General features: G+C 44.4%; 56 protein-coding genes (2 of these 56 only partly in view). 45 read left to right on the top strand and 11 right to left on the bottom strand.

Features of this window, described 5'->3' with window-relative positions; translation table 11 throughout:
• The 9 genes from V7R39_RS01270 to V7R39_RS01230 form a co-directional block, all read left to right on the top strand.
• On the top strand, nt 1-438 hold the end of the coding sequence (locus V7R39_RS01270) for a motility associated factor glycosyltransferase family protein (RefSeq protein WP_334027395.1). Its footprint begins 2937 nt before the window's first position; the window shows 438 of its 3375 coding nt (coding positions 2938-3375); the start codon falls outside the window, past its left edge; it ends in the stop codon at nt 436-438.
• A gap of 47 nt (nt 439-485) precedes the next feature.
• Nucleotides 486-1439 (top strand): stealth family protein, encoded by a 954-nt coding sequence (locus V7R39_RS01265; RefSeq protein WP_334027393.1) that lies wholly within the window; start codon nt 486-488, stop codon nt 1437-1439.
• Between the two features lie 160 nt (nt 1440-1599).
• Entirely contained in the window at nt 1600-2682 is a 1083-nt protein-coding gene (locus tag V7R39_RS01260; protein WP_334027391.1) for a hypothetical protein, read from the top strand.
• Between the two features lie 11 nt (nt 2683-2693).
• Nucleotides 2694-3821, top strand: a complete 1128-nt coding sequence (gene gmd / locus V7R39_RS01255; RefSeq protein ID WP_334027389.1) for a GDP-mannose 4,6-dehydratase — start codon at nt 2694-2696, stop codon at nt 3819-3821.
• Nucleotides 3814-4935 (top strand): DegT/DnrJ/EryC1/StrS family aminotransferase, encoded by a 1122-nt coding sequence (locus V7R39_RS01250; RefSeq protein WP_334027387.1) that lies wholly within the window; start codon nt 3814-3816, stop codon nt 4933-4935. The genes gmd and V7R39_RS01250 overlap by 8 nt, the downstream gene beginning before the upstream one ends.
• An 8-nt stretch (nt 4936-4943) precedes the next feature.
• Nucleotides 4944-5993, top strand: coding sequence for an N-acetylneuraminate synthase family protein (locus V7R39_RS01245; RefSeq protein WP_334027385.1), 1050 nt, complete (start codon nt 4944-4946; stop codon nt 5991-5993).
• Nucleotides 5983-6603 carry a NeuD/PglB/VioB family sugar acetyltransferase gene (locus V7R39_RS01240; RefSeq protein WP_334027383.1) on the top strand — a complete coding sequence of 207 codons (621 nt, stop codon included), beginning with the start codon at nt 5983-5985 and terminating at the stop codon, nt 6601-6603. The genes V7R39_RS01245 and V7R39_RS01240 overlap by 11 nt, the downstream gene beginning before the upstream one ends.
• On the top strand, nt 6600-7454 hold the full coding sequence (locus tag V7R39_RS01235; RefSeq protein ID WP_334027381.1) for a sugar phosphate isomerase/epimerase family protein: 855 nt from the start codon (nt 6600-6602) through the stop codon (nt 7452-7454). Before V7R39_RS01240 ends, V7R39_RS01235 begins: the two co-directional genes overlap by 4 nt.
• A gap of 24 nt (nt 7455-7478) precedes the next feature.
• Entirely contained in the window at nt 7479-8177 is a 699-nt protein-coding gene (locus tag V7R39_RS01230) for an acylneuraminate cytidylyltransferase family protein (RefSeq protein WP_334027379.1), read from the top strand.
• On the opposite strand, the gene V7R39_RS01225 is transcribed toward V7R39_RS01230, so the two are convergent.
• Complete coding sequence (locus V7R39_RS01225) at nt 8174-9046, bottom strand: class I SAM-dependent methyltransferase (protein ID WP_334027377.1); 873 nt, start codon at nt 9044-9046, stop codon at nt 8174-8176. The two genes, V7R39_RS01230 and V7R39_RS01225, sit on opposite strands and share 4 nt — an antisense overlap.
• A 418-nt stretch (nt 9047-9464) precedes the next feature.
• On the opposite strand from V7R39_RS01225, the gene V7R39_RS01220 reads away from it, so the two are divergent.
• Nucleotides 9465-10274, top strand: coding sequence for an FkbM family methyltransferase (locus V7R39_RS01220; RefSeq protein ID WP_334027375.1), 810 nt, complete (start codon nt 9465-9467; stop codon nt 10272-10274).
• Nucleotides 10274-11014, top strand: coding sequence for a hypothetical protein (locus V7R39_RS01215; protein WP_334027373.1), 741 nt, complete (start codon nt 10274-10276; stop codon nt 11012-11014). Before V7R39_RS01220 ends, V7R39_RS01215 begins: the two co-directional genes overlap by 1 nt.
• Nucleotides 11015-11229: 215 nt before the next feature.
• On the opposite strand, the gene V7R39_RS01210 is transcribed toward V7R39_RS01215, so the two are convergent.
• The 10 genes from V7R39_RS01210 to pseB all read right to left on the bottom strand — a co-directional run bounded on the left by V7R39_RS01210 (nt 11230) and on the right by pseB (nt 20798).
• Entirely contained in the window at nt 11230-12756 is a 1527-nt protein-coding gene (locus tag V7R39_RS01210) for a CDP-glycerol glycerophosphotransferase family protein (RefSeq protein WP_334027371.1), read from the bottom strand.
• 42 nt (nt 12757-12798) lie between these two features.
• Complete coding sequence (locus V7R39_RS01205; RefSeq protein ID WP_334027369.1) at nt 12799-13545, bottom strand: SDR family NAD(P)-dependent oxidoreductase; 747 nt, start codon at nt 13543-13545, stop codon at nt 12799-12801.
• 24 nt (nt 13546-13569) lie between these two features.
• Complete coding sequence (locus V7R39_RS01200) at nt 13570-14874, bottom strand: AMP-binding protein (protein ID WP_334027367.1); 1305 nt, start codon at nt 14872-14874, stop codon at nt 13570-13572.
• 14 nt (nt 14875-14888) lie between these two features.
• On the bottom strand, nt 14889-15140 hold the full coding sequence (locus V7R39_RS01195) for an acyl carrier protein (RefSeq protein ID WP_163105264.1): 252 nt from the start codon (nt 15138-15140) through the stop codon (nt 14889-14891).
• Nucleotides 15141-15178: 38 nt separating this feature from the next.
• Nucleotides 15179-15766 carry a UDP-4-amino-4,6-dideoxy-N-acetyl-beta-L-altrosamine N-acetyltransferase gene (gene pseH / locus V7R39_RS01190; RefSeq protein WP_334027363.1) on the bottom strand — a complete coding sequence of 196 codons (588 nt, stop codon included), beginning with the start codon at nt 15764-15766 and terminating at the stop codon, nt 15179-15181.
• A gap of 2 nt (nt 15767-15768) precedes the next feature.
• The gene (gene pseI, locus V7R39_RS01185; protein ID WP_334027361.1) at nt 15769-16818 is read right to left on the bottom strand and encodes a pseudaminic acid synthase; all 1050 of its coding nucleotides are present in this window, start codon (nt 16816-16818) and stop codon (nt 15769-15771) included.
• The gene (gene pseG, locus V7R39_RS01180) at nt 16805-17866 is read right to left on the bottom strand and encodes a UDP-2,4-diacetamido-2,4,6-trideoxy-beta-L-altropyranose hydrolase (RefSeq protein ID WP_334027359.1); all 1062 of its coding nucleotides are present in this window, start codon (nt 17864-17866) and stop codon (nt 16805-16807) included. The genes pseI and pseG overlap by 14 nt, the downstream gene beginning before the upstream one ends.
• A 1-nt stretch (nt 17867) precedes the next feature.
• The gene (pseF, locus tag V7R39_RS01175; RefSeq protein ID WP_334027357.1) at nt 17868-18569 is read right to left on the bottom strand and encodes a pseudaminic acid cytidylyltransferase; all 702 of its coding nucleotides are present in this window, start codon (nt 18567-18569) and stop codon (nt 17868-17870) included.
• A 61-nt stretch (nt 18570-18630) separates the two neighbouring features.
• Complete coding sequence (gene pseC / locus V7R39_RS01170; protein WP_334027355.1) at nt 18631-19800, bottom strand: UDP-4-amino-4,6-dideoxy-N-acetyl-beta-L-altrosamine transaminase; 1170 nt, start codon at nt 19798-19800, stop codon at nt 18631-18633.
• Complete coding sequence (gene pseB / locus V7R39_RS01165; protein WP_334027353.1) at nt 19797-20798, bottom strand: UDP-N-acetylglucosamine 4,6-dehydratase (inverting); 1002 nt, start codon at nt 20796-20798, stop codon at nt 19797-19799. The genes pseC and pseB overlap by 4 nt, the downstream gene beginning before the upstream one ends.
• A gap of 331 nt (nt 20799-21129) precedes the next feature.
• Here pseB and V7R39_RS01160 point away from each other — a divergent pair, with 331 nt between their 5' ends.
• The 34 genes from V7R39_RS01160 to metH form a co-directional block, all read left to right on the top strand.
• Nucleotides 21130-21927, top strand: a complete 798-nt coding sequence (locus V7R39_RS01160) for a flagellin (RefSeq protein WP_334027351.1) — start codon at nt 21130-21132, stop codon at nt 21925-21927.
• A gap of 183 nt (nt 21928-22110) precedes the next feature.
• A complete protein-coding gene (locus V7R39_RS01155) occupies nt 22111-23586 on the top strand; it encodes a sigma-54 dependent transcriptional regulator (RefSeq protein ID WP_334027348.1) in 1476 nt (491 codons plus the stop codon).
• 134 nt (nt 23587-23720) lie between these two features.
• Nucleotides 23721-24860 (top strand): sensor histidine kinase, encoded by a 1140-nt coding sequence (locus V7R39_RS01150; RefSeq protein WP_334027346.1) that lies wholly within the window; start codon nt 23721-23723, stop codon nt 24858-24860.
• Between the two features lie 18 nt (nt 24861-24878).
• Nucleotides 24879-26222, top strand: a complete 1344-nt coding sequence (locus tag V7R39_RS01145; RefSeq protein WP_334027344.1) for a sigma-54-dependent transcriptional regulator — start codon at nt 24879-24881, stop codon at nt 26220-26222.
• 289 nt (nt 26223-26511) lie between these two features.
• Nucleotides 26512-26859, top strand: coding sequence for a flagellar hook-basal body complex protein FliE (fliE, locus tag V7R39_RS01140; RefSeq protein WP_334027342.1), 348 nt, complete (start codon nt 26512-26514; stop codon nt 26857-26859).
• 12 nt (nt 26860-26871) lie between these two features.
• Nucleotides 26872-28566: a flagellar basal-body MS-ring/collar protein FliF gene (gene fliF, locus V7R39_RS01135; protein WP_334027340.1), complete on the top strand. Its 1695-nt coding sequence runs from the start codon at nt 26872-26874 to the stop codon at nt 28564-28566.
• Nucleotides 28567-28578: 12 nt separating this feature from the next.
• Nucleotides 28579-29619, top strand: coding sequence for a flagellar motor switch protein FliG (gene fliG, locus V7R39_RS01130; protein WP_032094402.1), 1041 nt, complete (start codon nt 28579-28581; stop codon nt 29617-29619).
• Nucleotides 29620-29680: 61 nt separating this feature from the next.
• Nucleotides 29681-30463 (top strand): flagellar assembly protein FliH, encoded by a 783-nt coding sequence (fliH, locus tag V7R39_RS01125; protein ID WP_334027338.1) that lies wholly within the window; start codon nt 29681-29683, stop codon nt 30461-30463.
• The gene (fliI, locus tag V7R39_RS01120; protein ID WP_334027336.1) at nt 30456-31784 is read left to right on the top strand and encodes a flagellar protein export ATPase FliI; all 1329 of its coding nucleotides are present in this window, start codon (nt 30456-30458) and stop codon (nt 31782-31784) included. Before fliH ends, fliI begins: the two co-directional genes overlap by 8 nt.
• Nucleotides 31784-32230 carry a flagellar export protein FliJ gene (gene fliJ, locus V7R39_RS01115; protein ID WP_032094405.1) on the top strand — a complete coding sequence of 149 codons (447 nt, stop codon included), beginning with the start codon at nt 31784-31786 and terminating at the stop codon, nt 32228-32230. Before fliI ends, fliJ begins: the two co-directional genes overlap by 1 nt.
• Nucleotides 32231-32600: 370 nt before the next feature.
• Nucleotides 32601-34769: a flagellar hook-length control protein FliK gene (locus tag V7R39_RS01110; protein ID WP_334027334.1), complete on the top strand. Its 2169-nt coding sequence runs from the start codon at nt 32601-32603 to the stop codon at nt 34767-34769.
• 186 nt (nt 34770-34955) lie between these two features.
• The gene (fliL, locus tag V7R39_RS01105) at nt 34956-35492 is read left to right on the top strand and encodes a flagellar basal body-associated protein FliL (RefSeq protein ID WP_334027332.1); all 537 of its coding nucleotides are present in this window, start codon (nt 34956-34958) and stop codon (nt 35490-35492) included.
• A gap of 39 nt (nt 35493-35531) precedes the next feature.
• Complete coding sequence (gene fliM, locus V7R39_RS01100; RefSeq protein WP_032094408.1) at nt 35532-36593, top strand: flagellar motor switch protein FliM; 1062 nt, start codon at nt 35532-35534, stop codon at nt 36591-36593.
• Nucleotides 36594-36609: 16 nt separating this feature from the next.
• Nucleotides 36610-37017 (top strand): flagellar motor switch protein FliN, encoded by a 408-nt coding sequence (fliN, locus tag V7R39_RS01095; protein WP_163105282.1) that lies wholly within the window; start codon nt 36610-36612, stop codon nt 37015-37017.
• Nucleotides 37018-37045: 28 nt separating this feature from the next.
• Complete coding sequence (fliO, locus tag V7R39_RS01090; RefSeq protein ID WP_334027329.1) at nt 37046-37480, top strand: flagellar biosynthetic protein FliO; 435 nt, start codon at nt 37046-37048, stop codon at nt 37478-37480.
• Between the two features lie 4 nt (nt 37481-37484).
• On the top strand, nt 37485-38243 hold the full coding sequence (gene fliP / locus V7R39_RS01085; protein ID WP_163105284.1) for a flagellar type III secretion system pore protein FliP: 759 nt from the start codon (nt 37485-37487) through the stop codon (nt 38241-38243).
• An 8-nt stretch (nt 38244-38251) separates the two neighbouring features.
• Nucleotides 38252-38521, top strand: coding sequence for a flagellar biosynthesis protein FliQ (gene fliQ / locus V7R39_RS01080; RefSeq protein WP_032094412.1), 270 nt, complete (start codon nt 38252-38254; stop codon nt 38519-38521).
• Nucleotides 38522-38617: 96 nt separating this feature from the next.
• The gene (gene fliR / locus V7R39_RS01075) at nt 38618-39397 is read left to right on the top strand and encodes a flagellar biosynthetic protein FliR (RefSeq protein ID WP_287010161.1); all 780 of its coding nucleotides are present in this window, start codon (nt 38618-38620) and stop codon (nt 39395-39397) included.
• A 50-nt stretch (nt 39398-39447) separates the two neighbouring features.
• On the top strand, nt 39448-40572 hold the full coding sequence (flhB, locus tag V7R39_RS01070; RefSeq protein ID WP_334027325.1) for a flagellar biosynthesis protein FlhB: 1125 nt from the start codon (nt 39448-39450) through the stop codon (nt 40570-40572).
• A gap of 103 nt (nt 40573-40675) precedes the next feature.
• Nucleotides 40676-42775 carry a flagellar biosynthesis protein FlhA gene (gene flhA / locus V7R39_RS01065; RefSeq protein WP_334027323.1) on the top strand — a complete coding sequence of 700 codons (2100 nt, stop codon included), beginning with the start codon at nt 40676-40678 and terminating at the stop codon, nt 42773-42775.
• Nucleotides 42776-42804: 29 nt separating this feature from the next.
• Entirely contained in the window at nt 42805-44232 is a 1428-nt protein-coding gene (gene flhF, locus V7R39_RS01060) for a flagellar biosynthesis protein FlhF (protein ID WP_334027321.1), read from the top strand.
• A gap of 5 nt (nt 44233-44237) precedes the next feature.
• Nucleotides 44238-45104, top strand: coding sequence for a MinD/ParA family protein (locus V7R39_RS01055; RefSeq protein WP_163105290.1), 867 nt, complete (start codon nt 44238-44240; stop codon nt 45102-45104).
• A complete protein-coding gene (locus V7R39_RS01050) occupies nt 45101-45832 on the top strand; it encodes an RNA polymerase sigma factor FliA (protein ID WP_334027318.1) in 732 nt (243 codons plus the stop codon). The genes V7R39_RS01055 and V7R39_RS01050 overlap by 4 nt, the downstream gene beginning before the upstream one ends.
• A gap of 35 nt (nt 45833-45867) precedes the next feature.
• Entirely contained in the window at nt 45868-46251 is a 384-nt protein-coding gene (gene cheY / locus V7R39_RS01045; RefSeq protein ID WP_013785088.1) for a chemotaxis response regulator CheY, read from the top strand.
• A gap of 34 nt (nt 46252-46285) precedes the next feature.
• Entirely contained in the window at nt 46286-47041 is a 756-nt protein-coding gene (locus V7R39_RS01040) for a protein phosphatase CheZ (RefSeq protein ID WP_334027309.1), read from the top strand.
• A 12-nt stretch (nt 47042-47053) separates the two neighbouring features.
• Nucleotides 47054-49318 (top strand): chemotaxis protein CheA, encoded by a 2265-nt coding sequence (locus tag V7R39_RS01035; RefSeq protein ID WP_334027307.1) that lies wholly within the window; start codon nt 47054-47056, stop codon nt 49316-49318.
• Nucleotides 49319-49352: 34 nt separating this feature from the next.
• On the top strand, nt 49353-50483 hold the full coding sequence (locus V7R39_RS01030) for a protein-glutamate methylesterase/protein-glutamine glutaminase (RefSeq protein ID WP_334027305.1): 1131 nt from the start codon (nt 49353-49355) through the stop codon (nt 50481-50483).
• A gap of 29 nt (nt 50484-50512) precedes the next feature.
• On the top strand, nt 50513-51277 hold the full coding sequence (locus tag V7R39_RS01025) for a ParA family protein (protein WP_032094422.1): 765 nt from the start codon (nt 50513-50515) through the stop codon (nt 51275-51277).
• Between the two features lie 6 nt (nt 51278-51283).
• Complete coding sequence (locus V7R39_RS01020) at nt 51284-52183, top strand: chemotaxis protein CheW (protein WP_334027302.1); 900 nt, start codon at nt 51284-51286, stop codon at nt 52181-52183.
• A 16-nt stretch (nt 52184-52199) separates the two neighbouring features.
• On the top strand, nt 52200-52691 hold the full coding sequence (locus V7R39_RS01015) for a chemotaxis protein CheW (protein WP_032094424.1): 492 nt from the start codon (nt 52200-52202) through the stop codon (nt 52689-52691).
• Between the two features lie 100 nt (nt 52692-52791).
• A complete protein-coding gene (locus V7R39_RS01010; RefSeq protein WP_334027300.1) occupies nt 52792-53226 on the top strand; it encodes a DUF2802 domain-containing protein in 435 nt (144 codons plus the stop codon).
• 249 nt (nt 53227-53475) lie between these two features.
• On the top strand, nt 53476-54414 hold the full coding sequence (metA, locus tag V7R39_RS01005; RefSeq protein ID WP_334027298.1) for a homoserine O-acetyltransferase MetA: 939 nt from the start codon (nt 53476-53478) through the stop codon (nt 54412-54414).
• 3 nt (nt 54415-54417) lie between these two features.
• Nucleotides 54418-55485 carry a homocysteine S-methyltransferase family protein gene (locus V7R39_RS01000; RefSeq protein ID WP_334027296.1) on the top strand — a complete coding sequence of 356 codons (1068 nt, stop codon included), beginning with the start codon at nt 54418-54420 and terminating at the stop codon, nt 55483-55485.
• A 9-nt stretch (nt 55486-55494) separates the two neighbouring features.
• Nucleotides 55495-57671: the 5' portion of a methionine synthase gene (gene metH / locus V7R39_RS00995; protein ID WP_334027294.1), read on the top strand. 448 nt of this gene lie beyond the right edge of the window; only the first 2177 of its 2625 coding nucleotides appear in the window; its start codon is at nt 55495-55497; its stop codon lies off the right edge, out of view.

Here is a 57671-nt window from a genome sequence, read left to right as displayed (position 1 = left end):
ATTCAACGTCACTGCGTAAGTTCTGTTTCTTCGCTATTCTCTAGCACTGGAAATACGGTCTATCTTCCAGGCAGCCTTGATGATGACAGGTGCTCGATATCTTGTAACGATGAGACCCGCCTTAATTTCACAGTCTTAAGTATACTAAGCGGCATACGCTCGGTGATTATCGTGCCAAAACAAGTTTATTTTGAGAACTTTGTGCCTATCGGCATAGATTCGCTTCTCGATAGTTTAAAAGATTTTTTCTGTTACGGTGCCGTCGATTTCATCGTCATAAGTAGACGAAAGCTGAAGCAGCACGAACTAGTGCTTGGGTGCGGCGATCGCTTAGTATTCATTCCAATGCTAAAGAGACTAGACTTACTTGGGCGCAAGCTCACTAAGGCTGCTTATGACGAATCAAAGAATAAGTTAGCACTTCGAGGAACGAAATAGTGGTAGTAAAAAGTGCTTTTTTTACACTAAAGTGAACCTTTGAACGCATGAGTGAAGAAGAGATCGATTTCGTTATTCTGTGGGTGGACGGAAATGACGAAGAGCATAAGCAAAAAAGAAATTGTTATTTGCCCGATGATGTTTCCCTTTCAGCAAGTGATGCTGAACAGTCTATTGGTGCCAATAGATTTATACAGCACAATGAGCTCCGTTTTTGCTTAAGGTCAATAAAATGTCACGCACCATGGTATAGAAAAATTTGGTTGGTAACAGACCGACAGATGCCACCTTTTCTTGATTCCGCATTATTGCATCAAGATAGAATTACCATAGTAGATCACAAAGAGATTTTCAAAGGAAAAGAGGTTTACCTACCCACTTTCAATACGCGAGCCATCGCGAGCCAGCTCCATGAAATACCAGATTTAAGCAATAAATTTATCTATGGCAATGATGACTTCATGTTGGCTAGCAAAACGACACCATCGTTTTTTTTTGATGACGATATTCCCAAAATTTGGGGAGATTGGTTCCCCATTAGTACTGATAGTACTAATACGCTTTTCCAGCAAGGAATGATAAACGCTAAGCGTTTATTTGATAACCATGATGAACGCTATATTCATATAAGTCACGGTTTTCAGCCATTAACTACAACCATTATCAACACTTTAAAGTCTCTACATCCTGACGAGTTTGAAAACAACCTAAGTTACCGATTTAGGCATAGGTCGCAGTTTTTGTTAGAGTCATTGGTCAATCACTATTGTTATTACAAGTTTAATGCGCCTGTGCTTGGTACAGAGCCAATGATACATTTTAGTTTTGAGCTTTGCAGAGTTGGCCATGAGAACAAAATAAATTTTCTTTTTGAATTACTAGCAAGCGGTAAAAGGAAAATGTTCTGTATCAATGAATATCATTCACTAGTGTCGCGCTTACCTATCGTTGAATATCGCTTACAGAACCTCTGTGGTCCAAAGTTACTCAGCGAAAAATAGATAAATCTTAATGTATTTTTTCCTCTTTGAGTCAATGTATGATCAGTTCATCAGAGATTTGTCGACGATGAAACAGGTGTTTATGCTTTTCTAAATGCTGCCGATAAATATTGAGCTAAGCACACAAACGTGACCATTTAAAAAGTACTTCATATTGCATATGGCAAACTCACAAAAACAAAAGAAAATATTGCTACTTGTTTCTTCACCTTTTCAGTATTGGTGCGCGCAAGAATACTTGCATCAGTTTGGTCTTGAACGAGGCATGGTTTCCGTAGTAAATGCTGCAACATTCTGTGATAACTCAATGAATCAAATTGAAAAGCTGCATAAACGCCTACCTAACTTATCAATTCATACGCTTGCAATACCGAAACAAGGTGACTTGGAAGAGCGAATAAAGCCCTATGCATATTTGACAGAAGAACTTTCAAGCGAAGTGTTTGATTTTGTTTTGTTAGGTGATTTAAGGCAAATATGGATGCAAGATGTTGCATGTAGTATCAACGCAGACAATATTGTGTTGGTTGACGATGGTGCCGCAACAAACGTATTTGTAGAAAAATTGATTGCTCCTGCTCAATTTACTCTGCCCATAGCATTACATGAACAGAGCCCAACACGAAAGCAAGAAGCCCTCAACATTAAAGAGATGCTCGGGCTGCAGCTGAATCAGAAGCGGTTTACCTTGTACTCAGTGTTTCCCTTCGACTCGGACCACAGCGTAGTGCAAAATAGACTATCAACGTTAAAGTCAATGTTCGATAAAGATGTGGAAAAGCCCGCAGAAGAAATTCACTTTATTGGATCTCCAGTGGCGGAGAAAGGAATTGTCACGGCGCAGGATTATGAAGAGATATTGCGTGATGTATTGAGGGTAGCTAGTCCGAATTCAACCTTATTTTATTTTGCCCATAGAGCAGAAAACTTGGTTGCCAAAGGCCAGCTACTTAAAAATTTGGGTTTTAAAATAGAAATACATGATGAACCTTACGAGTTAATATGTGCAAAGCAAAATAGAGTTCCCCAACAAATTGTGGGTATGCACTCAACGAGCCTCTTTAATATGAGAATATTGTTTGGCGATCGCATCGATGCAACCTGTTATAAAATTAACAAAGCGAAGCTAAAAGAACTTGGCGAAATAATGTGGGGAAGTGATAAGTTCACGTTAAAAGATCATATTGAGTCTATTTATCGTCGGTTAGACGAATTCAATATTACTGCGCGCTACCCTAGTTAAGTGAGGATGACATGACAAAAAAGATAGCATTAATAACCGGGGTAACGGGTCAAGATGGTGCTTATTTATCTCGCCTGCTTTTGGATAAGGGCTATGAAGTGCATGGTATTCGCCGCAGAGCGTCATTGCCTAACTTAGACCGGGTTCATGATCTGGTTTACCCTCCTCAGCAAATTAAAAATAATTTTTATCTACACTATGGTGATATGAGTGACTCGCTATCCCTAGTCCGCTTGTTAAATGAAATTCAACCAACTGAAATTTACAATTTAGCCGCGCAAAGCCATGTTCATGTATCTTTTAACGCGCCAGAAAATACAGCCGATGTAAATGCCTTGGGTACGCTACGTCTGCTTGATGCCATCAGAACTCTCAAGATGGAATCCTCTGTGAGATTCTATCAAGCGTCAACAAGCGAATTGTTTGGTAAAATACAGTCACCTCGACAAAGTGAAGACACGCCTTTTTACCCACGCTCTCCCTATGCAACAGCTAAGCTATATGCTTACTGGTCGGTAATCAATTATCGAGAGTCTTACGGTATGTATGCCTGTAATGGCATTCTTTTTAACCATGAATCTAAATATCGAGGCAAAACTTTTGTTACTCGAAAAATCACATCGACAATTGCGAGAATTGCGTTTGAATTACAAGAGTGTTTGTTCTTGGGCAATATTGATGCGCAACGAGACTGGGGGCATGCTAAAGACTACGTAGAAGCACAATGGCTAATGCTCCAACAGGACGTACCAGAGGATTTTGTCATCGCATCGGGTAGAAAGACTTCCGTTAGAGAGTTTGTCGAAATGTGCTTTCAACTTATCGGTATAACGATAAATTGGAGTGGAAGTGGTGCAAATGAAATTGGTGTCGTGGAGAGTGTTGATAAAGACAGGATTGAACAATGCACTCGTCAGGCGACATCTGCACTTGCGGTAGGGGATGTCGTAGTTCGAATAGACCCTTATTACTTTAGACCGAATGAAGTAGACGTTCTGTGGGGCGATGCGAGTAAAGCAGAGAGGAAACTCGGCTGGAAACCATCAATTAGTCTCAAAGATATGGTCGAAGAAATGGTATTACACGACTTATCTTTGGCGAGAGATGAGGCGATTTTGAATAAGTATAGAAATGATTAAAATGCCATTCATTCCAGTGTCACAGCCTTTTATAGGTGAAAGAGCAAAAGAGCTTGTTAATGAATGTCTCGATACCGGTTGGATTTCATCGCAGGGAACGTATGTTGGCTTGTTTGAGCGAGAGTTTGCAAAATACGTAGGCGCTTCATTTGCTATCAGCGTGACCAGCGGTACGGCAGCGCTTCACTTAGCATTAATGGCTTTAGAAGTTGGCCCTGGTGATGAAGTCATTGTTCCTGATCTAACGTTTGCTGCCACAGCTAATGCAGTGTTGTTATGCGGAGCGAGGCCAGTATTGTGCGCTGTCGAAAGCGCTACTTGGACAATGGACTTAAGAGATTGCGAATCATTAATCAGCCCAAAAACCAAAGCCATAATACCGGTTCATTTATATGGTAACCCGGTAGATATGAATGCACTTCTCAAATTGGCTGAGAGTCGCGAAATAGCAATCATAGAAGATTGTGCAGAGTCGTTAGGAGCAACGCTAAACGAAGAGCACATGGGGACATTTGGCACGGTAGGCTGCTACAGTTTTTTTGCTAATAAGCTACTCTCAACTGGCGAAGGCGGAATGCTAACTACCAATGATGCTCAGCTAGCGGATAGAATTCGAGTACTTCGCGACCACGGTATGTCTCCTGAAAAGCGCTATTGGCATGAATTCGCTGGCCTAAATTACCGCATGACCAACATTCAAGCTGCAATAGGCGTTGCTCAACTTGAATTATTGGATGAGTTTACATCCTTGCGAACCCATCAAGAGTTACTTTACAAAGACTTACTATCGGGTGTGGAAGGTATCATTTTTAAAAAAGAAGTCGATGGAGCTAAGCCTGTAAACTGGCTTATGTCACTGCGCTTGGTCTCTACTGATGAAAGTAAAAACATAAAAACACTTCATCAGTGGCTGCGAGAAAATAACGTTGACTCAAGACCATTTTTCTTTCCACTTCACGAACAACCTCCGTATTTTGATAATAGAGAAGCACTAAAGTCGACCAATATATTGTCTCAATCTGGATTGTCACTCCCCACTTTTATCGGGCTTAAAGATGAACAGATCGAGCAAATCTGTCAGTTGATTACCCGATTTATGACCACCAATATTTGAGGGCAAGTATGCAAAACTTTTCCAATGTGATAAGAATTTCAAACAGGTTAGTTGGTGCTAACAATCCCGTTTATGTGATTGCTGAAGCTGGAGTGAATCACAATGGTGATATGAATCTGGCCTATCAGTTGATTGATATAGCCGTCAATAGCGGTGCCGATGCGGTCAAATTTCAACTGTTTAATACAGACTCACTGATCAATAGCGACGTAGAAAAAGCGGCATATCAAATTGACAGTGATAAAGTAGAACAAAGTCAGTATGAAATGCTAAAAGGGTTAGAAATAAGCCCCGTTGAGTGTGAACTGTTAGCGAATTATGCAAAAGAGAAAGACATCGATTTTATAGTAACTCCCTTTGATGAGCCCAGCCTTTCATACCTACTAACGCTGCCGCTTTCAGCACTTAAAATTTCGTCGACTGACCTCACAAACCTTTCTTTTATCAAAAAAGCATCTAAAGCAAATGTACCCATTATTCTCTCTACCGGCATGAGTGAGCAGTCAGAAGTCGATGAGGCCATGCAGGCCTTAGTTGGGAACTTTAAAGACTTAATCTTGTTGCAATGCACATCAAGCTACCCTGCGCCAACCTCGCAGTTGAACCTACGAGTTATGAAGAAGTATGCTGATGATTACGGTGTAATTGTTGGCTATTCTGACCATACAAGTGGTATAGGGGCGTCTCCCTACGCTGTAGCAGCAGGAGCCTCTGTTATTGAGAAACATTTCACCATTGATAAATCGTTGGCAGGACCTGATCACCAAGCCTCCTTATCTCCAGCTGAGCTGGCTTTGTTTATTGACGAGATAAGAAAGGTTGAAGCGATGATGGGCAGGCAGGTTAAACGTGTTGAGTTGTGCGAAAGAGACAATAGGCTCGCACTTCAAAAGTGCTTGGTGGCGGCATCTCCTATTCAAAAAGGCGAGGTATTCACCAGAGAAAATCTTGTTGCTAGAAGGACCGGAGGGAGAGGGGTGCCTGCAAAGTTTCTAGAAGAGCTTACTGGTCGCAATGCCAATATAAATTATGTAGCCGGTGCAGTCATTGAATCCTAAAAAAACTCTTACTGTAATTGGTGCAGGTGGACATGCGCGGGCGCTTATTGCGCTTTTATCGTCGTGTAATCTAACAGCTTCAAAAGTCATAGATGCATCGGCACAGCTTGGGGAAAATATATTAGGCGTTCCTGTCGTTAATGCTGAAGTTCAAGACAGCGCTGCTCATGGGTTTTATGTTCTTGCCATTGGCAGCAATACTGCAAGAAAGCGTGCTCTACGTCATTATAAAGGAGAGGTTTACGCAGCACCCTTAATACACCCTAGTGCAATTCTAGCAATGTCGCCGCACATTGGTCGGTTTTGCCAAATCTTTGCGGGAGCTTACATAGGGCCGCAAGCTCAAATAGGCGACAATGTGATTTTGAACACGTATGCTATCGTTGAGCATGAAGTCAGTATTGGCGATGATTGTCATATAGCTGTTGGTGCTAAAATACTTGGCCGTGCTAAAGTTGGACATCGGTGCTTTATAGGCGCGGGAGCCGTAATTAAAGATGGTGTTTCAGTTTGTGACGACGTCACAATTGGGGCTAATAGTTTTGTGAATGAGAAAATTGATAAACCTGGTACTTATGTAGGTTCACCTGCGAGGCAAATGAAAAAATGAACAACAGTATCTTTGTTTCAAGCAGTTGTGTGAATAATCGAAAAATAGCTAAAAGTGTCGAAGAGTTAGCTGTTGCGGGCTTTTCTAACATTGAGCTTTCTGGTGGCACCAACCTTTACGCCAATTGGAAAACTGAGTTACTCCAATTAAAAGAGAAATATGGACTAAATTACAGGTGCCACAACTATTTTCCACCACCTAAAGAACACTTTGTTCTTAATCTATCAGCCAGCGACGATTCAATTAGAGAGCGTTCAATTTCTCATGTTGTAGATGCCATTTCTCTCTCACAGGAGCTCGGCGCCAAAGAGTATGGTATTCACGCAGGTTTTCGTTTTCTGCCAGAGCACACTAAACTCGGCCAGCAATTTGACTCCGTAGAGCTGCAGGATGAGGACGATGCGATATCAAGATTTGCTGAAGCATGGAATGAGCTTAAGCCCATAGCGCTGGAAAAAGGCATATCGCTTTACGTTGAAAATAATGTATTTTCTAGCGCGAACAAACGGGTTTTTGGCGATGCAAATCCATTTTTGGCGACAGATACTAAATCAATAGACAAGTTAAATGATGCCTGCGAAATAAATCTACTTCTGGATATTGCTCATTTAAAGGTGAGTTGCGAAAGTTTATCAGCATCATTTGAAAATGAATTAAACGCCTTAATGCCCCAGGCTAATTATCTTCATTTTAGTGATAACAACGGTCTGGCTGATACGAATCAGGGGTTCACTCGGTCCTCAGAGCTTTATCACACTCTTAAAAATTACGAGTATGCTGGTAAAACAGTAACTCTGGAAGTGTACGACGGAAGTTTGCAGGAAACACTTGATGCCGTTAACGCGTTATAAATACTCAAGTGTGGAACAGCAACGATGATGAAACGTGTGTTAGCGATTATTCCCGCTCGCTCTGGTTCGAAGGGGCTGAAAGACAAAAATATCCGGATTTTAAACGGTAAGCCACTTATCGCTTGGACCATAGAAGCAGCACTTAACGTCAATGATATCGATAAAGTTGTTCTATCCACAGATAGCGAGAAGTATGCAAAGATTGGCACGCGTTATGGTGCTTCGGTTCCTTTTTTACGCAATGATGTTTTGTCGGGTGACAAATCATCATTAATGTCTGTAGTTAAAGATACCGTAAGTGAATTAAGCAATAGGGGGGAAAACTACGATGTTGTCGTTGTTTTACAGCCCACATCTCCTTTAAGAACAAATTCGCACATAGCTGATGCTCTTAATCAGTTTTTTGCGCTAGATTACTCTCCCAAGTCGATGGCCTCGGTTTATAAAGAAGAGTCTAAGTATCGGTGGCTGCTTCAGCAAAATGGACAAGGGCATTTACGTTTTCTCGATGACAAGTTGAATCAAGGGAAAGGGTTTACCAGGCAAAGTAACGCCGATGTTTTCATGCCAAATGGCGCAATTTTTATTTATGAAAGTCAATATCTTGGTGAGCAGTATCAAGCCAATACTACCCCTTTTATTATGTCGAAAGAATCCTCAATCGACATAGATAGTCAGCAGGACTTTGATGTGGCTGCACAAATTGTAAAATCTAACTACTAATGTTTTCGCAAAAGAATTAGTAAAGAATATCCCTTACTATTTCTGCCTAAATCCTCGTAATTTGGGGGCTTTCCTGCTTTGTGCTCTTCAAATAAAATACCAAATTCTCCGCTATCTACTATTTCGAAACCAGCTTTAGCGGCGAATTTTGACAGAGATCGTTCGGTAAAAAAGTGAATATGGGGTGTGTCTTTAACGGGTAAGTCCCAGTATGCATGAGCGGTATTGGGAACCTCAATCATCAGTAGCCCCTCTTGTTCTAACATATTGCCCAACCCTACAAGTGTGTTTTCGACATGCTGTATATGTTCAAGCCAATGGCTTGTGACAATAAGGTCGTAAGTTTTATTCGCCTTAAAAGGAAAAAAATCAGCGACTTTATTAATATTGTATTTTTCGTAATAGGGCAACCAGTGCTCTCCTGGCTCGCAAACATCAAACTTTGCATCAGTGAGACTGTACTTCTGTAACTCTCTCGATAGCAACGCATCGCCAGCGCCGATTTCTAACACCTTATTAAACGTATCGATTGTTCGGTATGAAGAGATAAATTCCTGTTGCCTGCGAGCTCTGGCCAAGTGAGTTGAGGAAAAATCCCCAGCGATGGCACCTTGAACTCGCTGGGTTAGATTATTTTTTCCCCAAAACGCCATATCATAGTAACTAGCTATCTTTTCTTCATCTAACTGAGTTTCAAGTTCGCCGTAACCACAAGACTCGCAAATGCGCACTAGACCTTTGAATAGATAGTGTTCGGGCACGTTTTGGTCAATATAGCCTTGTGCTTCGGTATCGTTGATAACATTTACTAAATGATGGTCGTATATTTTCTTTTTGGCATCTAACGATGCACAAGCGCTGCATTGCATCTTGTAGCCCTACGAGTTTATTTTTTAGGTTTATCGGCCTAACAAGGTATACCTTTAACATTGTTATGACTGTTTAAGCGAGTATCGGGTACGATTAGCGTAACTGATTCGACTTTTACACCTATGCCTTCGCTGTTTATTCTGGTGTGGTTTTCTTTATAGAGTATTGTTCAATCTAACTGAAACGTTGTTGTACTACCTAGTTGGCCTTCTAATAGAGAATCTATAGCGATAGAGAGCGCTTTATTAAAGTTTACTCATCAAATGCCGATTATATTAGCTACACAAATTCAACGTTCAAATAGCGATTTTTGTGAGATAAAGTAAAAATACTACTACGTGATTCGCTTTTTTATCGCTCTCATAGGTAAAGTGATGTAACGACTAAAGCGCACTGCTTAATTTTGGATAAGTACCAATGAATATTGTACAAGGCTTACAACACTATTATCAGAAAGATAAATGGAAAGGCGTAGCGTTCTTTATCAAAGCACGGTTTTACCAGCGAATTTTAAAACGGCTTAAATTTGCTAATTGGCACTATTTTATCGATCCCTACCGCGTAATAACAAAACGCTACGAAGAGACAATTCCACTCATTGACGAGCAATTTCAGATTTGTGGCAATTACGCTGTAAGCAAATTAAGCCCTTTGCATGAAAATAGTATTGTTTATTCTCTGGGTGTACTAAGCGAAACTAGCTTCGACCAAGCTGTCGCCAACCGTTATGGATGTAAAGTGTACCTTTTTGATCCTTCTATTATTGCCACCAGGCATATAAAGAAAATTAGTCATCCCAACTTTGTTTTTGAACAAATCGGTATATGGAATGAAAATACTGAATTTACGTTTAGTACTCCAGTTTATGGCGGTTCACCATCAATGATTTTTGAGCACCCGGGAAGACAGTTCATCGCAACTTGCAGAACATTACCCGATGTCATGGCACAGTTTTCCCACAGCCATATTGACGTATTAAAGCTGGATGTAGAGGGGGCAGCGCCGACTATTTTAGAGCATGCCCTTGATAGCGATATCCTCCCACAGCAAGTTATAGTGGAGTTCGAGAGAAAACGAAGTAGCGCTGTTACAGATCTGCTCCAGTTCTTTAATGAGATTGATAGGTTGCGAGCAAGGTTTAGAACACTCGGTTACACAGAGCATAGGTTGCCACGCGAAAAATACAGTTACTACTCTTTAGAACTTATTTTTGTAAAGTTGCAGTGATGAACACGACACCTAGTACATACACCATCAACCATTGGGGTTCGCTATCAGAGGATAAACTGGTTTCACTGATAGTGGATAAAGTTAGCGATGTTGGGTTGTGCGTGCTTCCTCACTATTTCGACGCCTCTTTTTGCTCTGGCGCGATAAAAAAAATACAACATTTAGCCCATCAAAGTGAAACCTTACTTTGGCAAGACCCATTAAAGTCAGATACAAGAATTATGGGTATAGGAAGCATAGAGCCTAATCTTGAATTACGTTCCGTCAGAGTTGTTGAGCGAGTAATAAATGCACTTTACACCAGCCCTCCTGAAGCTGGCTTTACTATGTCAGGTCATCTCAAAGCTATAGAAGGAAATTTAGGCTCCGGTCAGGGATGGCATCGAGACACTGTCAAATGCGACCAGTTCAAAGCTTTGGTCTATCTCAGCGAGGTTGATGCTGAGTCAGGACCATTCCAGTACTACCTAAAAACAGCAAGCGAGCGTGCAATGCGCGCCTGTGAAAAAGCGTATGGCTTATCGTCTTTGGAAAACCGAATTAAAGTAGATCCCACTCATATTTTACCGCAGCAACGATGTGTAGAGTTGTCGGCGGGTGCAGGAACATTAGTCTTCGCTAACACGCGTGCAATTCATAGGGGGAAACCTATTTTGCGGGGTGAGAGGTTTGCATTAACCACTTATTATTGGAAGTCTGAAATACCGCCGCATATGGTGAAGTTCGTTAACTCGTAGCGCACACAATAGTTCAATACGATGTCCTAATTATCCTTACAAAATGACGATGTTGAATGCCAGAAAAGGCGATAAAAAGTAAACTGTACAGGCCGTTTGAGATAGTCGGGTGGGTGCTATGCCCACTGTTCTCATATCAAGCTCGAAACTGGTTTTATAATATGAAAAGCGCAATTCTCAATATCTAAATAGACGATGACTCCGTCTATTTTTGTTTAACCGCCGCGTACATAATTTATAATGTGATCCGCGGAAGTAGTAAGAGTGAGTTCAAATTTTTCCATTAACGCTCTTCGTTTAGCATGAACGTTGCCTGCCGCCACTTCATCGATTTTAATAGCTAGGTCATAAGCTAAGCGTTTTAGCATTTCATCGGAACTTTCGACCACTTCACCGGCAATAAAATCATCGTCACTGACCAGTGTTGCCCCACGTAATTTCACATAATCGGCTTTATCATATTGAAAATAAACAATTGGTTTATTGGCCAGTAAAAAATCGTAAGCAATGGACGAGTAGTCGGTTACCAGAGCCGATGCTTCTGCAAGCCATGGATAGATGTTCTTGCCGCTGGGATACATGTAAATATAAGGGTGGCTAGGGAGTTGTTGCAATGAATTACGGTCCTCAAGCCCCATAGCCTCTCCAAATAGGCGTGAAATAAAGGGGTGAAACTTAAGCACAAATGCACGTTTATTTTTGCTACACCAAGCATTAATGGCGTCCAAATCGATGGGGTATTCGTTGTTGCCCCAGTCTCGGTATGTGGGGGCATAAACTATGATGCTGCCCGAGTTATCCTCTATCTGCTTCAGCGATTCATAGGGCTCTGCATTTATCCAATCACGCTCATTAGGGCTTTGAAGGAAAGCATCATTTCTTGGGTAGCCTAATGCTAGGTAATTTTTAGCTCGAAAGATCTTAGGGAAAATTTCATTGTTGAACCAAGTCGAGCTAGAAACAAATGCCTCATCGCATATATCAGGATAATGCTTGTTCCCGCTTAACGCTTTGTAGGGCAGGCCATGCCACAGCTGAATCACAGGAATATGTTTTCGCAGAAGTGAAAATGTATCTCCGGTATATTCATGGTCAACGATAATTCGTTTTGTGCAACAGAGTTTCCACAAGACTGGTAAAGACAAATGGTCAAATTGAGTGTTGTCGCTCTCCAGTTCAGCGATATGTTGTTTTAAATTCAAACCAAGTAAAAAGGCTTCTTTTTTATAGCGTTGTTTATGTTCTCGATAAGCTAAAAGAACATTCGTATCAAAAAAACCTTCTGCGTAGTATACGTAGTTACGTTTAGGAGCAACCAAGCGCAACGCTTTAAACAGCAGCAAGCATGTATTAAAGACCACCTGGCGCCACCGAAAATTTAACGGCAGTGAATAGCGAGAAAACGACATATCAACGTTAGCGTTTTCAGCGGAAGTTGTTGATGATGTTATGGGCGGAGGCGAATTGTCAGCGGTATGGCATAGCCACAGTACTCCTCGAGCAAATTGGCGTCGCAAAAGCCCAGCGGCGACGCTGTCGGTATAACTTGCGATATGTAGAATTACCTTCGCATCTTCCTCAAGGCGGGATGCCTGGTTGGCTATATCGTCCCCTTGTTTAAGGTTATCAACGAAGCCTCTTACATTGTAGCCGGCACTTTGCAGATTTTTTGCTAATTTTCTGCCAGCGGGGTTTGCTGGTGCAATATAAAGAGGTGTGCTTTTATCTATATCGTTTTGCATCGCCTTTCCGCTATGGTGTGCGTTTTTGAAACCATCAATCTGTTAGGCTGTAGAGCCAGCATCAACCGTTATTATGGTGCCTGTCATTGACTTTGCTTGTTCGCTCATTAAATACAACACTGCTGAGGCGGCATCGGCTGGAGACGCTAATCTTCCTAGGGGACTGCGGCGCTTTACACTCTCTAACTTTTCGCCCTGCAAAGACGATGTCATTTCAGTTTGCATATACCCGGGGGCAACGCAATTTACCGTAATACCCGCTTTACCCACCTCCCGTGAGAGAGACCGTGTAAAGCCTTCAATAGCCGCTTTGCTGGCAGCGTATACGCTTAGTCCACTAAACCCCGTACTGGCAATAATTGACGATATATTAATAATCCGTCCGGTACGGTTTAACATCATGCTTCGTGAAAGGTATTTACTCAACAAAATAGGCGCCTGAACATTGATATTAAGTAGTGAGTTAATTTCACTGTTGTGCATGGTAGCTAATACGCCGTCATGGCCAACAGCAGCATTGTTTACCAGCGCGTAAGGCCGTCCAAACTCTTCAATGATTGCCTTACAGAGAGTGTGTATAGCATCAAGATTGGCCAGATCATACGAAAGATGAGCAATTGAAAGTGGGTGACTATCGCATAGGTTTGATAACTCACTACTTAGGCTACGTGAAATAGCAACAACGAAATAGTTTTCTTGAAGTAATTGATTACAGATAGCGAGGCCGAGTCCTCGACTTGCGCCAGTGAGGATCACGGTTTTCTTTTGGCTTTTTACGATCGAATTCAACAGCACTATTCCTTGGGGTACTGGTTAGCTTGTCGCTCTCACTAACTTGCCACTGTCGGACAAGGCCAGTGTATCGACGACGTTAATTTTTGTGGGCATGTCTTTTCTGTCTAAATGCCTTTTACAGTAAAGCAGTATCGACAGTTTTATTTTTTTATGGTCAGCACTCGCTGGCGGCTTACTTAACACTATATCGGCAACGACAACACTACCTAAAATCTTATTTTCTTTGCCATAAACTCTGGCCTGCGCAACTAAAGGTGAGTTTAATAAAACGCTTTCTACCGTCTCCGGAAAGACTTTGTGACCGCCAACATTGATAGTGCCATTCAGTCGTCCTTTGAAAAAGACTCGTTCGCCCTCTACAAATACCACATCTTGTGTATTGATGTACCCTTTATCATCACACTCAATTGCACCAGCATTATTAAGCCGTGCTGCGTCAAACCAAGGTTTAATCCACAAAATGTTTTGCTTTATGCGAAGGTAATTCCGGTTTACGCCATTTTCTACCCATGATTTCGGAAAGCCTGCTTTTTTATCGCTGACCGCAAAACCCACTCCAGCTTCAGTTGATGCATAAATGTGAAAAATTTTTGCTGATGGAAAACATGACGACAGGGTGCTTAGTAAATCCTGGTCAGCAGTTTCGCCGCCAAGCGTGATATGGGTCAGATTGAGGGAGTCCATGTTATTCGTCATCAGTAGTTGTCGCCACCATGAGGGCGTCGCTGATATCGCACTGGCTTTGGTTTCCTTAAGCAACGCCACCTTTTCGTCGAGTGAGCCAGAGGAGCAATCAACTAAACACTTGCCGCTAAGTAAGCTCTGAAGAATCACTTGAATGCCCGCAAATTTATTAGGTTTGTATGTAAGTGCCCAGCAACTTTGCTTTGAATGTCCACGCAACCTAAGAGAAGCGCAAATGCTTTTTGTTGTGTGCGCAATTTGCTTTGGTTTGCCTGTCGTACCTGACGTGAAAAGAAACCACGTGGAATTGACTGCGCTCTTTTCGCCCAGTGTTGAGGGTTGAGAGTAAATAAATCTGTCAGATAAAATTGAAAATTCCTCAACCCAACCTTCTAGGGCAAGCAGTCCAATTACAAATTCTGTAAGTGAAGAAAAAGGTAATTCTCTGTCTTTTGTCGCAGCATCATTTTGATGTGAATTTTTGACCAAAGCGTCGGCTGATTTCGCAGCTACGACTTTGATTTCCTCTCGCAAAACGTTGGTTTTTGACGCAATAGAGGAAAATGAAATGGTATCCCCATTAGGCAGAGTGATGGCGGCTCCATCAAATGTGTCGAGTTGCTGAAGTAATGTAGTCACGAGAGGTTATCTGCTCAACTTAATGCATTCTTGTATACAGTAACGAATTCGCCAAGCGTTCTGGGGTACACCGCTAACTCCATTTCACTAAAGGGATCCGTTCCTAGTTCTTCTTCAAGTTGTGCAACCAACATAGCAAAGCCCAGCGAATCTAGGCCACTTTGCAATAAAACGGTATCGTCGGAAATATTTTCGATCAACGTGCAGTCAGCTATCACTGCAACTTGCTCCATGCAATCTAAGATGGTTTTTTTAAGGTCAGACATGTTCACATTTTTCTCGTAATTTACTGTGCAGATACTGTTTATACTTCAAATTCAATGTTGCGCGCAGCTGCGCAAATTTGCTTTGGTAAACGATTTAATACAATGGCCTTATTGTGTTGCCACTGTTCTCTGTTGTATTTAAAGCGCTTTACGCAATGCTCTTCTCCATCACGGACAAACGATGGACCATCTTCTAGCGGCATATATTGAAAAAGCGTGTGAAGCTTGATGACGCTCTTGTTGAACGATAAAACTTCAGCGTAAAGTGCATTTGCAGACTCTATTTCCAAAGCAAATTGCAAAGCAGCAATTTCCAACAAAAGCCCTGATCCCGGCCAAGCGTTGTCTTCACCAATATAACACCCCCATTCGAAAGTATCAGGCACTGAAGGGTACTGAGAAAAATTGAGTACTCCAATAGGTCTATCATTCTGATAGAAAACAAAAAAGAGGCGGCTGTCATCATTTGTTAGTGCCTCATACCATTGACTGTGCTGTGTCCAAGTTATTGTATCTTGATGGTGCATGTTTTGGCGTATATGTGGTTTATTGCGCCACTTAAGCACGGTTTCTAACTCATTGTGAGACAATAGGGAAAAGCGACTTTTAGGTGAATGTGATGCCATCGTTAAACCAAGTCCCATGACATTGGCGTCCCTTTAGCAACAGCTTGGGTTACTGGTCTTCCTAAAAGCGTTGGTAAATGTTTCACCGCCAAACCCAGTCCGGGGCGAATAGCGCGCAAGCTTGATGAAGTTAATAGCTCACCCTCTGCCAAATCTTCACATATATACAGAGAACGGCGATGAGTGCGAGAGGCTAACTCAGATGATGTACATCCATAATTCACGCTTCCAACGGCAATAGCCGCGCGCCCAGTCTCATCCACCAGAGACCTAAATTCATCGGGCTCAAGTGAGAAAGCAGCATCTACGCCCCCAGCATTTCTATCAATTACAAAATGTTTTTCTATGACTGTTGCACCAAGTGCAGTTGCAGCCACGGCCACGCCAATCCCTTTTGTGTGATCCGATAATCCTACATGGCAATTAAACATCTGTTTCATGTGGTGAATAGTTGCAAGGTTTGCATTAACTGGATCGGCAGGATACTGGCTAGTGCATTTTAGCAATACGTAATCTGTGCAGCCGTTTCGTTCGAGTGTGTCCACAGCTTCGGCTATCTCAACCAGGCTCGCCATTCCAGTAGAGACTATTACGGGTTTGCCCGTTTGAGCTACTTTAGCGAGCAGTGTGTGATCAGTATTTTCAAATGAAGCAACCTTATAACAAGGCACATCGAGAGTTTCTAAAAAGTCCACAGCTGACCCGTCGAAAGGCGTACTAAAAGCCACCATACCGTGTTCTTTGGCCCTACTGAAAATAGCGCTGTGCCACTCCCAAGGGGTATATGCTTTTTGGTAAAGCTGATACAAAGAGCTGCCGTTCCACAGGCTGTTATCATCATCGATATAAAACTCACCCTCAGACACGTCGATAGTCATTGTATCTGCCGTGTACGTCTGTAATTTTAGCGCATGTACACCTGCTTCAGCTGCAGCGTCTACCATTTTTAGCGCTAGCGCTAAGTCTTGATTATGGTTTCCGGAGAGTTCGGCAATAATGAAAGGAGGAAACCCATCGCCTACATTGAAACGATCAATTTTAATGTTCTTCAATGGTAAAACCTCTTTCGTCTTTCTTTGTGTTTATCAAATAAATAATTTCTTTGCTGACTGATGCTGCTCCGCCATCTAGCGGTACAATCTGGTTAAGACGCTTTTGGGTTGCTGTCTCAGCTCTATTTTTGACGAAGTAGTTTCGTAACGCTGCAGCGATAACTTCACGGTTAACTGACGTTACATGACCAATATATTCACAGGCGTAGCGTGAAGCCAAGCACTGTGTGGCCTCTATTTGGTTATCCGCGATAGTAATAATAAGCCCAGGCAAATCGCATATACACCGTTCCCAGTGCATACTGCCTCCAGCGCCGATCATGACACTTGCTTTACACATTAATTCGGCCATGTTTTGACTATCAATATGAAGCGTTACGTTATCAAGGAGTTGCACCTGCTCGATGATCATTTGCTTATGAGTGTTCCCTGCGCCTATCACCACATCGGCGGTAAGCGGTAATTCTTTAACTTCTTTCAACGCCTCAAGGGCCATTGACGTTGTGTTAGTGGGGTCGCTACCACCAAAGCAAATGAGTATATGGTTAGGGGTTCTCGGTATCATCTGCTTTATTACGTGGTAGAACTCCTCCCTCAACAGCGCATATTTTGGGCCAATCAACTGAACGCAATTTTTTGTGACTAATGTGTTGTAACGCTGTTCGGCATTGTTCGTTAGGTTTGCGTCAATAAGGAGGTGACAATTGTGCTGTCGATTGGCGAGGTCGTCAATCACCACTACAAGCGCACCACTTTTTACCAGGGGGGTCTCAAAGTTCGCATCAAGCTGATAGTGGTCGACAATCCAAATATCGGCTTTAATGTGACTGACATCGCAATGTATGTCATTAACATAAATCACGCTAAAGCCCGCGGCCTTAAATGCATCGTTCAACATGTCAGCACTGCGCGAGATTACAACATCGACTTTCAATAGAATATTGTCAGCTTTCAAGGCTTGTTGTAGTGCTTTGGCTAGAGTAGCACAGCGTACAGCATGCCCTGAGCCAATGTCTGAGGACGCATCTACTCGAATGGCTAAACGCAAACTAGCATTCTCCCATTTCTTGAAGAACTTTAAACATAACCTCTGCGCGTTTCCAGTCGTGTATTGTATCGATATCTTGAACTAGATGACTGGGAAGCTTAATCATTCTAGAGTGTTTAGAAAAAACACGCGCTGATGGAGTAAGCCAAGTGTTACTCAAAGCGGTATACAACTGGCCTGCATCGTGAAAGGTTTCGGCTAAATCCTGTGAACGTTTGCCGATATCTGCTTTAGAGAAAGGGCTTACCTCTCCGCGTTGCCCTTCTAAAAGCGCTCTTTGAATAGGATATGAAAATTGATTTGCAGTGAAAACAAACTCAGCTTTTTCTTTCAGTAGCTTTTCAATGGACCTATCAATGATTTCAGATGACAGAAAAGGGGCTGTAGCGTAAATACAGACACAGGCCTCAACTGTAAGTCCTTGCTCTACCAATGTAGATAGGGCTTGGCGCACGACTGGCGTTGTACCTGTCGAATCGTCTGAGAGTGATGCATCGCGTATAAAGGGGATTTCAGCGCCATGTGCTCTAGCAACGTCAGCAATTTCATGGTCATCAGTAGAGACAAAAACGCGGTCGATAGCATGACTATTTTTAGCTGCCTCTATAGAGTAAGCGATGATGGGTTTTCCGCAAAATGACTTAATGTTTTTTCGAGGTATACGTTTGCTCCCGCCCCGTGCGGGAATGATAGCTATATTCATATCATTCTTGGCTAGTAAAGTAAGTGAACAGCCTGCCTGCGTATTAACTTACAACTACCCGTTACCTTTTCAAAGAATCAACCAGAGTTATTAACGTATCGGCAATAAAATTTATTTGTGAAGTCGTTAAGTTTGGAAAGATGGGAAGTGTTATTGCCTCGCAGTAATACCGCTCTGAATTAGGGAAGTCACCAAGCTTGTGACCGAGATCAGCATAATAAGGTTGAGTATGAATGGGAATATAATGCAAATGAGCAAATATACCTTCTTCCCTCATTGTCTCGACGAGCTCGCGTTGCTGATGTTGAGTTAAGTTTGCAATGCGCACCACATATAAATGGAAACTACTGTAGCAACCATCGCCTATCTTAAGTGGAGTAATGAAGTCGCTTTCAAAGAATCGTTTATTGTAGTGTTCGGCTATTTTATTTCGCTTAACGATAAAGTCGTCCAGTTTTTCAACTTGGCTGCAGCCAAGGGCGGCTTCAATATCATTCATTCTGTAGTTAAAGCCTAGCTCAACCTGTTCATAGTACCAAGGCCCGTGCGCTGGGTTACGCATAGCCGAAGCTGCGTTTGTGACACCATGACTCCTAAATAGACGCATTTTGTCGGCGAGAGACTGCTGATTGGTCATTGCCATTCCGCCTTCCATTGTCGTTATGATTTTCACAGGGTGAAAACTAAAAACACAAATGTCGGAGTAATTGCAGCTACCAACGGCGCTTTCAAAATATTTCGCGCCTACAGCATGAGATGCATCTTCAATAATCTTAAACTTGTATTGCTCTGCAAGTTTGGCAATTTGTTTCATGTCACAGGGTTGCCCAGCAAAGTGTACTGGGATAACCACTTTTGGAAGGCAATTGTGTTCGGCTGCATGGGCTAATTTAATGGCTAACGCGTCAACACACATATTTCCCGTATCGATGTTTATATCAACAAAGTCAACAGAGGCGTTGCAGTAAAGGGCACAGTTTGCAGAAGCCACAAAAGAATTCGGCGATGTCCAAACAATATCGCCAGTGCCTACTTCTAGTGCAAGACATGCAATGTGGAGTGCTGAAGTTGCACTGTTAACTGCAATACCAAATTCCGCACCAACGTGGCAAGCCAATGCACTCTCAAAAGCGGGTACGCGAGGCCCTTGCGTAAGCCAATCTGATTTCAGCGTTTCTACCACTGCCTCAATATCGGTATCGTCAATGTGCTGACGACCATACGGTATCACTTCTTCGCTTCCTCATTGAATGAACAAATCTCATCTACAGAAAGAAAATGCGGATTCGTATCTGAAACATACTCGAACCCTTCGTGCACTGGCTTGCCTTTTTCATCTAGCGCATTGCTGGTGAAATCATTGCTGCGATGAAAGAATTTTATAGCAGGAGCAATAACGAAATGATCATCAAACTCATAGGTGTGAAAGGCCATATCACCAGGACACATCATCTCGTGTAATTTTTCACCGGGACGAATACCCACTATTTTAATCGGTATATCTGGTGCCATTGCTTTGGCTAAGTCTGTGATCCTGATCGATGGAATTTTGGGCACGAAAATTTCCCCCCCCAGCATACGTTCGAAATTTTTCAATACAAAATCGACACCTTGCTGGAGCGTTATCCAAAACCGAGTCATGTCTTGATGTGTGACAGGAATGTAGTCTGTACCTTCTTCTATCAGGTTATTAAAAAAGGGAACCACTGAACCTCGAGAATTGACAACATTACCGTATCGAACAACTGAGAAACGGGGTTTTCTTGCGCCTACCATATTATTTGCTGCTACAAATAGCTTGTCGGAGGCAAGCTTGGTAGCACCATAAAGATTAACAGGGTTAGCGGCCTTGTCGGTGGAAAGGGCAATCACTTTGCTTACGCCATTATCAATGGCCGCATTTATTACGTTTTCAGCACCGTCTATATTGGTGCGAATGCATTCAGTTGGATTATACTCAGCGGCTGGAACCTGCTTCATAGCGGCCGCGTGAATAACATAATCAACGCCCTGCATAGCACGCGTTAAGCGGTCTTTGTCGCGAACATCACCAATAAAATAGCGCATGCAGTTAGCATTAAACTTTTGCTGCATTTCGAACTGTTTTAGTTCGTCACGAGAATAGATAATCAAACGCTTTGGTTTGTATTTAGCTAACAGAATCTCTGTATATTTGTGGCCGAAAGACCCCGTCCCACCAGTTATCAGTATTGATTTCCCATCGAACATATATCTGCCGCTGTTTTTATGATTATGAAATAAATATATCATGTGTCGGCGCTAATGCCATAAACCATTAGTTTTTATGTGAAATACACACGAATTTTTATACTTTTGCGAGCTCGCCTGCTCGTATATAAACTATATAAAGTAGAGCAGCACCTATCCTTAACTTCGTTCATGAAGTTCATTTTTCACTATGAAGGTATAGTTGAGTATTAAACTACATATCCTACACAAAACTTTTATACCCGTTGGTAATGGTTATTAGACGTGGTTGGTTAGATGTTGAGCAGTACTGTGCTATAATATACATAAGATTTTTCTGATAGGCGGAATTATGCAAATAGACAACAGCGGCCCATCCTCGCTAATTGGGCAAGTTCAAGAAAAGCAAAACAACCTTTTCGAGAAGCTGGCTTCCGGCAAAAAGGTTAATAATGCGCTGGATGACGCGTCTGCACAACAAATCATCGACCGTTTAACCTCAGAAGTTGAAGGTAACCGCCAAGCCGTCAACAATGTGTTCGACGGTATCTCAGTGGCGCAAGTAGCAGAGGGCGGATTAGGTAGCATCAATTCCGATGTCGACAGAATACGCGAACTCACGATTCAGTCAGGTAATGGCATTTTAAGCTCTGGTGATCGCCGTTCTATCCAGTCTGAAATTACTCAGCTTCAAGAAAATATATCGCAAACCATCGAGCAAACCAATTTTGCAGGTAAGCCTCTGTTATCTGATAACGGTTCGCTGAATTTTCAGGCTGGTGCAAATTCTGAACAATCTATCAGTGTGCAAACTCAAGATATTGCTGCGCAACTAGGTGGTGTACTTAATATCGATATCACATCGGGCACTAGCGTAAACGATGCATTATCCGCGGCAGATTCGGCTTTAGAAATAATTGGTGGCGCTAGAGGCGACCTTGGTGCAACCCAAAATCGATTTGAAAGTGCAGCAAGAACGCTCACACAAGCAAATGTAAATACGGCTGAAGCCCGCAGCAGAATCCAAGATCTTGATTTTGCTCAAGCGTCATCGCAGCGTGCATCGAGCGATGTTCAATCACAGGCTGCACTTTCAGTGCAGGCACAGGCTAATCAGCAGCAAGGCCAGGTATTGGCGCTGCTTAATTAATCGATGCTGCATTTTAAGTAACGCCAACTGCGTTATTTTCTACAAGTTAACCAAAAGAAGCAGGGTAACCTGCTTTTTTTATTGCTATATTTCCGCAAACATCGGTTGCAGAGTTAACTTTTACCGTTACAATTTGCTTATGCGCTACACTATAAATAATAACAAAGCGTCATTGGGGAATAGATGAAGGACATATTGCTGGTTAGTGATAATCAGGAACTCATTCAAACTTTAGAAACGATCGTAACCTTCATGGGAGAGTCGTGCTTGTCGCGAGGGCTCAGTGATTGTGATCTGTACCTATCTTCTTCGGGCGCTGACGCGGTACTTATTGAACACACATCGCCAGCCATTGTTAATAAACTAGTCACGAAATATCCTCATATTCCTTTTGTCGTTCTTGTACAAAATGAAGGCGAAGCTAACGTAAACTGTAATTTGGTAAGCGTTATCAGTACGCCTCTTACTTACCCGGTATTGACGCAAGCTATTCACCGTTGCCAAGAATACTCGCGTCGAAAGCCTAATTTAGCGAAATCCGCAGGCACGAAAACTCGGCTGTTTAGAAGCTTGGTGGGGAAGAGCGATCAAATTCAAATTGTACGGCGTTTGGTGGAGCAGGTGGCTCCTACTGATGCCACAGTACTCATACTCGGTGAATCTGGTACGGGTAAAGAAGTGGTTGCACGAAATGTCCATTTCTTTTCTGAGCGTAAAGATGGCCCCTTTATTCCGGTAAACTGCGGTGCTATCCCTGGAGAGCTTTTAGAAAGTGAACTCTTTGGGCATGAAAAAGGCGCTTTTACCGGTGCAATTAGCGCCAGAAAAGGTCGTTTTGAATTAGCCGAAGGCGGCACCTTATTTCTTGATGAGATAGGGGATATGCCGTTACAAATGCAGGTGAAATTGCTTCGTGTGCTACAAGAGAAAACATTTGAGCGTGTTGGTGGTACTAAGCCGCTTAAGTGTAATGTTCGCATTGTTGCTGCTACGCACCGTGATTTAGAGACGATGATAAGCCAAGATAAATTTCGTGAAGATTTATATTATCGTCTCAATGTTTTTCCCATCGATAGCCCGGCCCTTCGTCAACGAAAAGACGATATTCCGCTTTTACTGCAAGAGATCAACAGTCGAATTCAAGGCGACGGTGTTGATGGGGTTCGCTTCACAGAAAGAGCCATTGCATCGCTTATGGAACATGAATGGGCTGGTAATGTGCGAGAGCTCTCTAACTTAGTAGAGCGGCTCACCATTTTATATCCTGGGCACATTGTGGATATAAGCGATCTCCCCGAGAAATATCAATACGGTGACGCTGTCGCCTACGAGCCAGATTACCCTGAAGAGATACTCGAACGTGAAGCGTTCAATAGCCTGTTTGCTGAATCAGCAGCGCAAGAGCGCCTAGAAGAGCAAGAGCTCGAGCAAGGAGAATCTTCTGAGACGGCACAGGACAGTTTCATTTCCTCTACACTGCCGGAAGAGGGCGTTAACCTCAAAGAATACCTATCAGAACTCGAAGTAAACCTCATTCGCCAAGCGTTAGAGAGCCAAGAGTGGGTAGTAGCTCGCGCCGCGGATAAGTTAGGAATGCGCAGAACCACACTCGTGGAGAAAATGCGTAAATACGATATTCAGCGTACTGAGGATGTCTAACGTCAGGTATTTGACGTATTTTTTGGCGCGCAATAAGTGCTAACTTCATGAATAATATAGTTAAATAAAACTGGCACGCCTTCTGCTTAAGTTAAGTCATATTTCGTTAACGTCTGCAATTTGACGAGGGTTATATGGCTTACGACGGCTCACAATCAATTTTTGAATACGCTGCTTCTAGTTTTGTTTTTCATGGCTCGAAAGGCAACGATAACCTAGCTGATTTTTCAACCAATCAAGCGCCCTCTTCTGAAGAAGTGGCTTCGCTTAGACTCCAAGCAGGTCGCCTAGAGCATCTGCTACAAGTTATGCCCGCTGGCGTTATCGTCCTCGACGGTAAAGGCATAGTGCGCCAAGCTAATGACCAAGCAAAAGCATTACTCGGCGAACCCCTTGAAGAAGAGATTTGGCGACGTATCATCACGCGCTCTTTTAAGCCAAGAGCTGATGATGGACATGAAGTATCACTCGCAGATGGACGCAGAGTTAAGCTGTCAATAACGCCTCTGGAAAATGAACCAGGCCAACTTATTGTCATCACTGATTTAACTGAAACCAGAGAGCTTCAAGCCCGGGTCAGTCACATGCAGCGTCTGTCTTCCTTAGGAAAGATGGTTGCGTCATTAGCGCATCAAATAAGAACTCCGCTATCAGCGGCGGTACTTTATGCATCTAACCTTACCCGTAAAAATTTGCCTGAAAATGCTTCGCAACAGTTTGCCTACAAGCTTACCGATCGCCTCAAAGAATTAGAGAACCAAGTGAATGACATGTTGCTGTTTGCGAAATCAGGAGAGCAACAAGTCGTTAGCCAAATTACCTTGTCCGAGCTGTTTGAATCCATAGAGTCAAACGCGTACGCCATGACTTCACAAGAGCAACAAACCCTTACATTCAAAGGGTTCGACAGCACGGCGTCGATCAGGGGTAATTTAACGGCGCTCCAAGGTGCGTTGCTCAACCTCATACACAATGCCAGCCAGGTAACTCCTAAGGGCTTTGAGGTAGTCGTAGAAGCGAAGCTCGATAACGGTTCTTTAGTGGTTGAGGTAACAGATAGTGGCACTGGCGTGCCAAACGCCATCAAATCGAAAATTTTCGAACCCTTTTTCACCACTAAAACTCATGGCACTGGTCTTGGATTAGCGGTTGTTAAGTCGGTTATTAATGCACATGATGGCGTGTTAAATGTCGGTGATGCAGAAAATGGTGGCGCATGTTTCAGTGTTAGCTTGCCGTGTAACACCGACAATATGCTGACTAACGTCGCGTAAACTCAAAGGAGAATACCAATGTCTAAAACTACTATTTTGATTGTTGAAGATGATGCAGGTTTGCGCGAAGCACTCTTTGATACCTTGCTGCTTGGTGACTATGACGTCATTGATGCAGATTGCGCTGAGTCAGCTCTTATGATCCTGTCGGCCAAAAAGATAGATCTGGTGGTGAGCGATATTCAAATGGGTGAAATGAGTGGGCTTACTCTGCTAAAAAGCATTAAAGCTAAATACCCAAGCATGCCGGTACTGTTGATGACAGCCTACGCAACCATTGATGATGCAGTGCAAGCCATGCGAGACGGTGCAACTGATTACTTATCAAAGCCATTTGCACCAGAGGTGTTGTTAAACCTAGTAGGCCGATATGCGCCTGCGCAAAAAATAGAGTCGCGAACGCCAATCGTTGCCGACCCATCGAGTATCAAGCTATTAGAGCTTTCTCGCAAAGTGGCAAAATCAGAAGCAACCGTCATGGTGTTAGGACCAAGTGGCTCGGGTAAAGAAGTTATTTCTCGTTATATACACGACCAATCAAATCGCAGTGAATCGCCATTTGTGGCCATTAATTGCGCGGCTATTCCAGAAAACATGCTAGAGGCCACCTTATTTGGCTATGAAAAAGGTGCATTTACTGGCGCGGTTCAAGCATGTCCTGGCAAGTTTGAGCAAGCGCAAGATGGCACCTTGCTACTCGATGAAATTACAGAGATGGACCTAGCGCTTCAAGCTAAGCTGCTACGGGTTTTGCAAGAGCGCGAAGTGGAAAGACTGGGTGCACGAAAAACAGTAAAACTGAATGTGAGAGTTATTGCAACGAGTAACCGAGACCTACGTAAGGCTGTTGATAATGGCGAATTCAGAGAAGATTTATACTACCGACTAAATGTTTTTCCCATTGAATGGCGTCCGCTATCTGAGCGTCCCGGTGATATTGTACCGTTGGCTGAGCATCTTATTACCCGCCACGCAAGCCAGCAAGGGCTGGCCAACATTAGGTTGAGTGCGGCAGGGCGCAGTAAACTATCTCAATATCAATGGCCAGGAAATGTCCGTGAGCTTGAGAACGTTGTGCAGCGAGCGCTTATCTTATGTGAAGACGGTGAGATAGATTCTAGCGATTTAATGATAGATGAAAGCGTATCTCTTGCTGCGGATACGACTATTACGCCAGAAGCGAACGAAGATAGTCATCTTGGCTCAGAGTTGCGGTATCAAGAGCACCAAATTATTCTGGATACATTAGCGTCGTGTAATGGCAAACGAAAAGACGTAGCAGAGAAGCTGGGCATCAGTCCTCGTACACTCCGCTATAAATTGGCTCGCATGCGCGATGATGGTATCGAAGTGCCAGCTTAGTATTGCGTAAGCTTTTTTATAAAAGCCTTTTCACACAAGATATTTCACACAAAATATTTCATACAAGAGATGCCGTCGCCATTAATCGTATTGTTGGTGGCGGTTTTTTGTTGCCGGTAATTAATACGCTTTTCCACTTTACGTCATTATTTTGGCTCTCTGGCTTTTACTGTCTCAACTTGTTGATTTTTAATGGATTAAAAACTTGGCAAGCCCTTTGCAAAACCTTCCTTATATAATAAAAATGTGACCGATAGCCGTCACAATTCATCGATACTTAGGAGTGGTTATGGACGTTAAAGCCAACAGCTTGTACCAAGAAATGCAAAGTATGATTGGGCAGACTCGTCTTCCTGTTAACGAGCTACAACCCTCAAATGGGCTACAACCTACTAACGAGATAAACACCTCTGCAAGTGATTTTTCCACTATGCTTAAGCACGCTGTCGATGGTGTGAATAGCATGCAGCTAGAATCTAAAAACATGACACAGCGCTTTGAAATGGGCGATCCGAACCTTAGCCTTGCCGAGGTCATGCTGGCAAAAGAGAAGTCGGGTATTGCGTTTGAGGCAACGGTTCAGGTACGCAATAAAGTACTTGAAGCATACAAAACAATCATGAATATGCCGGTGTAGGTGGAGTAAGTTATGGCTGAGGCAACAGGCACAAATTTATCTGTCCCCGACCAAGGGAATGGAATGGATAATGAGCCGGAAAATAAATCAGGCTTTATGGACACCCTAGGCAGCGCCGACATGATGCGTCAAATGGCATTGGTCGTTGTGTTAGTTATCTGTGTAGCCATCGCTGTTTTTATTCTTATTTGGTCACAAGAGGCAGATTATCGGCCGTTAGCCAAAATGGAAACTCAAGAGTTAATCGAAACCCTTGATTACATGGACGCTAACCAAATTGATTATAAGTTGGAAGGTAACACGGTATACGTTAGAACCGATGAGTTTCAAACCATCCGCCTCGGCATGACGCGACAAGGCCTAAACAATCCTACTGATACCGGCACAGACATTATCATGCAGGACATGGGATTTGGTGTGAGCCAGCGGGTTGAAATGGAGCGTCTAAAGCATGCTAGAGAGCAGCAGATTGCATCAACCATTCAGGATATGTCGAGCATTAAAAAAGTGCGTGTTTTGCTGGCTATGCCAAAAGAAAATGTGTTCGCGCGAAGAGAGAAAAAAGCGTCGGCCACGGTAGTATTAACTGCTAAGCGAGGCTCAGTCATTACTGGTGAGGAAGTTGACGCAGTAGTGGATATTGTTGCATCAGCAGTACAAAATCTCGACCCATCAAAGGTAACAGTCACCGACAGCAATGGCAGATTACTCAATTCGGGCTCGCAAGACTCATTGAGTGCACGGGCTCGAAAAGAGTATGAAATTGAGCGCCAACGTGAGCAAGAATATTTAGAAAAAATCGATGCCATACTTATCCCGGTATTGGGCATTGGTAATTATACTGCTCAAGCAGATGTATCGATGGATTTTACTGCGATGGAGCAAACCCAGCGTAGCTACAATCCAGATTTACCTGCAGTACGAAGTGAGATGATTGTAGAGGAAAATAGCGTTGGCGGCGGTGTAGGCGGTATTCCAGGTGCGCTCTCCAATCAGCCCCCGCTAGACTCTAACATTCCAGAAAATGCGACCGGTGCGGCAAGCCAAACTATGCCAGGGCGCACGGCAAAAGAATCCACGCGTAACTATGAACTGGACACCACAATCAGCCACACTAAAAAACAATCGGGCGTAATCCGCAGGTTAAGCGTTTCTGTGGCGATAAACTACACACAAGTAGCGGGTGAAGACGGTACCATGACGCCATCACCTCGCAAACAAGAAGAAATACTCAATATTCGCCGACTGTTGCAAGGTGGCGTAGGCTTTGATGTCACGCGGGGAGATTCTCTTGAAGTGGTTAGCGTGCCCTTCATGCGTATGGATACGGGAGAAGTCGAAGATATTCCATTTTGGAAAGACCCTGAGCTTCTGCCTATAATCAAGCTCATCATCGGTGGATTGGTTATAATAGTGCTTATCATCTTTGTCATCCGCCCAATGTTACGTCGCTTGATTAATCCAGACGAAACGAAAGAAGTTGACGATTTCGATGCCGACGAAGGCTTAGATTTAGGCGACGATACCATTAGCATGCTGTCGACAGATTTCGACGAGGGTCAAGTTGGCTTTGCCGCAGATGGGTCGCTTATGTTACCAGACTTACACAAAGACGAAGATGTATTAAAAGCCGTGCGCGCCTTAGTTGCGAACGAACCAGAATTGTCAGCCCAAGTTGTGAAGGGCTGGTTGATGCAAGACGAGTAGTGAGAAAATATTATGGCTGAAGAACTTGCCAACGTTGAAGACCAGTCCTACGACGTCAGTAAATTAGAAGGCGTTGAAAAGGCAGCAATATTGCTTTTGAGCTTGTCTGAAGAAGATGCCGCGCAAATACTTAAGCACTTAGAGCCAAAGCAGGTACAAAAGCTCGGCAGTGAGATGGCGAAAGTCGATGATATGACACAAACCAAAATCACGGCGGTGCACAAGCATTTCATTGAAGAGATTCAAAACTACAGTACCATTGGCTTTCAAAGCCAAGACTTTGTTAAGCGAGCACTTACTGCGGCCCTTGGCGAAGATAAAGCGGCGAACCTTATCGATCAAATACTCATGGGAAGTGGTGCGAAAGGCCTCGATTCACTTAAATGGATGGATTCCAAGCAGGTGGCCAGCATTATTCGAAACGAGCACCCGCAGATACAAACTATTGTATTGTCTTATCTAGAGCCGGAACAAAGTGCAGAGATTTTGGCCCAGTTCCCAGAGAAAGTGCGGTTAGACCTCCTTATGCGAATTGCTAATCTTGAAGAAGTTCAGCCAGCAGCATTGCAAGAGCTCAACGAAATTATGGAGAAACAGTTCGCGGGTCAAGCTGGAACACAAGCCGCGAAAATGGGCGGCTTGAAGTCTGCAGCCAATATCATGAACTACCTAGATACCTCCATTGAAGGGCAGTTAATGGATGCAATTCGCGAGCAAGACGAAGAAATGAGTCAGCAAATTCAAGACTTGATGTTTGTCTTCGATAACCTCATTGACGTTGATGACAAAGGCATTCAGGCTATTCTTCGAGAGGTGCAGCAAGACGCACTTCTCAAGTCGATTAAAGGTGCAGATGAAGAGCTTAAAGACAAGATCATGCGCAACATGTCAAAACGTGCGGCCGAAATGCTTAACGATGATCTTGAGGCGCTTGGTCCAGTGCGTATCTCTGAAGTTGAAGTGGCGCAGAAAGAAATTCTTTCAGTGGCCCGTCGACTTTCTGACTCTGGCGAAATTATGCTTGGCGGCGGTGGCGGCGAAGAGTTCTTGTAATAGTGCCTTTAAATACTGATTTGCCTTTAAATGCTGTTGCCTTCAAATACTGGGAAAAATGATGTCTACGAACAAAGGTTTTAGTGAAAGCGAAGTAAGCGATGCTAAGAAATGGGACCTGCCATTTGTAGAAGATGCCAGTGCTAAAAAAAATGACGGTACGACTAACGCATTAAACCGTCGCTCAGACTGGAAGTATGAGCCCCCTGAAGAAGTAGAAGAAATTTCTCCGCCAACCGCGGATGAAATTGAGGCTATTCGTCAAGCAGCATTTGATGAGGGGATGAGCGATGGAAAGGCCGCCGGCTATGAAGAAGGAAAAGCCCAAGGGCTAGAGGAAGGATTTAACGAGGGCCGTGAAAAAGGCCACGCAGAAGGGTTAGCCCAAGGCCTAGAAGAGGGGCAGTCTCAAATAGCGACGCAAACCGAGCAGTGGCAGATGCTCGTTGATAAGTTACATGACCCACTCTCTCAAGCTAACGATGAAACCCGCGACCAGCTAGTAAAGCTGGCGGTTACCCTTGCCAAAGCCGTCATTAAAACTGAAATTGATACCAACAAAAGCGTAATCATACAGGCGCTCAGCGAGGGTATAAAAGCGCTTCCCATCAATCAAAATGAATACCAAATACATTTACACCCTGACGATATCACTATTGTAAACGAGCATTTTTCTGAAGAGGAAGTAGAAAAAAAAGGGTGGAATTTAGTCGCCGCGTCTAACATGGAGCGAGGTGGCTGCGACATCGTGACAGCGCAAAATGCAGTGGATGTTTCTGTTGAACGACGTTGCCGAGAGGTCATTGAGCGGTTCCTTCTAAACCAGGGGTTAAGTGATGACTAGCCCATGGCACAATCACTTTGAGTCACTGACTAAGCAGGTGGCGTCAGTACCAATTGTTGCGGCGGGTAAACTGGTTCGCGGTATTGGTTTAACCTTGGAAGCGGTTGGATGCCAACTTCCCGTTGGTAGCCAATGCCTAGTGCAAACCATTGAAGGCGAAATTGAAGCGGAAGTAGTCGGGTTTGGCGATGACATTACGTATTTAATGCCTACCGAAGCGGTAAGAGGTATTGTTCCTGGCAGTAGAGTGATGCCATTAAATCGACAGGGCGGTTTACCCGTGGGAATGGGGCTATTAGGCAGAGTGGTAGATGGCAACGGCCAGCCGTTAGATGGCCTTGGTGAAATTGAGGCTGAACATCGCGCACCTACTACCCGTCCGCCGATGAACCCACTCATAAGGCGACCTATTAATGCTGCTATGGATGTGGGCGTTCGCGCCATTAATGCGCTTAATACGGTAGGTATTGGACAGCGCATGGGCCTATTCGCAGGCAGTGGTGTAGGCAAAAGTGTGTTGTTAGGAATGATGACAAGAGGCTGTGAAGCAGACGTAGTTGTTGTTGGCCTCGTAGGAGAGCGTGGGCGAGAAGTAAAAGAATTTATTCACGACATCCTGACAGAAGAAGAACGCAAGCGCGCAGTGGTAGTCGCAGCACCAGCAGATACGTCACCGTTAATGCGGCTAAAAGGCTGTGAAACTGCAGTGACTATAGCCGAGTATTTTCGCGACAAGGGAATGAAAGTACTGCTTTTGATTGATTCTCTCACGCGTTATGCCATGGCGCAGCGCGAAATAGCGTTAGCCGTGGGAGAGCCGCCTGCAACAAGAGGGTATCCACCTTCGGTGTTCGCGCGGTTGCCAGCACTGGTAGAGCGCGCTGGTAACGGGAGTGAAAAGCAGGGTTCAATCACGGCGTTTTATACGGTGTTAACAGAAGGCGATGACTTACAAGACCCGGTAGCAGATGCGGCAAGAGCTATCCTCGATGGCCATGTGGTGCTATCTCGTACATTGGCAGACAGTGGCCATTATCCCGCTATTGATATTGAATCGTCCATTAGTCGAGTAATGCCGCAAGTGGTGAGTGAAGAGCATCAATTGATGGCACGGCGTATTCGCCAAGTCTATTCCCAATACAAACAAAACCAAGATCTTATCTCAATTGGTGCATATGCAAAAGGCTCAGACCCGCGTATCGACTTAGCCATTAGAGCAGAGCCAGCTATAAACGCGTTTTTGCAGCAGGGAATGAATCAAGTTTTACCGTATGACGAGAGCCTAGAGAGTATGGCAGCGCTCGCGAAAGGATTAGGATAATGTCGAAGCAACTAGAGCGGTTAGCCGAGTTTGAAAAGGAAAAAGAACAGCGAGAGGCGCGTTTTTACCAACAGGCGCAGCTTAATGTTAATCAGCAAAAGCAAAAGCTTTCTAGTTTAGAGCAATATCGCGTTGATTACATAAAGGGTATCCAACAGACCGGACAGTCTGGTGTTACAGCCACCTATTATCAGCAGCACCTTTCTTTTGTGGGAAAGCTCGATAAGGCATGCGAACAGCAAATGCACATTATTGGTCAGGCGAAAGTGGCCGCCGACCAACGCAAGCAAATGTGGCTGAAACAGCAGCAAAAGGTAAAAGCGGTCACGCTTTTACTTGATAAAAAGCGCATAGCAAAAGAACAAAAAGAGGCAAAAGCAGAGCAGGCCATGATGGATGAGTTTGCTACTCAGCGATTTATTCGCTCTAAGCGTTCGGTTTTCTAACTCCTCTTTACCTTACCCCTTCGTTTTTCAATTACCTTCCTTTTAACGACGCTATTATTTTTATTGGCATATAAATAGCAACACAAAGTATGGTTTGGAACGTTTATTGCTCAAGTTAATTGTTATAATCGTTAAATATGTTATTGGGTATCGCTAGACATCGCTAATCATGGCGAAGAAAGCAAGAAAGACTATTAGGCTTTTACACCGTTGTTAACGCAAATTGCAAGTTGAAAAATACTCTTTTTAAAAAAGAGTGTTCTTAAAATTGCTAACTTTCATGTAGTTACAATGTTTTTTGCGTACAGACAACGATATAACTTTTTACATTACTGGCTTTGCCGGTGAACGTGTAGGACGGTAGAAAATCATGCAACAAGTTGCCGCAAATAAAACAGACATTGCCGCATTACCATTCTCGGCAACTTCCACAGCAAAAGCGGTGGGGACAGGCCTAGACAGTCAAGCGAAAGGACAAAATACCGACGCTTTTAACAGTCTTTACCAAGAGGCAAAGTCTGCTGGCCGTGACTTCGTATTAAATGAAAACGCTCGCAGTGTTGACAATGCGTCTCGCGAAAGTGATACCCGAGCAGAACGTGCCGAAGTGAACAACAAGGGCACGAACGCTAAAGGCCCCGAAAACGCGAATAAACAGTCAAATAATGACTCAATGTTGAAAGATAGCAGTCACAGAGGGTTTGATTTTGATAACGGTAAATCTCCTGTCAATGCATCGGTAACCGTTACTGAAAAAGAATATACAATAGGCGCTGACGGTAACAAAGCGCTTACCAATGAACAGATTTCAAATGAAGAGACCGGTGAACCCGATTGGATAGCACTCGTTGAAGGCATCACTAAAAGTGCATTGGGACAGGCTATCAACGATAGCAGTACTCAGGCTATTAATACCGAGGGAGGCGAGAGCAGCGCCATTGCTAATGCAGCTTCTGAATTAATGTCTCAGTTACAGTCTATGGAAGGGGACGATGTAGCTTCTAATCAAACTCTGGCTGATAAATTAAGTGCATTGAGTGATTTGTTAAACAAACAGATCACTCAAACGGAAAACACTGCAGAGAGCGATGGCACAGATACATTGAGTGAGTTGCTTGCAGCGCTAACAGGCTCAGAGTCATCAGAAGGACTACAAGGTGACTCACCAAACGCTAACCTAGAAGACGCTATCTTAGATGACGCTATCTCGGAAGAGATTAGCAGTGAAGAGAGCGCTCAAAAAGCGTTTTTACTCAGTCTTGCTCAAGATGCACTTCCAACAGCATCCGACAGGCTAAGTAAGGCGCTGTCTAAAGAAAATGCAGGTGAAACCGCCACAGTGCAAACAGACGCCAATATAGACAAGCTGCATAAAGAACTGACTGACGCAGAAGCAAAGAGCCAAGACGCTGTCACACTCCAACAGTTATCTGCATCAAACACGGCAGCAGTTTCTGATATCGATGCTTCAAACCCCAGCATTTCAGACCTAATGGCTTCAGAGGCCGAGCAGAGTCTACTTACCGCTGCCCAGCAGGAAGCCTCTGCAAAAATAGTGGCATCCGCAGCAGCCAGTAATGGGGGAAATGCTAATTCAACGAGCGCTACGTCAACCGTCAATAAGGGTGGAGACAACTCTGTGGCGAGCTCAGAGGCAGCTACCTTAAGCGATGAGTCTCTTTTAATGGCAATTAATAAGTTACCGCCTGAAACAGCGCAAAAGGCGACAGAAGCTTTTGCCGAACGCATGGTTGCCCTTGTGCCAAATAGTCAGCAGCAACAGGCGGTGAAAGCAAATATTATTGCGGGCATTAACGAGTTTCAAAAGCAGGTTGAACAGGGCCATCAGCCTGGCATCGACTTATCAGCAATTGTGGCCGACGCTGCCAAAGAAGCATCACTGACCAGTGACGTATCGGCCGCTCTTAATTCAAGAGTCGATGCCCAAGCCGGGCAGTTTATGCAGTTGATGAATAACGCCCAAAACAGTATCCATCAAGTCATGCAGAATCAATTAGCGCAAGTTGATACAACGATTATTGAGAATAGCCAGCTGCGGTCAGAGGCCTCTAAACCGCAAATGCAGTTTGAGGGCTTTGATAAAGCCGTTAATATTCATAAGCCAGAAGGGCAACAGCAGCTGAACGAAAAAATCCGCTGGATGGTTAACGCCAGAAATACAATGGCAGAGATTCGTTTAGACCCGCCAGAATTGGGCAGTATGCAGGTGCGTGTAAACGTACAGGGCGATGCGGCTAGCGTAAGCTTTATCGTGCAATCCCAGCAGGCTAAAGACGCCCTTGCCGACACTATGCCAAAACTCAGAGACATGTTATCTGAACAAGGTATTGAGCTTGGCGATGCTCAAGTAAGAAAAGATAACTCACAAAACGGTGAAAGTGGTCAGCAACTTGCAGGTCAAAGTGGAAATGGCCAGGGGCAGCGTGGAAATAATGACGCTGAGTTTGATGACGACACTCGAGTGATTGAACAAGCGGTCACAAGAGAAGCAAAAGGCGGTATTGATTATTACGCTTAGCTCTTTTGGCAAGGCGTTTTTTGAGCAAAGTCAGTTTAATACTGCGGGTTTTGACTGAACAGTTGAGCTCATGCAGTGTATATCAGCAAATATCTGCAAATTTTGACTAAGGCAGCATTGCGATTTTTACCTGAAGTCTGATAATACAGGCTTTGTGGTATTAAATAAGATATAGAAGAGATTTCCATGGCAGATGAAGAGTTACAGGTAGAAGAAGGCGGAAAAAAGAAAAGCAAATTGATGCTTATCATCATTATTGCTGTCGTAGTTATCGGCGGTGCGGCCGGTGCTTACTTTTTCCTTTTTGCAGGCAGTGATGAACCTGCAGCAGAACAACTCCCTGAAACAGAGGCCGCAGCTGCTGCAGCGCCAGCAACACAAGGTGGCGGGGCAGAAATTGGAACGGCACTTTATGTGGCTATGCCAAGACCCTTTGTGTTTAATGTTCCCGGCGGAGGGCGTGACCGCCTAGTACAAATCAAAGTGCAGCTGTTAGTACGTGGTTCTGATAACGAAGAGCTTGTAAAAACACATATTCCTTTAATTGAAGGTACGCTGTTACAAACGTTTAGTATGTCAAATGCTGAAGACCTAGTGACTGAAGCAGGCAAAATAGAACTTCGTGAACAGGCTGTCAGCGAAGTTAAAAAAGCGTTGGAAGAGAACGATATAGGTAGCAACGTAGTGGAGCGAGTGTTATTCACTGGCTTTGTGATGCAGTAGCAGTATGCATATTGTGCATGCGATAACGGGTAGAACACTGTGAGCGATTTATTATCACAAGATGAGATCGACGCCCTATTACACGGCGTTGATGACGTGGAAGAAGAAGAGGTTAGCAGCGATGCTGAATCTGGCGCTTCGACGCTCGAGTATGACTTTTCCTCACAAGATCGCATTGTTCGTGGGCGCATGCCAACCCTTGAGATTGTGAATGAGCGCTTTGCTCGCCATATGCGAGTTAGCCTCTTCAACATGATGCGTCGCTCTGCTGAAGTGTCAATCAACGGTATTCAAATGATTAAGTTCGGCGAATACATTCACACCTTGTTTGTTCCAACCAGTTTGAATATGGTGCGTTTTCGCCCCTTGAAAGGTACTGGCCTTATTACTATGGAAGCGCGACTTGTATTTATACTGGTTGATAACTTCTTTGGTGGAGACGGGCGCTATCATGCAAAAATTGAGGGTAGGGAATTTACGCCTACCGAGCGCCGTATCATTCAAATGTTGCTCAAAATAATATTTGAAGATTATAAAGAGGCATGGGCGCCGGTAATGGACGTTTCTTTTGAATATTTAGATTCAGAAGTTAACCCTGCTATGGCCAACATTGTGAGCCCCACTGAAGTGGTGGTGATAAGCTCGTTTCATATAGAGCTTGACGGTGGTGGTGGTGATTTCCACGTATCATTGCCATACTCGATGCTAGAGCCTATTCGAGAGTTGCTCGATGCGGGTGTACAAAGCGACAAAGAAGATACCGACCTTCGCTGGAGCAAAGCACTTCGCGACGAAATTATGGACGTCAAAGTGGCGTTAACCACGCACATGCTTGATGTAGATGTGCCGCTGAGAGACGTGATGGAGTTTAAGCCGGGCGATATTATTCCCGTTGAAATGCCTGAAACTATCACGGTACTCATCGAAGATTTACCCACATTTAGAGCTAAACTTGGCCGCTCAAGAGACAACTTAGCTTTAAAGATTGTAGAGAAAATCGCAAGACCGACTTCTGTGAAGTCTGAGCTGCAATTATTAACCCGTGGCGGGCGCATTATTGATAATGATGCCGAGCTACAAGTACTCGAAGAAGACCTGTAAGGTAAGGGGAGTTCCCATGAGTGAAGACGGTATGGACGATTGGGCTGCAGCCATGGCTGAACAGGCTGATTCAGAAGCAGACCAAGAAGGCGGCGAGAACGAAGACGTTCAGGTTGCCGAATTAGATGAATTAACCGATGATGCGCCAATTACTCAGGAAGAGAAAAAGAAGCTAGATACTATTTTAGATATTCCGGTTACTATTTCGATGGAAGTAGGCCGTAGTCAAATTAGTATTCGAAATCTGCTACAGTTGAACCAGGGTTCTGTGGTGGAACTGGATCGCGTAGCCGGTGAGCCACTAGATGTATTAGTAAATGGCACGTTGATTGCTCATGGTGAAGTAGTAGTAGTTAACGACAAATTCGGTATTCGATTAACGGATGTTATTAGTCAAATTGAGAGAATCAAGAAGCTTAGATAAAACTTCTTACATAGTAAGGGGTTGCGCAATGCTGCCCCTTTTCATTAGCCACGTTGCCAGCGCGCAAACCACTCAGTCGATCACCAATCCCACATCTGTACTGTCAATTTTCCTTTCGTTACTGGTTGTTGTTGGCGTTATTTTTGCGCTTGCTTACATCATGCGTCGGTTTAATGTCACTGCCATGGGCAGCAACCACATGAAGGTGGTGGCGAGCATGGTGGCCGGCACTAAAGAAAAAATAATGGTAATACAGGTGGGCGACGAGCAGCACCTTATTGGTGTTACTAGCCATAATATTTCCCACTTAAGTAAACTGGAAAAAAACTTAGATGTGCCGGTTAAGGGCAAAGCCGGAAATAACAGAGCCGGAAGTAGCCAAGACGCATTTAAACAAAAGCTGGTGGCCGCGATGGCGGGTAAACTGAATCCGCAGGTCGATACTAAGCAAAAGGATAACTAAAACAATGCGAAATCTTGCGTTTCTATTTTTAGCTTTGGTGTCGTTAGCATTGTTTACAGAGCCTGTGTATGCACAGCAGGGCATATCGGCGGTTACCGTGGTTACCAATGAAGATGGCTCTCAAGACTATACAATGACCCTGCAAGCGCTGTTTATTATGACAGCGCTCAGCCTTATTCCTGCATTTATCATGATGATGACGTCTTTTACTCGCATTATTGTGGTGTTGTCTATTTTGCGCCAGGCCATTGGTTTACAGCAGTCGCCCTCTAACCAAATACTCATAGGCGTAAGCCTGTTTTTGTCTATGTTTATTATGGCTCCCGTATTTGAAGAGGTTAACGAGCGCGCGCTTCAGCCATATTTAAATGAAGAGATGACCAGTCTTGATGCGTTAGAGCAAGCGAAAGGCCCCATGCGGGCGTTTATGCTCTCGCAAACACGGGTAAAAGATTTAGAAACTTTCGTTCGCATCGCGGGTGATGAAGATAAGTACGCAGACACCAACGAGGTGCCGCTCACCATACTGATCCCTGCATTTGTCACCAGTGAGCTCAAAACCGCTTTCCAAATTGGCTTTATGCTGTTCATTCCCTTTCTCATTATCGATTTAGTGGTGGCCTCAATTTTAATGGCAATGGGGATGATGATGCTCTCCCCCATGATAGTGTCACTGCCGTTTAAACTAATGCTCTTCGTCTTAGTTGATGGATGGAATCTTATTTTTGGTACCTTAGCCACTAGCTTTGGTATGGGCGTCTAGGAGGACTTATGTCACCAGAAGTCTTTGTTGAAATACTCAGAGAAGCCATGTTCATGGTTATCATGCTTGTGTCTGCGGTTATCGTACCTAGCCTGATTGTTGGTTTAGTGGTTGCTGTATTCCAAGCGGCGACCTCTATTAACGAGCAAACCATGAGTTTTTTGCCTCGCTTGTTGATTACGCTTCTCGCGCTAAGCTGGGGCGGTAATTGGCTTGTTCAACAGCTAATGGATTTCACCTTTCATATGGTTGAAATGATCCCCCAAGTCGTTGGCTAAAAAATGGGGCAGAAGACGATGTTGGCTGAACAGGCTTGTTGAGTAGAAATATATGTGGGGTAAAAAGGTGAGTGAATTGAGAAGCTGGGGTCTCTAGTGGAAGTTGATTTAGCGACAATAAACCAATTTTTGGCCGATTTAATGTTGCCGTTTATGCGAATAAGCGGAATGTTTATCGCCATGATTGGCCTCAGCGCTAAATCTATTCCTCCACAGGTTAGGGCGCTACTGGGTATTTTGCTTGCGTTGATTATCATGCCCATGGTGCCTCCTTCTCCAGTGGATAATTTGGTGAGCGCTGGTACCTTTTTGATCGTTATTCAGCAGCTGCTTATAGGTATCGCCATTGGTTTTATTTCAATGATGGTGTTAAACACCTTCGTTTTAGCCGGTCAGATAATTGCCATGCAGACAGGTTTAGGTTTTGCGTCTATCGTAGACCCTGTGAACGGAATTAATGTACCCGCGGTTGGCCAGTTTTATCTTATTTTAGCGACCTTATTGTTCTGGACCCTCGATGGACATTTGTCCATGATTCAAATGATTGTGATGAGCTTTGAGGCCTTTCCAATTGGTGAGGCATGGTGGACGGGAGAGCAGTTTAAAGGCATTGCTCATTGGGGCGGTTGGATGTTTGTATCTGCCATTACATTGTCGTTAGCACCTATCGTCTCATTGCTGGTGGTAAACCTTGCCTTTGGTGTTATGACGAAAGCGGCCCCCCAGTTAAATATTTTCAGTATTGGTTTTTCTATAGCGCAGATGATGGGGTTACTTATCATCTGGATAACCCTAGGTAACTTTACGGCGCACTTTGAAACGCAGTGGATGCGCGCTCAGCAATATATGTGTGAGCTGTTGCGAATATGTTCTTAGATTTCAGAAATTATGTTGATTTAAGAAATTATGTTGGTTTGAGAGAATAGATGTCAGATTCAGCAGAAAAAACAGAAGACCCCACGGGGAAAAAACTCGAGGATTCCCGAAAAAAAGGGCAGATTGCGCGATCCCGTGAGTTATCCACCACGTTGGTGCTTATTATCAGTGCCGTCATGTTTTTATTTGTGGGAAGTTGGATTGCTGAATCGGTTTTCACACTCACTCGCCGTATGTTTATTTTGTCTCGTGACGAAACCTACGACACCACGCATATGTTAGCTGCGTGGGGAGACGCATTTTCTACTATCAGTGCGCCCGTACTTTTGTATATGGTTGTGGCCATGATTGCCGGTATCTATGGTTCAATTGCCTTAGGCGGTTATAACTTTACATGGAGCGGTGCCAAACCAAAAGCCTCCAAAATTAGCCCAATTCAAGGCTTCAAGCGCATGTTTGGCACGAATGGCTTGGTGGAGTTACTTAAATCAATCGCCAAGGTTATCACTATAATCGGCATGGCGATTGCCGCACTGCTTTTGTTTCAAGATGAAGCCCTGCATTTGGATATGGAACTCTATCCTGGCAACATTTTCCACGCCCTTGATATGCTTAAATGGGCATTTTTACTTCTTGTGTGCGGCATGATCCCTATTGCGCTTATTGATGTGCCTTATCAAATGTATAAGCACAATGAAGAGATGAAAATGACCAAGCAAGAGGTCAAAGACGAGCGCAAAAACGCAGAAGGCGACCCTATGGTAAAAGGACGCATACGCCGTTTACAATATCAGGCAGCCTCCAAACGAATGATGCAAGAAGTGCCCAATGCTGACGTGGTCGTCACTAACCCCACCCATTTTTCTGTGGCGATAAAGTATGACGATAATGGTAACCGTGCTCCCGTTGTTATTGCTAAAGGGGCTGATGAGCTTGCCATGCACATACGAAAAATCGCCACGGCCAATGATGTGCCGCTTATACCATCGCCTATGTTAGCCCGCGCTATTTTTTACTCAACAGAAGTTGACGATGAAGTACCCAACGCCTTGTTTATGGCCGTGGCTCAGGTACTGGCCCACGTCTACCAACTAAAAGCGCATAGAGCAGGAAAGGGCAAGCGTCCTAAGCCTTTAAAACGCGACTTACCCATACCTCCAGAATATCGTCGCTAGAGCATCTTTTATTTTATAAAAAACCTAAAGCTGGCACGTTAGTTGTTATATCTCTATCAGATTAACGTTAAGCGTCAATTTTCTGATAGAGAGACATCCAACGATGCAGTTATCCGGCTATCTTCAGCGGTTCGATAAGAATCAGTTGCAAAACTTCACCAGTGGCTTAGGTGCCCCCATAGTTTTGCTTGCCATTATGGGTATGGTCATTCTACCCATGCCCCCCTTTCTTCTAGATGTGCTGTTCAGCTTCAATATTGCATTGTCCTTGGTCATTATTCTGGTGGCGGTTTTAACCCAAAAGCCTGTCGATTTCGGTATTTTCCCACTTGTATTGCTTATTGCCACGGTATTGCGGCTTGCTTTGAACGTGGCTTCCACGCGGGTTGTGTTGTTGTATGGCCATGAAGGCGGCGACGCTGCGGGTAAGGTTATTGAAGCCTTTGGTGCCGTGGTTATCGGTGGTAACTACGCAGTAGGTATCGTGGTATTTGCTATCTTACTGATTATCAATTTTAAAGTAGTTACCGCTGGTGCGGGGCGGATTTCTGAGGTGAACGCTCGTTTTACCCTCGATGCAATGCCCGGAAAACAAATGGCCATAGACGCCGATTTAAACGCCGGATATATCGACCAAGACCAAGCTCGGGAGCGCCGTGAAGAAATAACCGCAGAAGCAGATTTTTACGGTTCTATGGACGGTGCGTCAAAATTTGTTAAAGGCGATGCTGTTGCTGGCCTGTTTATTATGCTTATCAACATCGTTGGCGGTCTGTTTATCGGAATAATTCAATATAGTCTGTCATTTGGCGATGCGATTGAAATTTATACGCTACTGACTATTGGTGACGGCTTAGTCGCTCAAATACCTTCACTGCTGTTGTCGGTTGCTACCGCGATTATTGTGACTCGTGAGAATGAGTCTCAAGAAATGGGTAAAGAAATTCGCGGGCAGCTTGGCAATAACCAAGCGCTGTATATAGCCTCAGGCGTGTTGTTCGTCATGGGAATTATACCGGGAATGCCCCATATTGCGTTTCTTGGTTTCTCTTTTCTTATTGCTGGTGTTGCTTATTTTCAAACTCACAACGCGAAGAAAAAAGCAGCTGAGCCACAAGTGCCAGACACGCTGTCACGAGACGAGTCAGTCACGCCAGAGGTGAAAGAGCTTGGGTGGGACGATGTACAGCAGGTAGACACAATCGGTCTTGAAGTGGGTTACCGTTTAATACCATTAGTTGATAAGTCCCAAGGGGGCGAGCTATTAACCCGTATTAAAGGGGTACGTAAAAAACTGTCTCAAGAATTGGGTTTTCTCATTCCCCCTGTTCATATTCGAGATAACCTCGACTTAGAGCCCAATACGTACACCATCGCGATGCTTGGCGTTACCATTGGCGATTCAGTGATAAGCCACGATGAAGAGTTAGCAATCAATCCAGGGCAAGTGTTTGGCAAGTTAGAGGGAAGGGCAACAAAAGACCCTGCCTTCGGTCTTGATGCGGTATGGATTAAACCGAACAAGCGAGAGCACGCACAGACACTTGGTTACACCGTAGTCGATGCTGCAACGGTAGTGGCGACCCACCTAAGTCAGCTGCTGACGAATAATGCCTATCAGCTTTTAGGCCACGAAGAGGCGCAGCAGCTTCTCGATATGCTAGCGAAGCAGCACCCTAAACTCGTAGAGGGATTAGTGCCTGACATACTCCCTCTTAGTACGGTAGTTAAAATACTGCAAACGCTGCTGTTTGAAGGTGTGCCAATTCGTGACATGCGAACTATTGTTCAAACGTTGAGTGAGTATGGAACCCGCAGCCAAGACCCAGATGTGTTGGTATCGGCGGTGCGAATTGCCCTTAAGCGCCTAATAGTTCAAGAAATAACCCAAGGTTCAAAAGAGATACCTGTCATAACCTTGGCGCCAGAGTTGGAACAGATGTTGCACCAGTCACTTCAAGCAGGTGGCGAGGATGGCGCTGGTATTGAGCCAGGCTTGGCAGATAAGTTGCAAAAATCACTGCAACAAGCCAGTCAGCAGCAAGAACTTGAAGGAGAGCCCGCAGTGCTTCTTACTTCAGGAATGCTAAGACCGGTGTTATCGCGCTTCCTTAAGTATTCTGTTGTTGGGTTGCATGTGCTTTCTTACCAAGAAGTGCCCGATGACAAGCAAATAAAAATAGTCAGTTCGGTCGGTCAATAATCTGACGCTGGGTGAGTGGAGAGGTTGCAATGAAAATAAGACGATATTTTGGCAAAGATATGCGCGAGGCGTTAAGCCAAGTAAAGGCTGAGTTAGGTAGCGATGCGGTTATCATGTCAAATCGCAAAGTGGCTGATGGCATCGAACTTGTTGCAGCTTATGACAAAGAGCCAGATGCTAAGCTAAATATTAGCAAACCTTCCGGTGCTCCTTCTTCACAAACGTTTCCTAAGCAAAGTGCTACACCGAGTCTTAGCGAGATCATTGGGGATGATGGTCCAGACAGCCTAAAGGCGCTGCTTGAAAAACAACATGGCGCGGGACAGGGTGCTTCAGCAGATGTCATGCAACCGACGTCTGTAAATGCACAGCATGCCAATGATATCGCATCCCACCTTAATTTCTCCGACGCATTCATCGACGAGGTTGAAGAACAGCAACCTGTTGACAGACAGACTGGCCCCAGTGAGTATCAAAGACAAAGCGAAGCATTTCCTTCTCATCAAGCGTCAAGCATTAAAGAAGCGCCAGCGGCGCCCACTGATGAGCTAGCGCAGATAAAAGAAGAGCTGGCATCATTACGAGGGGTACTGCAGCACCAAGTGGCTGACTTAATGGAGGCAAAGCAGACTCGTCAAAAACCCGTTCATCAGTATTTGATAGCACGCTTAACCGATATGGGGCTTAGCAAAGCATTATCTAAGCAACTTATCAGTTACACGCCTTCACACTATAACGAAAGAGATGCTTGGGTTTATCTTCTTAACCTATTGGCTAATCGATTAAATGTAACAGGTAACGATATACTTACCGCACAGGGTGCTGTTGCACTAGTTGGACCAACGGGTACGGGTAAAACAACCACAGTGGCGAAATTAGCCGCTCGCTATGCACAAAAGTATGGCGCAGATTCAGTGGCAATGATCACTATTGATACTTATCGTATTGCGGCGTACGAGCAACTTGCAACCTATGGTAAAATCATTGGCTGTACGGTGAGAAAAGCGCAATCAAGTGAAGAACTTTCAGATTTACTGTTCCAACTTCGTCATAAACGACTAGTATTGATTGATACGGCTGGATTCAGCCAACGAGATAGTCGGTTAATTAAGCAAATAAAGCATTTTGACAACGGTCAGATGCCCGTAGTGAAAAAATATTTAGTCGCGCAGGCAAATACACAATACCCTGCATTACAGCGTATTATTAAGGCTTATGACGACATCGAACTAAGTGGTTGTATTTTCACAAAGTTAGATGAGTGCTATTCTTTAGGAGAGGTACTCAGTGCGGCAGTCGAGTATCAGTTACCGGTTAGCTATGTCACCGACGGTCAGAAAGTACCTGAAGACATTAAGATTGCAGAAGCGAAATCTTTAGTTTCCGCTGCTGCAAAGCTTTATAAAAAATATGGTTTGGATCATACTAGTAATAACAACGATATTAAAACAGCATAAGTAGTATGATTGACGACCAAGCGAGTAGCTTAAGAAAAATGAAGCAATCACGGTTAATCAAAGTTATCGCCGTCACCGGAGGCAAAGGTGGCGTAGGTAAAACAAATATTACGCTTAACACAGCAATTGCTATGGCTAAGCAAGGTAAACGTGTGATGGTTCTTGATGCCGACCTAGGGTTGGCAAACGTAGATGTCATGTTAGGCCTTCGCGTCGAAAAGAACTTATCTCATGTTTTGTCCGGCGAGTGCACGCTAGACGATGTACTGGTTACTGGCCCTCACGGTATCAAAATTGCGCCAGCGACATCGGGAACTCAGTCGATGGCAGAGCTATCAACAACGCAGCATGCGGGGCTGATACGTGCGTTTAGTGAACTTCGCACGCCTATTGATGTGTTGCTCGTCGATACTGCCGCGGGCATTTCCGACATGGTGCTCAGCTTTGCAAAAGCCTCTCAAGACATCATGGTTGTTGTGTGCGACGAACCCACTTCACTCACCGATGCCTACGCGCTTATAAAACTTCTTAATCGCGAGCATGGTGTGTTTCGCTTTAAAGTGGTAGCGAACATGGTGAGGGACGTGCGCGAAGGGCAAGAATTATTTAGTAAACTGAGTAAAGTAACAGGGCGCTTCTTAGATGTTGCGCTAGAATTAGTCGCAACAATACCGTTTGATGAAAATATTCGCCGTGCAGTTAGAAAACAAACTGCTATAGTCGATGCCTATCCAGGCTCACCTGCTGCTGTCGCGATAAGCCAGCTAGCAAATAGAGCGGCATCATGGCCAATACCTGCTCAGCCAGGTGGCCACTTAGAATTTTTCATTGAGCAATTAATTGCAGAAAAAGCAGTAGGGAATCAGCGTTGAATAGTAAGGCGGCAGCTTATCAACAACAAACTGATAAGTCGCAGTTGGTAGAGCGACATGCGCCTCTTGTGAAGCGCATAGCACATCATTTGATTGCGCGACTCCCTGCCAGTGTTCTCGTTGATGACCTTATTCAATCTGGCATGATTGGTTTGCTAGAGGCTGCTCGAAACTTTGACGGTTCTAAAGGCGCAAGTTTTGAAACCTTCGCGGGTATTCGCATTCGCGGTGCTATGTTAGACGAAATTCGCAAAGGTGATTGGACACCGCGTTCGGTGCATAGAAATGGACGTGCCATTACAGACGCCATCTCTCGTGTAGAGGGCGAAACAGGGAGAGATGCAAGAGATATTGATATTGCTGCTAAGCTAAACGTAAGCTTGCAGGACTATCATCAAATGCTCAACGAGGTAAACGCAGGTAAATTAGTTGGGATTGAAGATTTAGGTGTGTCGGAGGATGTGATTACTACCGAGCAAAGCAGAGGTAGTGATGCACCGCTAGAAGACCTTATGCAAGGGGCGTTTCAAAAGGCACTTGCGCAAGCAATCACCACGTTACCGGAGCGAGAAGCGATAGTGCTTTCTTTATACTATGATGAAGAACTGAACTTAAGAGAAATCGGTGAGGTTCTTGATGTAAGTGAATCGAGAGTGAGTCAAATTCACAGTCAGGCCATGTTAAAACTCAAATCTCGAATGAAGTCGTGGCGAGCTGACGAAGAATAGAAATTACAACAATTAACCCCTCACTGGAGGCTATTTTGGATAAGAGCATGAAGATTCTCGTGGTCGATGATTTTTCAACCATGAGACGTATCATTAAAAACCTATTAAAAGATTTGGGTTTCGCAAACATCCAGGAAGCGGACGACGGAAATACGGCGTTACCTATGCTACAGCAAGGTGATTTCGATTTTGTTGTAACCGACTGGAACATGCCAGGCATGCAGGGTATTGATTTGCTTAGAGCAATTCGCGCTGATGACAAGCTGAAGCATTTGCCGGTACTAATGGTAACCGCTGAAGCGAAGAAAGAACAAATTGTTGCCGCTGCGCAAGCAGGCGTAAATGGCTATGTAGTTAAGCCGTTTACTGCAGCTACATTGAAAGAAAAGCTAGATAAAATATTCGAACGTTTAGGTTGATCCAGACGCTCACCAGAGAAACGAGGTTTACTGGATGACAACGAATACAAACGTTCCACTTTCATTAGAAGAAGCTAAGCAACTCGTTGTTTATCTTGAGGCTGGTGATAATGCGTCGGCCAATGCGCTGTTTGAAGCGGCGTCAATGAAAGAGAATGTAGAGCTTTTCGCTGAAGTAGGAAAGCTAACGCGCCAACTTCATGACGCGCTCAACAATTTTCAAATAGACGATCGCATAAAGAATTTAGCGACAGACGATATTCCCGATGCGCAATCTCGCCTAACTTATGTTATCGAAGAAACCGAGAAAGCTGCCAACACTACCATGGATGCGGTAGAGGCGAGTATGCCTATTGCTGAACTGCTAGCTTCTCGCATTGACAGCGTGATGCCTGAGTGGAAAAAGCTCATGACTCGCCAGATTGAGGTGGGCGATTTCAAGGTTTTATGTAAAGACTTAGATGAATTGTTAGAAGATGGTGCTTCGCAGTCGGCTAAACTTACACAATTGCTAACTGAAGTATTAATGGCGCAGGGTTATCAAGACCTTACAGGTCAGGTTATCCGCCGGGTTATCGACTTAGTAAAAGAAGTTGAAGAGAGCTTAGTCAACATGCTTACCATGTTTGGCGAGCGGGATAGTTCAGAACAAACTAAACCATTAAGCGCTGAGGCCGATAAGGCTGAAGGTGTGAAAGCAGAGGGTCCGATTATCGATGCAGAAACGCGTGATGATGTTGTATCGGGCCAGGATGATGTTGATGATCTTCTGTCGAGCTTAGGTTTTTAGGGGAGCGGGCGCATGTCGTTTGATGTTGACGAGGAAATACTACAGGACTTTCTAGTTGAAGCTGGAGAGATACTTGAACAATTACAAGAACAGCTCGTTGATCTTGAGAACAATCCTGAAGATGCGAATTTGCTGAACGCAATTTTTCGCGGATATCATACAGTTAAAGGCGGAGCGGGATTTTTATCGCTCACCGAGTTAGTTGAAATTTGTCATGGTGCCGAGAACGTCTTCGATGTTATGAGAAATGGCCAGCGTACGCTGACGCCGGAATTAATGGATATTATTCTGCAGGCCACAGATGTTGTTGTAGATATGTTTGAGCGAGTAAAATCTCAAGAGCCATTAGAGCCTGCTGACGCCAAACTTGTAGATACTCTTCACAAGCTGAGCAAACCAGAGTCACCGGACGAAAATATTTTTGACACCGATGAAACTGCTTCAAGCACTCAGCCTGAATCTGGCCCTGAGTCCCTACCTGAATTAGATATTGTAGATGAGTCACCTTCGCCAGCAAGCTCTGGTGGGGATATTGATGAGATCAGTGAAGACGAATTCGAGGCTCTACTTGATGAACTTCACGGTTCCTCTGCCCCTGGCAAATCGTCTCCAGGCAAATCTTCCACAGACACCAAAAGCAAAGCGAAAGCACCTGCTGCGCCAAGCCCTGATATAACAAGCCCTGATGTATCCTCGGGCAATGCCGATGATATTACCGACGATGAGTTTGAAGCGCTTCTCGATGACCTTCATGGCAAAGGCAAGTTTAGCGCCGCAGAAGAAAGCGTTGCGCCCAGCAAGCCAGCTCCACAATCCGCTTCAGCCTCCGGTGATGAAGAGATTACTGACGATGAATTTGAAGCGCTTCTAGATCAACTACACGGTTCAGGGCAAGGCCCAACCGTTCAAAGCGCCTCAGATACCAAAGCACCAGAGCCCAATGTTGACAAAGCGGCAACTGATGCCATACAAAAAGCAAAGCAATCTGCACCCGCTGTGGCTAAGGCGGCACCTGCTGCTCCAGCGCCCAGTAAAGCAGCACCTGCTGCCCCTGTAACTAAAGATGCTGGCAAGAAAGACGAGAAGAAAGCGGCGGCTAGTTCGCCGCCTGCTGAAACCACTGTTCGTGTTGATACTAAACGCTTAGATCAAGTCATGAATATGGTGGGCGAACTGGTACTGGTTCGTAATAGATTGATAAGCCTCGGTATAAACACCAACGATGAGAGCATGTCTAAGGCAATAGCTAATTTAGATGTGGTTACTGGAGACCTACAGGGCGCGGTAATGAAAACTCGGATGCAGCCAATTAAGAAAGTCTTTGGCCGTTTCCCACGGGTTGTTCGTGATTTAGCGCGAAGCCTCAAAAAAGAGATCACCCTTGAGCTTGAAGGTGAAGAAACAGATTTAGATAAAAACTTGGTGGAAGCACTTGCTGATCCGCTGGTTCACTTGGTGAGAAACTCCGTCGACCACGGTGTGGAAATGCCAGATGACCGAGCAGCTTCTGGCAAACCAAGAATGGGAACGGTTAAGCTATCTGCATCGCAGGAAGGTGATCACATTTTACTTACCATCGAAGACGATGGTAAGGGCATGGACCCTGAAAAATTAAAAGAAATTGCTATCAGTCGCGGTGTGCTAGACGCTGACGCTGCAGCGCGAATGTCAGATGTTGAAGCTTTTAATCTTATTTTTGCACCGGGCTTCTCTACGAAAACGGAAATTAGCGATATTTCTGGTCGTGGCGTTGGCATGGACGTGGTGAAAACTAAGATAAATCAGCTTAATGGTACGGTAAATATCGACTCTCAGCTTGGTAAGGGCACTCGGTTAGAGATAAAAGTCCCACTTACCTTAGCTATTTTGCCGACACTGATGATTATAATTGGTAAGCAAACCTTCGCATTACCTCTAGGCTCTGTCAGTGAAATAATTAACATGGACATCAAAAAGACCAATACGGTTGATGGACAGTTAACAATGATAGTTCGCTCTAAAGCCATTCCGTTATTTTTCCTTGGCGACTGGCTAATCAGAGGGCCTAAGTCTATCGAGAGAGAGAAAGGGCATGTTGTCGTGGTGCAAGTTGGTACCCGACAAGTTGGTTTTGTTGTCGATGCATTAATAGGGCAAGAAGAAGTGGTAATCAAGCCATTGGATGCGCTGCTACAAGGTACTCCAGGAATGGCAGGCGCAACAATAACCTCAGATGGTGGTATTGCGTTGATCTTAGATATTCCAAGCCTTCTGAAGCGGTATGCTCGTAAGCCATAATAAGCTGGTTTACAAACAATAGGAAAAGTAATCCATGGTCTTTAAAGTCCTGGTCGTGGACGACTCAACGTTTTATCGTCGTCGAGTAAGAGAAATACTCGACGAAGATAGAGAGTTAGAGGTTGTAGGTGAAGCTAGAAACGGCAGAGATGCCCTTGATAAAATTAAAGAGTTATCTCCCGACGTAATTACGATGGACGTTGAAATGCCCGTTATGGACGGCATTTCGGCGGTTAAAGCCATCATGGAAAATAAGCCCATCCCTATTTTAATGTTTTCTTCGTTAACCCATCATGGGGCACAAGCTACGTTAGATGCATTAGAAGCAGGTGCACTCGATTTTCTACCGAAGAAATTTGAAGATATAGCGCAAGATAGAAAAGATGCGACGCGACTGTTGTGTACTAAAGTTCGTTTGATTGCGCGCAGGGGTATAGGGCTGAAACGCCCCACGTTTAGATCTGAGGAAACCCGAAGATTACCTCCTAATGCGCCGAAACAGGCCTTTTTCAAAACGTCAGGTTTGCTGTCGGGTCATAAAGACGCGGCGAAGCAGCCTACGGTTTCTTCGGTTAAAGCAACGGGTAAACGATATAAGTGTCTTGCCATTGGCGCTTCAACGGGGGGCCCGGTAGCGCTGCAAAAAGTGCTAATGCCTCTACCCTCAGACTTTCCGTACCCCATTATTTTAGTTCAGCACATGCCTGGCACTTTTACGACGGCGTTTGCGCAGCGGTTAGATGCAAACTGTAAAATAGGCGTGAAAGAAGCTGAACACGGAGACATTTTAATGCCTGGTCAGGCTTACTTGGCCCCTGGCGGTAGACAAATGCTCATTGAAACCGTGGGCGGGCAAAAAAAGATTGCTATTGTCGATGCTAGCAGTGCTGATAAGGTTAACTACAAGCCAAGTGTTGATCTCACTTTTAGTTCGTTAGAGCGGGCTTTCTCAGGCGACGTATTGGGGATAATTCTTACCGGTATGGGAGCCGACGGGCGCGAGGGCTGTAGAAAGTTAAAAGAGAAAGGCGCTACAATTTGGGCCCAGGATCAAGACTCCTGTGTGGTTTACGGCATGCCTCAAGCGGTTGCCGTGGCGAATATATCAACGCAAAATATCAATGTTGATGATATGAGCAACTGCATTCTTTCTGAAATGCGTTAGTGTATTAATCGTGTAGTGGACTTTATGTCGTGAAGGTATGGACAGTAGCAAATCAAAAGGGTGGGGTAGGTAAAACTACCACCACCGTGAGTTTAGGCGGTTTGCTCGCGCAGCAAGGTAAGCGCGTGTTACTCATTGATACCGACCCTCACTCATCGTTAAGTTACTATTTTGGTATCGATGCTGAAGCGCTAAGTCATTCGGTTTACGACATTTTTATTAAGTCTGCCAGTTTAACGGCCGATAACGTTCTAGATTGTCTGTGCCCGACCAAAATAGATAATCTCTATGTGCTACCGGCAACAATGGCGCTTGCTACCCTTGATAGAACCATGGGGAGTGAACAGGGCATGGGCTTAGTGCTTAAGAAAGCGCTAGCAAAAGTCGACAACGAATTTGATGTGGCCATTATCGACTGCCCGCCTGTGTTAGGTGTGTTGATGGTGAATGCACTGGCAGCGTGTGACAAGGTTATCGTGCCGACACAAACCGAATACCTGGCGTTAAAAGGTTTAGATAGAATGATTCGTACAATGGAAATAATGGGGCGCTCATTGGGCAAAAGTTTTGACACTTGCATTATTCCAACCATGTTTGATAAACGAACAAACGCGGCGCTTGAATCGCGTAAGCGCTTAATGAGCGATTATGGTGAGCGTGTTTGGGAAGGCGTTATCCCGGTTGATACGCATTTTAGAGATGCCAGCTTGGTCCAATTGCCCATTTCAGCGGCCTATCCGAAAACACGAGGCGTTGCGGCCTACGGCAAACTGCTTGAAGTGTTAGGGAAATAATGAGCGATGAGTAAGCAGTCTCCGTTTGCACGTGAAGACGTGATGGAAGCGTATTTAGATGGTTTGCTTAAAGAGCCTATAGAGGCTGACGACGCAACCGCACGGGCAGCTAAGCTGCTTGAGCAAGCTTCTCATCATATTACTGAGGAGCGGTTAGTTAACGATTCGATACCGCTGCCTCAAGATAACGACGTGATTGATGCCGTTACATTGAAAGCTGAGAAAAACGTTTCTGAGCATGGCACTCGTGAAAAGAGCAGCTTACGTGAATTAAGTAGTGCGAAATATAGCCGTTCATTAACAGAGCATGAAAACGTTGCTGACTCCAGTGTGAAAACGCCTGGGGTTATCACCGCAGATGAACTGGAAATTAGAGATTCTTCGTCTACTGAAAAAATGCACGAAGAAGAAACAATAGCTGTAAAAACGAAGGTTGCACTACAAGATAGCTTAGACTTTCGTTTTCAGGCGTTATTTTTTGAAGTGGCCGGGTTAACCCTTGCCGTTCCATTAACCACCCTTGGTGGAATACACCAAATAGATAAAATTGCACCACTTTTTGGAAAACCTGACTGGTTTATGGGTGTAATGTTGCACAGAGAGTCTAAACTCAGTGTAGTAGATTCTGCAAAGTGGGTGATGCCAGAAAAATATACCGAAGAACTCGCTGAATCTCTTAACTATCGATATATGATCATGTTGGGAGAAAGCGATTGGGGATTGGCTAGCGATAAGCTAGTTAACACCGTTAATTTAACAAAAGATGATGTCAAATGGCGCGGATCCACTGGTAAACGTCCTTGGTTAGCGGGGATGGTTAAAGAAAAGATGTGTGCATTAATTGACGTTGAAGAATTAATATCTATGCTTAACAAAGGCTTAGGCAGCAACGACCAGACGCCATAGTACGGGAGCCAGGTTCATGAGCGACGAAAAAATGAAAAATAACGGCACTGACAGCAACGATGAAGTCCTTCAGTGGGTAACATATCGCCTAGGTGATGAAACATACGGTATTAATGTAATGCAGGTGCAAGAAGTATTGCGTTATACCGAAATAGCGCCGGTGCCCGGTGCACCTGACTATGTGTTAGGAATAATAAACCTACGTGGTAACGTTGTTACGGTTATCGATACGCGAGCACGCTTTGGTTTACCGCCTACCGAAGTAACCGACAATACGCGTATTGTTATTATAGAGTCTGATGAACAGGTCGTTGGCATACTCGTCGATAGCGTTGCCGAAGTGGTGTATCTGAAGTCGTCTGAAATTGACAGTGCGCCAAACGTAGGTACTGAAGAAAGTGCTAAGTTTATCCAAGGCGTCAGTAATCGCGATGGCGAGCTTCTTATCTTAGTGGATTTGAACAAGTTGCTAAGCGATGAAGAGTGGGACGAGCTAAGCAGTATTTAGTGAGTAGGCTTTAGTAAATACTTTATAGTGAAAGTAGAGTTGATGGCACGAGTGCCGTCAGCTTCCCTTTGTATCTCGGTCTCATTTAGGTGTGTCGCATATGGACTTGCAGCTTGCTGCTCTGTCACTGATTGAATGTATACTCGCGGTAATCAGTCTTTTACTCATTATCGCTGTTATAGTGCTTTATACAAAACTTCGCAAAACAACTGAATTGTTAGAAAATCTTACCGTCAGGGTCTCAACGGAGCTGTCGAGTATGGCCGTTCAGGTTAATGATACAAACAACCAGCAATCTGAAATTCAGACTAGAAGCGTTGTGATTAGTCAGCATTTACAGCGTATTGATGAAAAGCAGCAAGACGTGGACAATCAACTTCGAGAGCTCAAATTTCAAGATCCATCGTTGAAGCTGTATCAGCGGGCTGCTGATTTAGTCAAACAAGGCGCGACGATTGAGGAGATCATTGAAACCTGCGATATTCCCCGTGCCGAAGCCGAGATGCTTGTTATGGTGCACAAGTCCGGCAGCTAATCTTTATTGCTGCTATCTAAATGAGTTTTAGTCACTCTTGTCGTTTGTGTTGAAGGTCCGTGACGCGGCAATGTCGCTTACATATTTTCTATTCTTGCTTACTGTTACCTAGCGCTCATACGCTTCCCTTCCAATTTTCCTCTCAACTTTCCTCCCAACATTTCGTTTAGACGTCTAGACGTAAAGATGTTGACATATTCACAGTATTCGCCACAATACAGTTACCGTATTTTTCGACTGGAGTTATTTATGCCAATCCGTATCCCTGTGCAACTACCTGCTCAGAATGTCTTATTAGGTGAAAACATATTCACTATGGATATGGATAGAGCGGCGAGTCAGGAAATTCGTCCTCTTGAAGTGGGTATTCTTAATTTGATGCCCAATAAGATAGAGACAGAAGTGCAGTTGCTGAGGTTGCTATCTAATACGCCATTGCAAATCAATGTGGACTTTATTCGCATCGATAACCAAGCACCAAAAAATACGCCACAGTCTCATATGGATGCCTTTTATCACGAGTTTTCCAGCGTGGCGAGTAAAAAGTATGACGGATTGATTGTCACGGGTGCCCCCCTTGCTTTACTCGATTACGAAGAGGTGAAGTATTGGGAAAATATGAAAACTATTTTACAGTGGGCCCAGCGCCACGTTAACTCAACCCTCTATTTATGCTGGGCTGCTCACGCGGCAATGTATCATTTCTACGGCGTGACGCGGGAGCTTCGAAACGAAAAGTTTTCAGGCGTTTACCAGCACAATGTCAACGATCCAAACAACGAATTACTGCGTGGATTTGACTCTCCCTTTGCAGCACCACACTCTCGTTACGGTCACATAGACACATCACTTTATAATAGTGTTGAAGGTCTTAATGTAGTGGCTGAGTCAGAGGAAGTGGGCGCTTACATTGTAGCTTCTGAAGACAAACGGATGGTGTTTGTTACCGGACACCCCGAGTACGAACCAGACACGCTAAAAGATGAATATCTGCGTGACGTGCAGGCTGGTCAACATCCAGCGGTGCCGAACAATTATTTCACTGACAATGACCCAACTAAACCGCCTTTAGTTCAATGGCGCTCCCATGGAAGTCTATTGTTTACAAATTGGCTTAACTATTACGTTTATCAAACAACGCCGTACGATTTGAGCCAGTTAGCTGAAAAACCACAGCCAAAGAGGTAACGCGTGAGTAACGATTTAGATTCGAAAGCACGAGCTAGTTTAGCCAGTGCCGCAAAAGAAAGAATTTTAATTCTAGATGGCGCCATGGGCACGATGATCCAACGCCATAAACTGGAAGAAGATGACTATCGCGGCGACCAATTTGCCGATTGGCATTGCGATGTTCAAGGGAACAACGATCTTCTTGTATTAACTCAGCCCGACCTCATCTACCAGATTCACTGCGATTATCTAAACGCTGGTGCTGATATTATTGAGACGAACACGTTTAATGCTACCACCATCGCCATGGCCGATTACGACATGGAGGCTATATCTCGTGATATTAACGTGGCAGCCGCGAAGCTTGCTAAGAAAGCTGCGCAACAATACAGTCTAAAAACACCGGACAAGCCTCGTTACGTTGCCGGCGTACTTGGGCCTACCAACCGCACTGCATCAATATCCCCAGATGTAAATGACCCGGGCAAACGAAACATAACCTTTGACGAATTAGTTAAAGCGTACAGCGAGTCTACCGAAGCACTCATTGAAGGTGGTGCTGACCTCATTATGCTTGAAACCATCTTTGATACGCTCAATGCCAAAGCGGCGGCCTTTGCTGTTGAGCAAACCTTTGAAAAAGTAGGTAAAACTTTGCCAGTCATGGTGTCGGGTACCATTACCGACGCATCGGGACGCACACTTTCAGGTCAAACCGCCGAAGCGTTTTACTACTCCATGCGTCATATCAGTCCGTTTTCTTTCGGACTGAACTGTGCATTAGGCCCTGATCTTTTGCGTCAGTATGTTGATGAAGTTGCCACTATTTCAGAGTGTTTAATTTCAGCACACCCCAATGCTGGGCTGCCCAATGAGTTTGGTGAATACGACATGGAGGGTCCTGAAATGGCCGAACATATCAAAGAGTGGGCGGAATCTGGTTTAGTCAATATTGTGGGGGGCTGCTGTGGAAGTACGCCTGAGCACATAAGTGATATAGCCAATGCCGTTGTGGGCATTAAGCCTCGCCAAGTTCCAGCATTTGAACCTAAAATGCGTCTGTCAGGCCTAGAGCCTTTTGTACACTAGGAGGGCAATGTGAGCGCAGATTTTTCTACATTTATTAATATTGGTGAACGAACCAACGTAACTGGATCAGCACGTTTCAAACGACTCATTTTGGAAGGTGATTACGAAGCGGCACTCGACGTTGCTCGTCAGCAAGTTGAAAACGGTGCTCAAATCATCGACATCAACATGGATGAGGCGATGCTTGATTCCGAGCAGGCGATGGTGACGTTTTTAAACCTTATTGCGTCAGAGCCCGACATTAGCCGAGTGCCTATTATGATTGACTCCTCGAAATGGGACGTCATTGAGGCTGGGCTTAAATGCGTACAGGGAAAAGCCATTGTTAACTCCATAAGTCTTAAAGAGGGCGAAGCGCTCTTTATTGCTCAAGCGAAAAAAATTAAACGTTATGGCGCCGCTACAGTTGTTATGGCGTTTGATGAAAAAGGCCAAGCCGACACGCAACAGCGCAAAGTTGAAATCTGTCAGCGAAGCTACAAAGTACTCACTGAACAAGTGGGTTTCCCACCCGAAGATATTATTTTTGACCCAAACATCTTTGCTGTAGCAACCGGTATCGAAGAGCACGACAATTACGCTGTAGATTTTATCGAGGCAACACGAGTTATCCGCAAAACATGCCCTTATGCACATATCTCGGGTGGTCTTTCGAATATTTCATTTTCGTTTCGTGGCAATAACCCTGTTCGCGAAGCTATGCATTCGGTTTTCCTTTTCCACGCTATTCGGGCGGGAATGGACATGGCCATCGTTAATGCCGGTCAGCTTGAGGTGTACGATGAAATTCCAAAGGCACTTCGCGAAGCGGTAGAAGACGTCATTTTAAACAGGCGCAGCGATGGCACCGAGCGATTACTCGATATTGCGCCACAATTTCAAGGTGATGGAAAGGCTGCAGCAAAAGAAGATCTTAGCTGGCGAGAACAAAACGTTAGTAAACGCTTAGAGCATGCTTTGATAAAAGGGATTACCGATTACATTATTGATGATACCGAAGAAGCGCGTTTAGAAGCTGAACGCCCGCTACACGTTATTGAAGGCCCACTGATGGATGGGATGAATGTCGTCGGGGATTTATTCGGCGAGGGTAAGATGTTTTTACCCCAGGTGGTTAAATCTGCCCGAGTAATGAAAAAAGCAGTGGCTCATCTACAGCCGTACATTGAAGCTGAGAAGTCTGACGATAATAAAAGTAACGGTAAAATATTACTGGCCACCGTAAAAGGTGATGTTCACGATATCGGCAAAAACATTGTTGGCGTTGTTTTGCAGTGTAATAACTTTGAAGTTATTGATATGGGTGTCATGGTGCCCGCGGCAAATATTCTTCAAAAAGCAAAAGAAGAAAATGTGGACATGATTGGCCTTTCGGGTCTCATTACGCCGTCGCTAGATGAAATGGTGTACGTGGCTAAAGAGATGGAGCGCCAAGGTTTTGATATGCCACTGCTTATTGGTGGTGCAACAACGTCGAAAGCCCATACTGCCGTTAAAATAGAGCAAAACTATCATTCAGCTGTGGCCTATGTACCTAATGCGAGTCGTGCAGTAGGCGTGTGCCAAAAATTGCTGAACAAAGGTTCGCGGGATATATACGTAAAAGAATTAGCGAAAGAATACGATACGGTGAGAGAGCAGCATGCTCGTAAAAAGCCCCGCAGTAAGCCTGTTACACTTGAGGCTGCGCGAGCTAATGGCTGCAAAGTCAACTTTGCTGAGCCACCTGTTAAACCAGCGCAGCTTGGTGTTACGCCTATTACGGCAGACTTGGCTACATTACGAGATTATATTGATTGGACGCCTTTCTTTTTGACGTGGTCATTAGCAGGAAAATATCCGCGAATTCTTAATGATGATGTGGTGGGTGAAGAAGCAACGTCATTGTTTGCCGATGCTAATGCTATGTTAGATAAGATTATTGCCGATAGCTCACTACAAGCAAAAGGCGTGATAGGGTTGTTTCCGGCAAATAGGGTGGGCGACGATATCGAAATTTATTCTGATGAGAGCCGCACCTCGATAAAAGGAGTTGCACATCATCTGCGTCAGCAAACCCAAAAAGATAAATTTGCCAACTATTGCCTTGCCGATTTTGTGGCTGAAAAACAAAGCGGAATTGAAGATTACATCGGCGCGTTTGCAGTCACTGGCGGCATAGGTGAGGACACTCTTGCCGATACATA

The organism is Alteromonas sp. P256 (genome assembly GCF_036864455.1).
Lineage (GTDB): Bacteria > Pseudomonadota > Gammaproteobacteria > Enterobacterales > Alteromonadaceae > Alteromonas.
The sequence above is the reverse complement of the archived record's forward strand: the minus strand, read 5'-3'. Positions and strand labels throughout refer to the sequence as shown.

Bases quoted from the DNA above. Each gene is read 5' to 3' on its own strand.
- V7R39_RS01265 (WP_334027393.1), top strand. From the start codon at position 486: ATGAGTGAAGAAGAGATCGATTTCGTTATTCTGTGGGTGGACGGAAAT.
- V7R39_RS01260 (WP_334027391.1), top strand. From the start codon at position 1,600: ATGGCAAACTCACAAAAACAAAAGAAAATATTGCTACTTGTTTCTTCA.
- gmd (WP_334027389.1), top strand. From the start codon at position 2,694: ATGACAAAAAAGATAGCATTAATAACCGGGGTAACGGGTCAAGATGGT.
- V7R39_RS01250 (WP_334027387.1), top strand. From the start codon at position 3,814: ATGATTAAAATGCCATTCATTCCAGTGTCACAGCCTTTTATAGGTGAA.
- V7R39_RS01245 (WP_334027385.1), top strand. From the start codon at position 4,944: ATGCAAAACTTTTCCAATGTGATAAGAATTTCAAACAGGTTAGTTGGT.
- V7R39_RS01235 (WP_334027381.1), top strand. From the start codon at position 6,600: ATGAACAACAGTATCTTTGTTTCAAGCAGTTGTGTGAATAATCGAAAA.
- V7R39_RS01230 (WP_334027379.1), top strand. From the start codon at position 7,479: ATGATGAAACGTGTGTTAGCGATTATTCCCGCTCGCTCTGGTTCGAAG.
- V7R39_RS01225 (WP_334027377.1), bottom strand. From the start codon at position 9,046: ATGCAATGCAGCGCTTGTGCATCGTTAGATGCCAAAAAGAAAATATAC.
- V7R39_RS01220 (WP_334027375.1), top strand. From the start codon at position 9,465: ATGAATATTGTACAAGGCTTACAACACTATTATCAGAAAGATAAATGG.
- V7R39_RS01215 (WP_334027373.1), top strand. From the start codon at position 10,274: ATGAACACGACACCTAGTACATACACCATCAACCATTGGGGTTCGCTA.
- V7R39_RS01210 (WP_334027371.1), bottom strand. From the start codon at position 12,756: ATGCAAAACGATATAGATAAAAGCACACCTCTTTATATTGCACCAGCA.
- V7R39_RS01195 (WP_163105264.1), bottom strand. From the start codon at position 15,140: ATGTCTGACCTTAAAAAAACCATCTTAGATTGCATGGAGCAAGTTGCA.
- pseH (WP_334027363.1), bottom strand. From the start codon at position 15,766: ATGGCATCACATTCACCTAAAAGTCGCTTTTCCCTATTGTCTCACAAT.
- pseF (WP_334027357.1), bottom strand. From the start codon at position 18,569: ATGAATATAGCTATCATTCCCGCACGGGGCGGGAGCAAACGTATACCT.
- pseB (WP_334027353.1), bottom strand. From the start codon at position 20,798: ATGTTCGATGGGAAATCAATACTGATAACTGGTGGGACGGGGTCTTTC.
- V7R39_RS01160 (WP_334027351.1), top strand. From the start codon at position 21,130: ATGCAAATAGACAACAGCGGCCCATCCTCGCTAATTGGGCAAGTTCAA.
- V7R39_RS01155 (WP_334027348.1), top strand. From the start codon at position 22,111: ATGAAGGACATATTGCTGGTTAGTGATAATCAGGAACTCATTCAAACT.
- V7R39_RS01150 (WP_334027346.1), top strand. From the start codon at position 23,721: ATGGCTTACGACGGCTCACAATCAATTTTTGAATACGCTGCTTCTAGT.
- V7R39_RS01145 (WP_334027344.1), top strand. From the start codon at position 24,879: ATGTCTAAAACTACTATTTTGATTGTTGAAGATGATGCAGGTTTGCGC.
- fliE (WP_334027342.1), top strand. From the start codon at position 26,512: ATGGACGTTAAAGCCAACAGCTTGTACCAAGAAATGCAAAGTATGATT.
- fliF (WP_334027340.1), top strand. From the start codon at position 26,872: ATGGCTGAGGCAACAGGCACAAATTTATCTGTCCCCGACCAAGGGAAT.
- fliG (WP_032094402.1), top strand. From the start codon at position 28,579: ATGGCTGAAGAACTTGCCAACGTTGAAGACCAGTCCTACGACGTCAGT.
- fliH (WP_334027338.1), top strand. From the start codon at position 29,681: ATGTCTACGAACAAAGGTTTTAGTGAAAGCGAAGTAAGCGATGCTAAG.
- fliI (WP_334027336.1), top strand. From the start codon at position 30,456: ATGACTAGCCCATGGCACAATCACTTTGAGTCACTGACTAAGCAGGTG.
- fliJ (WP_032094405.1), top strand. From the start codon at position 31,784: ATGTCGAAGCAACTAGAGCGGTTAGCCGAGTTTGAAAAGGAAAAAGAA.
- V7R39_RS01110 (WP_334027334.1), top strand. From the start codon at position 32,601: ATGCAACAAGTTGCCGCAAATAAAACAGACATTGCCGCATTACCATTC.
- fliL (WP_334027332.1), top strand. From the start codon at position 34,956: ATGGCAGATGAAGAGTTACAGGTAGAAGAAGGCGGAAAAAAGAAAAGC.
- fliN (WP_163105282.1), top strand. From the start codon at position 36,610: ATGAGTGAAGACGGTATGGACGATTGGGCTGCAGCCATGGCTGAACAG.
- fliO (WP_334027329.1), top strand. From the start codon at position 37,046: ATGCTGCCCCTTTTCATTAGCCACGTTGCCAGCGCGCAAACCACTCAG.
- fliP (WP_163105284.1), top strand. From the start codon at position 37,485: ATGCGAAATCTTGCGTTTCTATTTTTAGCTTTGGTGTCGTTAGCATTG.
- fliQ (WP_032094412.1), top strand. From the start codon at position 38,252: ATGTCACCAGAAGTCTTTGTTGAAATACTCAGAGAAGCCATGTTCATG.
- flhB (WP_334027325.1), top strand. From the start codon at position 39,448: ATGTCAGATTCAGCAGAAAAAACAGAAGACCCCACGGGGAAAAAACTC.
- flhA (WP_334027323.1), top strand. From the start codon at position 40,676: ATGCAGTTATCCGGCTATCTTCAGCGGTTCGATAAGAATCAGTTGCAA.
- flhF (WP_334027321.1), top strand. From the start codon at position 42,805: ATGAAAATAAGACGATATTTTGGCAAAGATATGCGCGAGGCGTTAAGC.
- V7R39_RS01055 (WP_163105290.1), top strand. From the start codon at position 44,238: ATGATTGACGACCAAGCGAGTAGCTTAAGAAAAATGAAGCAATCACGG.
- V7R39_RS01040 (WP_334027309.1), top strand. From the start codon at position 46,286: ATGACAACGAATACAAACGTTCCACTTTCATTAGAAGAAGCTAAGCAA.
- V7R39_RS01035 (WP_334027307.1), top strand. From the start codon at position 47,054: ATGTCGTTTGATGTTGACGAGGAAATACTACAGGACTTTCTAGTTGAA.
- V7R39_RS01030 (WP_334027305.1), top strand. From the start codon at position 49,353: ATGGTCTTTAAAGTCCTGGTCGTGGACGACTCAACGTTTTATCGTCGT.
- V7R39_RS01020 (WP_334027302.1), top strand. From the start codon at position 51,284: ATGAGTAAGCAGTCTCCGTTTGCACGTGAAGACGTGATGGAAGCGTAT.
- V7R39_RS01015 (WP_032094424.1), top strand. From the start codon at position 52,200: ATGAGCGACGAAAAAATGAAAAATAACGGCACTGACAGCAACGATGAA.
- V7R39_RS01010 (WP_334027300.1), top strand. From the start codon at position 52,792: ATGGACTTGCAGCTTGCTGCTCTGTCACTGATTGAATGTATACTCGCG.
- metA (WP_334027298.1), top strand. From the start codon at position 53,476: ATGCCAATCCGTATCCCTGTGCAACTACCTGCTCAGAATGTCTTATTA.